The following is a 57,671-nucleotide window of genomic DNA, read 5'->3' on the forward strand; positions in this document are numbered from 1 at the left end:
TCCGCCGCGTGCACCTGGTGCAGCTGGTCCAGCGACTCGTGATCCTGACCGGCCTCAACGTGGCCGTAGTCAACGCCGCCGTTGTCGCCGCTGTCGCCGCTTTCCCACTCGCTCATGGTGTCTCCCAGGTATCCGGTGTGGCTGTCTTGTCGCTGTTGAATACAACGTTAGACAACCCCGCGACCCGTCGAATCCCCGAAACGTGCCACCGGCGCGAGCTCAGCGGACGACGCGGCCGCTGACGTTCGAGGCGGGCTGGGGGCCGTAGTGGCGGGAGTCGCGAGCGACCTCGCGGTTGTCGCCCATGACGTAGAGCATGCCGTCGGGCACGGTGACCGGCACGCAGTCCGTGGCCGCGCCGTGCGTGTAGGGCTCGTCCAGCGGCGAGCCGTTGCGGCGCACCGTGCCGCCGTCACAGTCGATGGTGTCGCCGGCGACACCGATGACCCGGTCGACGGTGGTGAACCAGCCGCCGTCGCCGGCGGGGACCCGCAGCACGACCACGTCGCCGCGGTCGATGCCCAGGACCCGGAACGTGACCCGGTCGACGAGCGCATGGTCGCTGATGCCCAGGGTCGGCGCCATCGCACCCGACGGGATCGAGCGGACCGTGAAGGTCGAGAACGCGGCGGCGGCGACCAGGGCCGCGGCAACGGTGCGGCGGGCGCCGGGCCGCACCCGCCACGCGACCCGCAGGCCACCGGCGGTCCAGCGCAGCACCGCCCAGGTGCCGGTGACGTGCTCCAGCTCGGCGACGACGGCGGCGCCCCACGGGTCACGGGTGCGGAACAACGCCACGGCCAGGACCCGGCGCGCCAGCCCGTGCGCGGCGGTCATGACGCGGCCCGCGGGCGCAACCGGACCACCGGCGCAGCAGCCGCGGCCGCGCGGCGCTCCAGCCGCGAACGGGCGAGGGCGGCGCCGTCGGGAGTCAACCGGTACAGGTGGCGCGGTGGACGGCCAGGCTGCTCCGCCGGCTCCCACCGGGTCTCCAGCAGCGCCCCCTCGGCGAGTCGCATCAGGATCGGATACAGCGACCCGGACGCGAGCCCGGTCTCCCGGCTCAGGTCATACCCGTACCGCCAGGCCTCGGGGGCGGTGAGCAGCGCCTCGAAGACGTGCAGCGTCTGCGGCGACGTGTGCGGCAACCTCGGCATGCCTGAAACTCTACATATGAAGACTATGGAGCGGAAGCCCTGAAGGTTGCGGCCGGGGTGGCGCGGGCGCGGGCGAGGGCATCGACGCGGCGCAGGGCGTCCGGCAGGCGGAACGCGCCGGCCATCGCGGCGACGAGGGCGGCGGCGTCGGGAAGGGGTACACCGGCGGCGGTGACGAACAAGGGGCGCTCGGCGCCGCCACGGCGGACGGGGATCGCGTGGGTCGCGCTGTGGAAGGCGGTCTTCGCCACCCCGATGACGGGGATGCGCAGCTCGTCGCGGACGTGGGCGCCGAGACCGGGCCGGCCGGCCGGGTCCAGGTCGACGTAGCCGTCGACGATGAGCAGGTCCAGCGGCGGCAGCGGGTCCAGCAGCGCGTGCACGGCGGGCAGCTCGCGCTTGTAGAAGGCGCCGGGCTCATACGGGGCGACCTCGTCCAGCCAGGTGACGCGCTCGTCGACGAGGGTGCCGAACGTCGGCTCGACGGCGACGACCAGGGCGCCCCGGGCGCCGCCGGTGTCGGGATAGTCGACGTCGATCGCCCCGTAGCGCCGCGGATTCACGCCAGCAAGTGTCCCAGCTCTGGAGTGAGCGCGTCGAACAGGTTCTGGTCCGGCTCGGCGCCGGTGGCCTGCAGGACGCCGCCGAAGAAGCGGCGGATGGAGACGGCGAGGATCACGTGCAGGATGTCCTGTTCGGACAGTCCGTGGGCACGTAGCTGGTCGGCGTCGGCGGCGGTGACCTTGCCGGGGTCGGCGGCGACGAGGTCGGCGAAGTCCATGACGGCGACGTCGACCGGGTCGAGTCCGGCGTCGTGCCAGTCGGTGGCGATCGCCTGCAGCGTGGCGTCGTCGTAGAAGCGGGCGCGCAGGACGCCGGCGTGGGCGAGGCTGCAGTAGGCCGCGCCGATCCGCCGGGCGGCGACCAGGGTGACCAGCTCGTAGCGGCGCAGGTCCATGCCGGCCTTCACCGACTGCGACAGCGCGCCCCAGTGCTGGTAGACCTCGGGGGCGAGGCTGAAGACCCGCTCGTAGTTGGTGGCGGTGCTGTCAGTGCCGCCGGGGATTCGCAGGTACGTCATGCCACGCAGACTAGGCGGCTCAGGCCACACGGTCGCCGGTCTCGGACGCGACCAGGGCCTCGGCGAGCTCCGACAGGTCCAGGCCGAGCGCCTTCGCCAGGGCCGCGACGGTGAAGAACGCCGGGGTCGCGATGGCGCCGCGCTCGATCTTGCGCAGCGTGTCGAGGGAGATGCCGGCCTCGTAGGCGACCGCCGCGGCGCTGCGGCCGCCCCTCGCCTGCTGGAGGAGCCTGCCCAGGACAAGGCCCCGGTGGCGTTCGTCGGCGGTCAGCGGGTTCCGCACCATGCCACGATGATAATCCTGGTATTACAATCTTCAGCCATGGTGGTACTGAAGAGCGCCGCGGAGCTCGAGACGATGCGTGAAGCCGGCCGGATCGTGGCGCTGACGCTGCGTGCCGTGAGCGGGCAGGCGAAGGCCGGGGTGTCCCTGCTGGAGCTGGACGAGCTGGCCCGGGCGATGCTCGCCGAGCACGGGGCGAAGTCCTCCTTCCTGCACTATCTCCCGTCGTTCGCGCCGATCCCGTATCCGGGGGTGCTCTGCCTGTCGGTCAACGACCAGATCGTGCACGGCATCCCCGACCGGCGCCGGCTTGTCGACGGTGACCTGCTCTCCATCGACTTCGGCGCGCACATCGACGGATATCACGGCGACTCGGCGGTGACCGTGGGCGTCGGGGCGATCGACGAGGCTGCGCAACGCCTCGCCGGCACGTGCGCCGAGGCGCTCGCCGCCGGGATCGCCGCCGCCCAGCCTGGCGCCCGCCTCGGTGACATCTCCTTCGCGGTGGAGACGGTCTGCCGCGCCGCGGGCTACGGCATGCCCACCGGCTACGGCGGTCACGGCATCGGCACCGCCATGCACGAGGACCCGCACCTGCCCAACACCGGCCGCCCGGGCCGGGGGCTCACGCTGCGCCCCGGCCTGGTCCTCGCGATCGAGCCGATGGTGATCGAGAGCGGCTCCGACCGCAGCCGGGTGCTCGCCGACGGCTGGACCGTGTCCACCGTGGACGGATCCCGCGCCGCGCACACCGAGCACTCGGTCGCGATCACCGACGACGGCCCCGTCATCCTGACCACCGTGTAGCGGCCAGGCTCACGCCAGGGCCTCGTCGAGGCGGATCGCGGCGTTGATCAGGGCGAGGTGGGAGAACGCCTGCGGGAAGTTGCCGAGCTGCTCGCCGGTCGGGCCGATCTCCTCGGAGTACAGGCCGACGTGGTTGCTGTAGGTCAGCATCTTCTCGAACGTGAGCCGGGCCTCGTCGAGGCGGCCGGAGCGGGCCAGCGCGTCGACGTACCAGAAGGTGCACATCGAGAAGGTGCCCTCCGCGCCGTCGAGGCCGTCGGGGGACTTCAGCGGGTCGTACCGGTAGACGAGGCTGTCGGAGACGAGGTGCTCGTCGATGGCGCGCAGCGTCGACTGCCACCGCGGGTCCTGCGGGGCGACGAAGCCCACGAGGGGCATGTAGAGCAGCGCCGCGTCGACGACGGAGCTGTCGTAGTGCTGGGTGAAGGTCTGCCCGGCCGGGTTCCAGCCGCGCTCCATCACCTGCCGGTAGACGGCGTCGCGCTGGGCGGTCCAGCGCGGCACGTTGCCGGGCATGCCGAGCTCGTGGGACAGGCGGATCGCGCGGTCGAAGGCGACCCAGCTCATCACCCGGCTGTAGGTGTGGTCCTTGCGGCCGGCGCGGGACTCCCAGATGCCGTCGTCGGGCTCGTCCCAGTGCTCGCACAGCCAGTCGACGGAGTTCGCGAGGGCCTCCCAGCCCTCGTACACGGGTCGCAGCCCGCTCTGGTGGGCGCGGTACACCGCGTCGAGGGCCTCGCCGAAGATGTCGAGCTGGAGCTGGCCGTTGGCGTCGTTGCCGACGCGCACGGGGCGGGAGCCGCGGTAGCCGTCGAGGTGGCCGAGGGCGAGTTCGGGCAGGTCGGTGCTGCCGTCGATGCGGTACATGATCTGCTCGTGGCCGGCCATGAGCCGGTCACGTATCCAGCGCAGGAACGCGACGGCCTCGTCGCAGTAGCCCAGGCCGAGCAGGGCGTGGATGGAGAAGGACGCGTCGCGGATCCAGGTGTACCGGTAGTCCCAGTTGCGCACCCCGCCGACCAGCTCCGGCAGGCCCGCGGTCGGGGCGGCGACGAGCGCGCCGGTCGGGGCGTAGGTCATCAGCTTGAGCGTGATCGCGGAGCGTTCGACGGTTTCGCGCCAGCGGCCACGGTACGTGGAGCGCCCCACCCACGATCGCCAGAAGTCGCGGGTCTCGTCGTACAAGCGCCAGATCTCGTCGAGGGAGACCGTGTTCGCGGTGTGCGCCGGCCCGGCGGCCAGGATCATGCCGCCGCTGTCGCCGGTGCCGGCCTCCACGACGACCCGGACCCCGCGGTCGGTGTGCTCGATGCCGTTCATCACGTCGGTGCGGGCCGGGTTGAGCGTGAGCGCGGCGTCGTGGCTGGTGAAGGTGACGCCGCCGGGGCCGATCGACGTGTCGTGCGGTGCCCGCGCGTAGTCGAAGCCGGGCTGGCACTCGAAGACGAAGCGGCCGTGACCGCGGACGATCCGCATGATCCGCACGATGCGGTGCTGGTCGACGGCGACGTCGCCGGTGACGGGCATGAAGTCCAGCAGTTCGCCGACGCCTTCGGGGCTCATGAAGCGGGTGATGAGGATCGCGGTGCCCGGCAGGTACAGCTGCCGGGCCACGAAGTCGTCCCGCTCGGGCCGCAGCCGGCAGAAGCCGCCGCGCGCGGTGTCCAGCAGCGATCCGAAGAGGCTCGGCGAGTCGAAGCGCGGTGCGCAGAACCAGTCGATGGTGCCGTCCTGCGCGACCAGTGCGGACGTCTGCAGGTCGCCGATCAGGCCGTGACCCTCGATGGGGGGATAAGAGTCCATGACTTGACGGTCGCCCGCCGGAGGTGACCAGACAGCACCCTCCGAGGATGACTGGGGGAGGACCCTGGGTAGCCCGCGGATGACCTAGGCCGGCGGTTCCGGCCCGGCGGCGGCGCGTTCCAGCAGCGCGACGAGGCCCGCCCGGGTCGCCACCACCACCATCGTGTGGGCCCGGTCGAGGGTCCGCCCGCGGTTGCGCTCGGGCCACCAGAACGTCTGTACGCCCTGGTCGAGGCCGGGCCGGCCGGTCTGGACGGCGACGAGGCGGATCTCGTTGGTGACGCTGACCTCGTGGAAGTGCCGGCCCTCCAGCCGGGAGCGGGCACCGACGCGGACCTCGGCGACGAGCAGGACCCGGCGGCCGACCGGGATCGTGTCGATCACCTCGCTGCCGACCATCGACGCGGCGAACGCGGGCGCGGCCAGGTAGGAGACGCTGCGGGAGTGGTTGATGCCGAACGCGACCTTGATCCGGCGGGCGAAGTCCTCCTCGAACAGCCGCAGCACCACCCGCAGGTCGCCGCGCAGCGAGCGGGCCAGCAGCGCCGCCTCGAGGTTGGCGACATCGTCGGTGGTGACCATGACCAGGCAGCGGGCGGTGGTCACCGACGCGGCCGAGAGGGTTTCGGAGTCCCGCGCGTCGCCGAGGATCACCGGGATGCCCAGGCTCCGCGCGACGGCGACACCGCGGGCGGTCGAGGAGCGGTCCACCGCCACCACGTCGATGCCCTGGTCGTGCAGTTCCTGGACGACCCGGGCGCCGACGTTGCCGAGGCCGACCACGATCACGTGGTCGCCGACCGGGTCGGCGAGCCCGCCGGCGGCGATCTTCAACCGTGCCTTGACGAGGGTGTTGACGACGGCGGCGGTGACCGCCGGGATGACCGCGACACCTGCGACGACCAGGGCGAGGTCGACGACCTGGGCGGAATGGGACTGCTCGAAGTCGGCGCCGGCCCCGCCGAGGGTCGTCAGGACGGTGACGTACAGCGCCCGCCACGGGCCGAGGTCCTTGACGGCGGCGACGACGACGGTGCCGGTGGCGATGAGCGCGGCCACGCCGACCAGGACCCGGCGCAGCCCGCCCTTGAGCACCAGCCGGGTCGTGCGCAGCGGGTGCGGGCGGACCCGGCGCGGCGCCGGCTGGGGATGACCGTAGGTGCTGACGAGGACCAGGTCGGCGGCGTTGTCGTCGGCGGGAAGGCTGACCGGGTCGCGATCCTGGGGGGCGGTCACGGCCAGGCCGCACCGGATGTCGGTCGGGTTGGCGGCGGCCCGGTCGACGGCCGCCAGCTGCTGCCCGTCGCTCATCCGGATCGACGTCGGGGTGTTGTCGCCGAGCGCCGCGGCGACGAACGCGGGCGCGGCGATCTCCGACGCCGACAGCACCGCGCAGTTGCGCAGCCGCGACGCCACGCCCTCGCCGAGGACGGTGTTGAACATCCGCAGCACGACCCGGACGTCGGGCAGGGTCTCGCGGGCGATCAGCGCCGCGTCGACGTTGGCCACGTCGTCGGCGTCGACGAACGCGATGGCCTCGGCCTCGGCGAGCTCCGGCCGCAGGAACGTGGCCGCGCTCAGCCGCCGCTCCTCGACGACCATCGACCATGGGTCCGGTGCGCACAGCTCCGCGATCTCCGGCGCCAGGTTGGCGGCGAGCGACGGCACGACGACGGTCACCTGCGCGCCGTAGCTGTTGATCAGTTCGCCGACCAGACGCCGTGCGAGGGCGTTGTCACCCCAGACGACGAATCTGCGCACACCCGTGATCGTATCGACGGTGTGCTATCAGCAAGATGGCGGTAGACCGACCAGCAGATTCACGTCGTACACCAGGATGGCGTAGCGGCCGGTGTCGAACCGCACCTTCGGCACCCCCCACATCTTGACCGCCTGCGCCGGGGTGCCGTAGAACGGCCGGTCCCGCTCGAAGACGATGAACCGCGCGTCGTGGGCCTTCGCGTCATACATGCTGGTCTTGGACTGCCAGCACATCGGCGCCACCCGGTCGCCGTCGCCGAGGACCGGCACGACCGTCACCTTCCGCTCGGTGGTGACGGTGATGTTGTTCGACACCCAGTAGGCGCCGAGGCCGTAGCTGAGGTTCCGGGCCCGCAGCCAGTCGGCGACGACCTGACCCTCGGACGGCTCGGCCCGCGGCGGGGAGTACGCGACGAGGTTGAGCGTCAGCAGCGCCAGGACGCAGGCGAGGACGACCTGCCGCCAGCGGGCCTGCAACCGCGGCACGATGACCCGTCCGGCGATGACCGCGGCCATCGGCAGCACCGGCGAGATCTCCCGCGCCGCCATCAGGTCGACCGGCAGCGTGGAGACGATCTCCGCGCCGATGTCGCAGCAGATCGCGACCGCCATGATCGACTCGATCCGGTCGGCGGTGCCGAGCACGGTGCGCACCAGCACGATCACCACCGCGATCAGCGCCACCACGAAGCCGCCCAGGTGCAGGTAGGACACGCCCTGCTGGATCCATTTGGACTGCCAGCCGGGGCGGTGGGTGCCGAACAGCACGCCGAGCATCCGGGCCGTCATGTGCGCCCGGCCGAACCACTCGTCCCACGGCGACAGTTCGATCGGCGGCCGCGGCGTGTGGTAGCCGCCGATCGCGTGCAGCCCCCAGGTCGCGACGTGGGACAGGACCACCGACACGCCGCCGGCCACCGCCAGCTGGAAGTCCATGCTCGTCAGGCGGCTCCGGTACGACCCGGGCAGCCGCCACGCCCGCACCAGGCAGGTCAGCGCCAGGGGCAGTGCGCCGACGAACGTGACGAGCGGATCCCCCCACGCGCCCCAGCCCAGCAGCAGCGCCACCACGACCGGCTTCCACTTCGTGTCCCGCATCCGGTCGATGGCGCCCCAGGCCAGCAGCAGCGGCACTGCCGAGCCGGTGTGGTTCGGCGAGGACAGCAGCGTCTGGTATCCGGTGCCGGGCACGGGGACGAGCAGGATCGCGACCGTCACCCCGACGCGCAGCCAGCCCTGCAGTCCGGTCGCGCGGCCCTTCGCGAGGGCCGCCGACAGCAGCACGATCATCGTGTACGTGATCGCGGCCGCGATGTGGATCTGCGCGACCGTCGGGCCCGTGAACACCTGGATCATCGCGTACTGGATGAGCTCCGTCGGGTAGAACGCGACGTCCGACAGCGTCCAGCCGGTCAGCCGCGGGTTGCCGTGGAACATCTCCCAGGCCTGCATCGCGTTGCTGGCGCCGTCGCTGTTGATCGGGAACGCGTACGCCATCCGCAGGTAGGCGAAGAACAGCCCGACGGCGGCCACGGCGATCCCGAACCCGGTCACGACACCGGTCAACGGCCTGGTTTTCAGCACCCCGGCAGGGTAGCTACTCGAACTCGTCCGCCAGCTCGCGGTATGCGGCTAGTACCGTTTCCGTCCGTTCCGTCAGCGTTTCGGCGGGTTCCGGATCGCGGGCCGGTCGGGCGTTGATCGCGCCGAGCAGCGCGTCGGCGGTGTTGACCCGCACCCGGGCCCGGGCCTGGGCCGCGCGCTGGTCGAGGAACCCCTGGCACAGCCCGGCGAGGTGCCGCAGCCGGTCGGCCCGCCGGCTCACCTCGGCGTCGATCTCGGTCAGCCGGGCGGTGAGCTCCGCCTGCCGGTCGGTGACCGCCGCGAACAGCAGGCCGGCGCCGATCGGCTCGCCCACCGACGCGCGCAGCTCCCGCACCGCGGTCCGCAGCTCGCCGCGCTCCGCGAGGGCGTGCGCGAGGTCCCACAGCGTGCGTTCCAGGGTGTCCTGCGGGTCCGTCGGGTCGCCGAGGCGCTCCAGGACCGGCCAGGTCAGCACGATCCGGTCGGCGTGCGCGGCGGCCTCCTCGAACACGACCCGGTCCCGCGGGTCGGTGAGGAACTGCCGCAGCGCCTTCTGCCGGCTCGCGGGTGTGCGCACCAGGTGCAACCCGGCGAACAGGAACCCGGTCGCGGCGACCACGGCGAGGAGGGTGCGGCCCAGCGGCGACGGGTCCAGCCAGTGGATCCCGAGGGCCACCACCGCGGCGCAGGTGAGGGCGGCGGCGTACGCCACGAACACCCAGTTGTCGGCGGGCCAGTACGGCCCGCTGCGCGGCTGGTCCGCGGCGCCCGCCAGCCCGCGGTCGACGGCCCGGTCGAGGGCGCGGGACGCCTGCCGGCGCACGATCGCCGTCCGGCGGCCGCGCAGGTATTCAAGCACGCCGGACCAGCGCAGAGCAGGCGCTCGCGAGCAGCAACCCGGCGAGGACCCCGGGCAGGCCGCCGACGACCCCGGCGAACAGGGCCGTCGCGACGAGCACCGGCATTGACAGCGGCCCCACCCAGGCCGGCAGGTGCTGTGCCGGTAACCCCACCAGCGTGATCAGGGACGCGGCGGCCAGGGCGAGCAGTGGTGCGAGGGGTTGGCCGGCGACCAGCACCAGCCCCGCGGCGAGGGCCACGCCCAGCGCCGGCCCCGGCAGCGGCAGGACCGTCAGCAGGCCCACACCGACCGCGGCGGCCTGTGGGTGCGTGACCCCGCCGACGTTGAGTGCCGGCCACGCCACGGTAGCCGCGAGCGCGCCCCAGACGCACCGATGGGTCGCCGCCGCGGCGGGTCCGGGTCCCTCGTCGACGGCCCGGACCAGCATCACAGCAGCCGCAGTTCCCGAGCCCGTTCGACGGCCTCGCGCCGGCGGCCGGCGTGCAGCTTGCGGTAGATGTTCTTCACGTGCGTCTTCACGGTGTTGACCGACACGTACAGCGTCGAGGCGATCTCCAGGTTGGACATGGTGCCCTGCAGGTAGCGCAGCACCGTCAGTTCCCGCTCGGTGAGCGGCTCGACGAGGCTGCCGTCGGCGCCGCGCCCGCCGCCCGCGAGGGGTGACGACCCGGCGGCCAGTTCGGCGGCGAGGGGGTGGTACACCGGCAGCAGCGGCGCGAAGTTCGCCAGGAGGTCCCGCACGGGGTGCCCGCCGACGAGGAACGGCCGGCGGAAGCTTTCCTCCTCCGCGATGTCCAGGGCCACCTCCAGGCCGCGCAGGACCCGGTTGCGGTCACCGAGCGCCCGTCCGGCCAGGGACGTCAGGATCGCGGCGTGCACGGTCCACGTCAGCGCGGTGTCCACCGACGGGGTCGCGTACTGCTGGGCGGTCGACGCGGCGGCGGCAGCCTTGCCCTCGACCAGCGCCGCCGACGCGTCGACGCAGGCGGCCCAGCCCGGGTACACGTCCGGGTCGCCGCCCGTGGCGACGAGCCGCCGCGCCGCACCGAGGTCGCCGCCGCTGATGCGCAGCTCGGCCTCGGTCAGCGCCAGGGCCCGCTCCACGCTCGGGGCGAGCGCCGCGCCGCCCAGTTCGCGGCGGGCGGTGTGCAGCACCTCCAGGGCCGCGGCGAGGCGGCCCGAGCCGTGCCGGAGCTTCGCTCGGACGGTCGCGATCGCGACGAGCAGGTCGGGGTCGCCGGCGGCGAGGTCGAGGCCCTCGTCCAGGAGCCGGTCGGCCTCCGCGATGCGGTCCCATTCGCCGTACACGCTGGCGAGGGCCATCCGCACCCAGCCGAGGTCGGTGGCGTCGGTGATGCCGAAACGGTCCGCGGTCACCAGGGCCTGGCGGCCGAGGCGGGCCGATGCCCGGAGCCGGCCGCGGGCCGCTTCGAGGACCGACAGCTGGGCCGCCGCGCACACCTGCGCCTGCGCCATTCCCGTGCGCTGGGCGAGCACCAGGGCGCCGTGCAGCGGCGTTCCGGCGGCGGCGAGCTCGCCCAGCCGCAGCCGGGCCTCGCCCTCGTCCAACATGGACAGTGCCCGGATCTCGTCGTTCTGCTCGTCCGGCCGGTTGAGGTCGCCGAGGGCCGCGAGGGTCCTGCGCGGGTCGCCGGAGAGCCACGCCTCGGCGGCCATGAACCCGGCGATCATGCGGGCGTTGGTCCGGGCCGGGCTCTTCGCGGTGGGCTGGCCGTTCGGCGCCGGCGAGCCGGCGGCGGTCTGCCCGGCCGCGGCGGTCTGCCCGGTGGTGTTGGTCTGGGCGGTGGTGTTGGTCTGGGCGGTGGTGTTGGTCTGGGCGGTGGTGGCGGTCTGAGCGGGCTGGCCGGTGGTGGCGGGCTGCCCGGTGGTGGGCTGGCCGGTGGCCGGGGGCGGGGCGGTCATGACCGCCGTCGCGTTGGCGCCGCCCGAGGTGGGCCGCGCGGGCGGCGCGCCCGTTCCGGCCGGCATCCCCGATCCGGCCGGCATCCCCGGCGTGGTCGACGGGCCTTGTGTGGTCGGCGGGCCCTGCGTGGCCGGCAGGCTCGACGCGGTCTGGCCGGGGCGGGCGGACTGCCCGGTCAGGCCCGACCCACCGCCCGTGCCCGGCGCGCCGGTCGGGCCGCTCAGCCCGGTCGGGGTGCTCGGGCCGGCCGCGGTGCTCTCCCGCCGACCCGCCGGCGGTTCGGCGTTGCCGGTCGAAGAGCTGTTGCCGGTCGAAGAGCCGTTGCCGGTCGAAGAGCCGTTGCCGGTTGACGAGCCAGCGGCGGTCGAAGAGCCGGCGCTGGTTGACGAGCCGGTGCCGTTGCTCGTGGTCGGACCGGCTGCCGGGCTCGGGGGGTCCATGGCGGTCGTGGCGTCCGTGGCGCGGTTGCTGCGGCGCAGGAAGTCGCGGGTGCCTTCCAGGTCGCCGACCCGCAGGCGCTCCGCCGCGAACGCGAGGGCCAGCCGCGGGTCGGTGTGCTCGTCGCCGGCCGGCGCGTGCGGCGCCGCCTCGTGCGGGCGGTCGTAGCGGACCCCGCCGACGATGTCCGGCCAGTGCCGCTCAAGGGTCTCGACCGCGCCGACCCAGTCCTCGGCGAGCAGCGCGTGGCGCATCGCCTCCGCCGGGATGCCGTACGTCGAATGCCACGCCGCCGCGCGGCGGTGCAGCTCAGCGACCCGTTCCGGGTTGCGGCGCAGCAGCTCGGAGTGCAGCGTGCGGGCGAAGAGCGGGTGGAACCGGTACCAGCCGCCGGGGCCGGCGTTGCGGGTCAGGAACGCGTTGGAGCCCTTCAGCTCGGCGAGGACCCGGGCGCCGTCGTCGCGGCCGGTGATCGCCTCGACGAGGCCGGCGTTGAGCCGCGTCGCGACCGCCGTGTCGAACAGCAGCCGGCGGGTGTCGGGGGGCAGCGTCTCGATGACCTCGCCGGTGAGGAAGTCGCCGACGGCGGTGCTGTAGGGGCCGCCGTCGTCGAGGACCCGCTCCGGCTCGGGGTGCCCGCGCATCGCCATCGCGGCCAGCCGCACGCCGGCCGGCCAGCCCTCGGTCATCGAGTGCAGCGCGTACAGGGTGCTGCCCGGCAGGACCACGTCGTGCGCGGCCAGCAGCTGCGCGGTCTCGGTGATGGTCAGCGACAGGTCGGTCGTGCGCATCTCCGTCAGCGAGCCGTTGACCCGCCAGCGGTACAGCGGCAGCGCCGGGTCCCGGCGGCAGGACAGCACCAGGTGCAGGCGGCCCATTCCGTGCCGTACCAACGACTCCAGCTCCGCAAGGGCGGTCGGGTCGCTGATCTCGCGCACGTCGTCGACGACCACGATGTGGGGCCGGTCGAGCGAGTCGACGGCCCGAGTGAGGTCGTCCTCGTCGATGTCGCCGTCCATGTCGTTGTTCATGCCGGCGGGCAGGTCACTCTTCACATCGGCGGCCGACAGCGCACCCCGCAGCCGGCCGGGCACGTCGGCGCCGTCCGGCGAGTGCGAGGTCACCCAGCGCACCACCGGCATCTCGTCGCCGATCCTCGCGGTGCGGGCCCAGGCGACCAGCGCCGCGGTCTTGCCCCATCCGGCGGGCGCGGTCACCAGCGTCAGCGGCGCACGCACCGCGGCGTCCAGCTGCGCGACGACACGGTCCCGCAGCACGTATCCGGGTGGGAGATCCGGCACCGCCAACGTCGACGGGGCCGTTCCACGGCGATCATGCTGTACCAGCGCTTGCGACACTCGGTGCCCCCCGATTTCATACCTCGCCAAACGTGACGAGCAAAGCACCGCCCGCAGCTGCGGGGCCTCACCCTGCCTGGGTGGTCTTCCCTGTACAGATGTGGCTGTTTGCCTTGCGTAGCAACGGTTCCATCGACGTCGCTGCACCGGCACGCCAGGCGCAGGAGGCTCACCCGGAACGGATGACGCGCGGTCACCACAGTGGTCGGCAGCGTTCCCGCTATCGCCCGTCGCTTCGACGGGCGGGGGAGGGGATGAGCCCAGGATGAGCGCGCTTGTCGGCGAGATCGAACTCCGCGGCGAGAACGGGTTCGAGTTGAGCCTCAGGGGCTACCACCGTGCCCAGGTCGACCGCTACGTCGCCACCTTGCAGATGCGGCTGACCACGGTGGAGACGGAGCTCGCCTCGGCGCGCTACCGCGAGCAGCAGCTCGCAGGCAAAGTCGAACGGCTCAACACCGAACTGCGCCAGTGTACGTGCGGCGACGAGAGCTCCAAGGCCGTCGGTGGCCGGATCCAGCAGATGATCGAGCTGGCGGAGCAGGAGGCGGACGCGCTGCGCAAGCAGGCCGCCGAAGAGCTGGACGGCGCCCGGATCGCGGCGGAGGCGATGCTCGCCGATGCCCGCAAGCACGCCGAGGACGCGATCCGCGACTTCCAGACCGCACTGGCACAGCGCCGCTCCGAAGAGGCCCGCGCCGAGCAGTCCCGCCGCGTGCAGTGGGACACCCGCCGGCAGCGGCAGCGCGAGGCGGCGGAGAACCTCCTCGCAACGACCCGTTCCATCGGCACCGAGGGCCTACAGACCGCCCGGAGGCTCCTGGACGCGCTGTCCGCCCACCCCCCCATGGTCCCGGCGGTGGTGGCGACGGGGGTGTTGTTTGTGCCCAACGCCCCAATGGCTTAACCCACCGTACGCCCCCGGCCGGGGGCCGGTTGACCTTTTTGCACCCGGGCCACCGCCCTTTCCGGAACCTGCCGGTCAGGCGAAGACCTCGTGCAGGTGCTCTTCCTGCTCCTTGGACAGGTTGGTGTGCAGCAGCTTCGGCCGCTCGCCGGCGAACGCGTCGCGGACCCGGTCCACCACCACGTCGGTGGTGAGCAGGAACAGCGCCGACGTGCCGGGCTGGATCTCCTCGCGGGTCCGCTTGATGAAGTCGTCGTCGATGCCGACGTCGGTGAGCGAACCGGCGATCGCGCCGGCCGCCGCGCCGACAGCGAGACCGAACAGTGGGATCAGGAAGATCAGGCCGAACAGCATGCCCCAGAACATGCCGCCGAGCGCACCGCGCGCGGTGAGGTTGTGCAACTGCCGGGTCTTGGGCTTGCTGGAGTCCGCCTCCCACGAGACCGTTGCGGCGTCCTCGATCCTCACCAGGCCTTCCTTCGACAGCTGCTGGAGCTTCTCAGCGGCCCTCTCGGCGCCTTCCGGCGTTTCGAACTTCCAGACGGTCAACGTGGCCATCGCCGTGCTCCATTCCGTGACGTGGGTCGACATGTAGATCGAGCGTCGCGGCGCCGGACGACGTGCCGCCCCACCTGTGCGGAGTGACGATGTGCCCGCTGGCCGATCACCCCGCCGGGGTGAGGACGCATCACTCTGACAGCCAGCAGGATTCCTGCCATGAACGAACTGCGGGCGGCCCTGATGGTGACTGCTGCACCATCCGCGATGGTCCGCCCGTTCCCGCCAGCCGCGGGCGTCACGTCGTCGGTGGTCCCCGACGTGACGACCCAGCTGGAGCGCCAGGTGAACACCGTTGAGCAGGGGGTACTCAACGGGGCAGGAGGAGCGGTGGACACGGCCCGCATCCTGCGCACCGGACGCTCTTCAGCGAGGGCGGCGGGAGCCGATGGGTGGGCGGCTGATCCGGAGGAGGCCGCCCACCCATCGCAAGTCACCACAGGCGTCTGACACCGAAGGACGGCGCGAGAGGCGCCGACGCGCTCCCAGGCCCGCGTCGGCGCCTCAAGCGTGTCCGCACGAAGCATGAAGAAGGTGGCTGCCACGGGGGCAGCCACCTTCTCCTGTGTTGCGTGCGGAACCCGTGTTTATCCCGTGTTATGTGGAACCCCTCGGGTTCAGATCACGCCGTAGTCCGAGGTCGGAGCGGCGTGCGCGCCGCGTGGAGGATCGGACCAGCGGCCCGTGTCGGCGTGCCGGCCGGTCGCCTCGCCCATGTCGCCGTAGCGGGGGAACTCGCCCTGACCCGCGTCGCCGCCGTGCCGTGCGGTCTCGCCGGGACGGGCGGTCTCGCCGGGACGGGCCGGCTCGCCCGGGTGGGCACCCTCGTTCGGCCTGGCCGTCGCACCCGGCCGCCCCGACTGGTAGGGCCCGACCGGCGGGTACGGCCCGACGTTCGTCCCGGACGTCGGACTCGACGGCGGCCCGGAGCTGTAGGTGGGCGCGCCGGACGGGCGGGCCGACGGGTGGCTCGGCGAGGTCGGCGAGTTCATCGGGATGCCGGCGCCCTGGCCCTGATAGTCGGGCTGGTACTCGGGCTGGTATTCGGGCTGGAACTCGCGGGGCTGCTCGCGGTCGGCACGGTGGACGCCCGGCGGCGCTCCCGCCGCCGTCATCGCCGCCGTGGCCGCGGCGGGCTCCAGCGAGTCGCTCCAGTGCACCGTGAGCGCGAACAGGACCACCACGCTGAGCGTGATCATCAGCAGCGACCACACCGGGTACGCGCCGAGCGAGCCGACCTGGATCAGCATGTGCAGCGCCACGATGACGATCGCCGCCACCCGGGCGACGGTGTTGCGGGCCAGCAGCCCGATCCCGGCGGCCAGCAAGAGGGCGCCGAAGGCCAGCATGAGGATGCCCCAGCCGGTCAGGTTGACGACGACGAGACTGTCGCCGTCGATGAACGCCACCTGGTTCTGCAGCAGCGCGACGAGCCCTTCGAGCACGTTGAGGAGCCCGAGCACGACGAGCATGACGGCCGCGAAGGTGACCCAGCCGAACCACACGGTTCTGCTCTTGGTCATGACCTCTGTGTTCCTTCCTCTGCACGAGCGGGACACCGGCAGGAGGGCAGGGTTGGCAGGTCAGACCCAGGGGAGCAGGTTCGTCGTCCGGCCGCGGCGGACAAGAGAGGAGGCGCCGCGGCCGGATCCGGCGAAGCTCGTGTGGCGACCTCCCTCCCTTGCGGAAATTGCGAACCGGTGCTTTTGGAACCGAACGTTGCCGTGGATCCGGATGACCGGGCATCACCCTGGATGTGTGAGTTGGGGTGCCCGTTCATCGATCAATCCATCGACGAACTGGCCGTCACCCGCACCGGGTGAGGACTTCTCACCCGGCGGCGCCAGCACAATGCGGTCGTGGAGATGGCCTGGATACCTGGTGGCACCTTCGCCATGGGTGCGGATGGCTTCTATCCGGAAGAGGCGCCGGTGCGCAAGGTCACCGTCGACGGCTTCTGGATCGACTCGCATCCCGTGACGAACGCCGAATTCGCCCTGTTCGCGCAGGAGACCGGCTACGAGACCGTAGCGGAGCGACAACCCGAGCCGGGCGGCATGCCTGGCTCGATGGTGTTCGTGCAGCCGCCCGGTCCGGTGCCGCTGCGCGACTGGCGGGTCTGGTGGGAGTTCCGCCCCGGAGCTGCCTGGCGACATCCGTGGGGCCCGGACTCCTCGATCCGCGGCAGGTCCGCGCACCCGGTGGTGCACGTCGCCTACGAGGACGCCGCCGCGTACGCCCGATGGGCCGGCAAGGACCTGCCCACCGAGGCGGAGTGGGAGTTCGCCGCTCGTGGCGGGCTCGAGCAGGCGGTGTACCCATGGGGTGACGACCCCGAGCCGGGACGTGCCAACATTTGGCAAGGCATCTTCCCCTGGCTCGACCGCAGCGACGGCGGGCACGGCACCAGCCCGGTCGGTGCGTTCGCCGCCAACGCATACGGACTCTTCGACGTGGTCGGCAACGTGTGGGAGTGGACGTCGGACTACTACCGGTCCGGCAACGCCCGCTTCGATCTGGGTGACGATCCTCTCCAACCGCAGGGTGAGGTCGCGGACAACCCCCGCGTCGACACTCCGGCAGGGGCGGCCGTCTATGCCAGCCGGGTCGTCAAGGGTGGTTCCTACCTGTGCTCCACCGGCTATGACCACCGGTTCCGGCCCGCCGCCCGGCAGCCGGAAGCGGTCGACAACGGCAGCTGTCACGTCGGGTTCCGCTGCGTGCGCCGGCTCGGGTGAGCACGCAGCGTCATTTGTTCACCCCCTACGGGTGAGGCGTCCTCACCTTTAATCGCCCCACAATCCCGTGGTCATCCGCCGTGCTGCGGTGGGTGGGAGGGGGCGAAATACGTTGGGGCAGAAGACGCTTGTTGACACCATCACCCGTCCCGCGCTGCACTTCGCAGTGCCTGAGCCGCCCCGCTATCACGTGCCACGACCGCGTCTTCTGGACGCGTTGGATCGGGCGGTGGCGGGGCCTTTGACATTGATCTCCGCTCCGGCGGGGTGGGGCAAGACCACTCTGCTGGCAGAGTGGGTCGCGGCCGGGAGGGTGCCCTGGCCGCTGGCGTGGTTGACGGTCGAGGCGCACCACGGCCCACGCTTTTGGGAACACGTGCTCGGTGCGGTCGCAGCGGCAACTGCGGAGCACCAGGTCACCGCGGCACCCGCCGACGGTGGCGAGGCACTCGACGAACTGATCGTGCTGTTGCGCCGGCCGGGCCCACCGGTCGTCGTGATCCTGGACGACCTGCAGGAACTGTCCGTCCCGCGGGTGTGGGGTGAGCTCGAGACGCTGCTTTCCCAAGCGGGTGACCGCCTGCGTCTCGTCATCGCCTGCCGGACCGACCCGGCGCTCACCCTGTACCGGTTCCGCATCCGCGGCGCGCTCGCCGAGCTGCGCAACGGGACGCTGGGATTCACGCTCGACGAGACCGCGCAGATGCTCAACGCGCACGGGGTCCGGCTCGCCGAGTCGGCGCTGGTGGAGTTGCACGCGGTGATGCGTGGCTGGGCGGCGGGACTGCGACTCGCCGCCCTTGCCGTGCAGGGACACCCGGAGCCCGACAGCCTGGTGCCGCGCTTCGCGTTGCAGGACCGGGCGCTGGGGGAGTACCTGGTCGGCGAGGTCTTCGACACCCTGCCGGAGGACATCCGCGAGGTCGTCCTGTGCACCTCGGTGCTCGACCAGGTCAGCGCCGAGCTCGTGGAGGCGCTGACCGGGCGGGTCGACGGCGCGCGCATCCTGGCGCAGCTGGAACATTCGAACCTGTTCGTCGTGCAGGGCAGCGGCAACGCCGGCATGTACCGGTGCCATCCGCTGTTCGGGCTGATGCTCTACGACGAACTGCGCCACCGCCGGCCGGAACAGGTCCGCCAGCTGCACCGGCGGGCCGCGGACTGGTTCGCCGCGCACGACCTGCCGGCCGACGCGCTGCGGCACGCGCTCGCCGCCCGCAACTGGGGCCAGGCCTCGGACCTGCTGGCGACGAGCTGGCAGGAGCTGGTGCCGGGGGCGCGGCTGCGCACCATCAAGGAGCTCGTCCCGCCGCCGCCCCAGGAGGTCCGCAACGATCCGCGGCTCGCCCTGGCGTTTGCGGCGGAGCGGCTCGACGCCAGCGACCCGCAGGGCACGGAGACGTTCCTGCACCTGGTCGACCGCTCCCAGCACACGCTGGTCGAGTCGGCCCGGGTGGCGCTGCGGCCGATCGTCGACAGTTTCCGCATGGCCGAGGCGCACCAGTCCGGCAAGCCCGAGCTGATCCTGGCCACGGCACCGCTGCTGCTGCGCGACGACATGGGCCTCGACGACCAGGACACCGCCCGGATGCGAGCGCTCGCGCTCGTCGCCGTCGGCGGTGCCCGGCTGCTGCAGGGTGACCTGGCGGCCGCGGAGCTCGCCCTGACGGAGGCGCTGAACCTGGCCCGCCGCTGCGGCGGCGTCCAGTCCCAGCTCGCCGCGCTGCGGCAACTCGCGCAGCTCAACGCGACCCGCGGCCGGTTGTCCGCGGCGATGCGCTACGGCAAGGAGGCCCTGGCCCTCGCCGACCGCGAGGGACAGACCCAGGGCAGTGACGTGGTCTGGGCCCAGCTCACCGTCGCCGAGGTCTGCTACCTGCAGGCCCGGGTACGCGCGGCCGAGCACTACCTGGACCGTGCCCTGGACGGCGGCGGACTCGCCGACCCGGGCCTGGTGGCGGTGGCGACGATGTCCCGGGCGCACATCCGGGCCGCCGCCGGCGACGCCAGGGCCGCCTGTACCGAGCTCGCCGCGATCCGTCGGCAGCTCGCGGACTGGCGGTACACCGCGCGGCTGCAGCACTGCGTCACGCTCGCCGAGGCCGAGCTGCGGCTCGCCGCCGGCGACGTGGAGGCGGCCAAGCGGCTGCTCAACCTGGAGGTCGTGGACCTCCTGGCGCCGTGGCTGGGTGTGGTGCGCGCGAAGGCGCACCTCGCCGAGCGACGCCCGGCGGCGGCGCTCGGCGCGGTCCAGCCGTTCCTGGAGTACACCACCGGTTCGCTGGTGTGGACGGTCGACGCCAACCTCACCTGCGCCCGTGCGCTGCGTGCCCTCGGCGACCGCTCCAAGGCCGGCCGGGCCCTCGAACAGGCGCTGCGCTGCGCCGAGGACGAGGGCATCCGCTGGCCGTTCGTGGCCGGCGGCCAGCCGGTCCGGGAGCTGCTGGTGACCTACCTGCCGGCGGGCAGCGGTTACCGCGGCGTCGCCGAGGACATCGCCACCGAGCTCAACGGCTTCGGCCGCCCGGCGGCGGTGGCGGGCGAACTGGCCGAACCGCTCACCGAACGCGAACTGGCCGTCCTGCGCTACCTGCAGGGCACCTTGTCCGCGGGCGAGATCGCCTCGATGCTCTACGTGTCCGTCAACACGGTGAAGACGCACATGAAGAACATCTACCGCAAGCTGGGGGTCGGCCGGCGGCGAGAGGTGATCGAACGGGCCCGCGAACTGAACCTGCTGTAGCCAGTTCGCGCAGACAGAAAGGGCGGCTCCCGGGAAACCGGGGGCCGCCCTTCTGTCGTGCGCCTGCCTTGCGTCTTGCGTCTTGAGCGCCTTCGCCGGTGAGCCGGGTGAGCCGGTGACGTCGGTGAGCCGGTGACGCCGGTGAGAGAGCCCGCAGCGCCCCCGTGCCGAACGCTGCGCGGACAGACAGCGGACAAGACAGCGGACAGACAACAGCGGCGCCCACATCGTTGTGGGCGCCGCTGTCAGCGGTGGGGCTGTTCGAGCTACTTGTTGACGTACGGGCGGGCGCCGATGGCGACGAGCTCCTCGACGATCTCCTCGTCGTCCTCGACCATCACGCCCTCGATGATTGCGGTGTCGGCCTGCGCGGCGATCAGCACCGGCAGCGGGTCCATGAGCGGGTCGAGGGAGGCGCGCTGGTAAGGCACCAGCGACTCCTCGACCGGCTCCGCCAGCACCATCGGGACGGTGGCGTGCCCGACCGCGCGGACCCAGGAGGTGGGCGAGTCGAAGTCGATGACGTCCACGTCCGGGTCCATACCCGCGTCCAGGTCCGTGCCGCCCGAGGGCTCGAGCTCCTCGACGATGTCCACCAGGATCACGTCCTCGTGCCGCACGATCGGGCGGCCGGCCTTGTGGCGGCCCCGGTACCGGTCGGAGCGGCTGTTGCGCCGCAGCGCGAGCTTCGTGACCGACGCGATCGGCATCTCCTCCGGCTCGGCGTCGGGATCGGACCTGCGACCCTTCGGCACCGTGAGGACGAACAGGATGATCACGTCGAGGGTGATCATGAGCAGCGACCACGCCGGGTAGGCCCGGAGCATGGCGAGCTGCGAGATCGCGTGCAGGGCGACGACGCTGACCGCGGCGGTCCGGGCGCTGCCCTTACGCGCGCGCAGCGCGATCCCGGTGACGCCGAGCAGCACGCCGAGCGTCACCGTCGCGGTCGCCCAGGTGGTGGCGCTGGTGAATGCGACGTCATTCCTGTCGAAGCCGATCCCACCGCTGGCGAATCCCACCAGCAGTCCTTGCGAGACGTTCAACGTGCCGACGAGCGCGAGCATCGTCGTTCCGAACGTGGTCCATTCCTTCACCACACCGCCACCGCTGTCCATCCGCCGTACTCTCCCTACTGCCTCTGCCGTCTGCTGAATCGGTTTCACCTGGGGGAAAGTGGCAGGAAATACGTGCGGGCCGTGCCGGCCCCGGTCGAAACCAGGACCGGCACGGCCTATCTCCCCCGTTGTTATCTGTTCCCCCCGGAACAGGCCCGGATGGCCGTTCCGGACGCGCCGCCCGCGCGCCCGAAACGTCCACGTCGTGCCTGGGAACATGATTGGAGGGAGGCGGGTGATCAGGGATCACCCTCGATGGGTGAGGTTCCGGGTCATCTGGCCACCGGCTCGGCGGCCAACAGGCAGGCGTCGTCGTCGGGGTTGCCGCGCCGGGCACCGTCCAGCGCACGGTCCATCCGCTCGTCCGGCGCGGAGGCGCACATCGCGGCCCGCACGTCGTCGACGAGTCCCTGCACGCCCTGGTCGATGGCCTGGTCACGGCGTTCGACGACGCCGTCGGTGTACATGAAGAGCAGCTCGCCGGGTTCGATCCGCACGGCGGCGTGCGGGTACGCGGCGCCGAGCTCGACGCCGAGCGCCATGCCGGGCGGCTGGCGCAGCGGTCCGACGCCGTCGGCGTTGGCGCGCAGGATCGGCAGGTGGCCGGCGCGGGCCCAGACGAGCATCCGGTCGGCGGGGCGGAAGCGGCCGCAGACCGCGGTCGCGAGCATCGTCGTGCGGCGCCGGCACAGCATCCGGTTGAGGGCGGCGAGGATCGTGCCGGGTTCGTCACCGGCGAGTGCGAGGGCCGTCATCGACGCCCGGAGTTGGAGCATCGTGCCGGCCGCGTCGGGGCCGTGGCCCATGACGTCGCCGACGGCGAGCATCACGTCGCCGCCCGGCAGGGCGATTCCGAGGAACCAGTCACCCCCGACGCCGGCGATCGTGTCGGCGACCGCGTACCGCACACCGACCCGGACACCGTTGACCGCAACATCCGTCGTCACCACGTCACACCCCTGAGCCTTCGGCGGTCGCCGGCCGGAGCACCGGCAACCGCCCATATCGTGGCCCTCACGGCCGGGTGGGTGGCTCGCCCGGAAAGGGTGGTTGGCGGCGGTGCCCGCACCACACCACCGGGTGAGGGCTTCGACGTGGGTCTCAGAGCAGGCTGAGCTCCCTGGCGCGGCGCACCGCGTCGCGCCGCCGGCTGACGCCGAGCTTGCGGTACACGTGCCGCACGTGGGTCTTCACGGTGTTGGTCGACACGCTGAGCACGGCGGCGATCTCGGCGATCGACAGCATGCTGCGCAGGTACAGCAGCACCTGCGACTCCTTCTCGGTGAGTGGGTCGGTCATGGTGGCGCCGGCCGGCGCGGTCCACGCCGCGAGGCTGTCCGCACCCCCGCCGAGAGCCGCCGCAGCCGGCGGGGGTGCACCGGCCGGGGACGCCCCGGTGGCCGGCGGCACGTCAGGCACCGGCGGGCCGGCGGGCAGCGCACCGGTGGGCGGCACCGCGGGAGGCTGCGTCGCGGAGGGCTGTGGCACGGAAGGCTGCGTCGCGAGCGGCTGCGCGCGGGTGTCGGCCATGCCGTACCGGTCGTCGCGTTCCAGCTCACGTGGGCGGGTGACGGCCTCACGCGGGCGAGAGACGGCCAGCACCGGCGGTGCCGCGAGCACCTCCGAGATCCAGGTGGCGTGCCCCTGGAACGGCCGGCGGATGCCCTCCGGCCCGGCCATCCGCAGCGCCTGGTCGAGCTGCTCCGACGCGGCGCCGACGTCGCCGAGCTGCCGCAGCGCCTGCGCCAGCAGGACGGTGGCCGAGACCGCGGTGACCAGCGATCCGGGCTTGTTGTCCAGGACCCGGTCGGCCAGCTGCACGGCGGCGGCCGGGCGGCCGTCGGCCAGGTGCAGGCGGCCGAGGGCCAGCAGCGGCTCTTCGGAGCCGGGCCAGCACCGCACCGCCTCGGCGATGACCGTGTGCGCCCGGTCCATCCGGCCCTCGTGCAGGCACAGCTCGGCGTGCAGCGCCCGGGCGGTGACGTCCGCGTAGCGGGGCATCGAGCCGACCCGGCTGTCCAGCAGCGGCTCGAGCGCCTCCAGGGCGCCGGTGTGGTCGCCGCGGTCGAAGAGCAGCAGCGCGAGCGCGATCGCCCCGCTGACCCACCCGTTGGGGTCGGGCACGGCGTTGGCGCTGACGCTCTCCTCGATGTGGAAGCGGGCCTCGTCGAGCTGGCCGCGCTCCCGGCAGACCGTGGCCAGCACCAGCCGGGCGTAGCTGATGTTGCGCGACTCGGCGATCCCCGCGTCGCGGCAGCTGTCCAGGACCCGGCGGGCGCACGCCGCCGCCGCCGACAGCCGCCCGCGGCTGAGGTGCGCGAGCGCCTGCAGGCGGTTGGCCTGCACGGTGAGCAGGTTGAACCCGGACTTGCGGGCCAGGTCGCCGCCGCGTTCCAGCGCGGCGTCGGCCTCGTCGAGCCGGCCACCGGCCACCGCGGCGCCGGCGAAGGTCAGGTGCGCGACGGCGCGGGCCGCGTCGGTGAAGTCCGCGTAGACGTGCTCGCCGGCGGCGTCCTCGGTGCGCTCCAGGAGCCGCGCTGCGGCCTCGCCGGCCCGCTCCGGGTTCTCCGCCGCAGCGGCCTCCGCGAGCCGCATCGCCGCGAGGACCTCGGCCTGCACCGCCGTGGGTGCCTCGCCCATGCCGCGCTCGCCGAGCCTGATGAAGGCGGACATGCCGACCAGGTCGCCGGTGTCGCGGCAGTACAGGGCGAGGGCGAAGGCGAGCAGGGGCCGATCGGCGATGTCCGGCGGCGGCTGCGTCCCGTCCCGCGCCGTCATCGCCCGCGGACCGGATCCGGCCAGCTCGGGCCAGTACTGGACGAATAATCGCTCGGCGGAGACCCAGTCGCTGCCCGCGATGGCGTGCGTCAGGGCGTCGCTGGGCAGGCCGTTGGCCGCATACCAGCCGGCCGCGGCCCGGTGCAGCGCCCGCTCCTCGGCGAACGGCAGCGTGCTGCGCAGTTCGGCGCGCAGCATCGCCCGCAGCAGCCTGCGGTAGCGGTACCAGGAGTGCGAGCCGCCGTAGAAGTTGGCGAGGGCGTTCGCGCGGCTCATCTGGGCCAGCAGCCGGGCGCCGGCGCGGCTGCCGGTGAGCGCCTCGACCAGGCCGGGACACACCGTCTCCAGGATGGAGGTGCGCAGCATGACCTCGCGTATCTCAGGGTCGAGGTGCTGCAGGATCTCCCGCCGGACGTATTCGCTGAGCCCGACCTCCTCGTTGAGCCCGGCCTCGCCGAGGATGATGTCGGTGACCATCCGCTCCGGCTCGTGCCGGCCGACCATCGCCGACAGGATCACCGCGACCGCCGCCGGCCAGCCCTCGGTCACGTGCCAGAGGGCGTAGCGGACGTGCTGGGCCAGGCGCACCCCGTAGCCGTCGGCGAGGCCGGCGACCTCGTCCTGGGTGAGGGCCAGATGGTCGGTGCGCAGCTCGTTGAGCTGGCCGCGGACCCGCCACCGGTACAGCGACAGCGGCGGCTCGGTCCGCGCGAGGATGAGGAAGCTGATCCGGTCGCCGAGGCGGGTGATGAGCCGTTCGAGCCGCCGCAGCACGGTGTGGTTGGTGACGTGGTGCAGGTCGTCGAGGACGACGACGGCGCGTTCGTGGTGGTGGGCGTTGCTCCACGCGTAGGTGGCCGGGTCGACGGCGATGCCGGCGGTGGCGAAGGCGTTCGTCAGCTGCCGCCAGGCGGTGGCGCCGCAGTTGACCTCGAACCGCACGTAGGCGGCGCGGCCAGGGGCACGGCCGGCGTGGATCCAGGAGGCGACCAGGGCGGTCTTGCCCCAGCCGGTCGGCGCGCAGAGCAGGGTCACCGGGTGCGAGACGGCCGCGTCGAGCTGCTCCATGAGCCGCTGCCGCGCAAGGTGTACGGTCGGCAGCTCAGGCGTGTCACCACGCCGCGGGACCACCGTCGCCTCGATCGGGCGGTTCGGCGCGTTCCAGCCGCGGAAGCGTTCTGCGGCGTCGTTGTGCGCCAATTTGTCAAGAGTGCTCTCGCGTGGAACGCCGTGATGGCTCGTGTGCACCGTCACTCCCGAAGACGCGGTTTTCCGACGTGCCGGTCGGCCCTTCCTTGGGGTGGTAATGGTCGGACAACTGACGCCGACCACCATAGATCTCCGGACCGTCCCGAGGGGAGCCTGACATTTGCGCGCGTCGATTGCATAGCTACAAACATTGACGAATATCGCACGGTTGAGCGCTCTACATCTAGACATGCGTCGATTGATATCGCTGGCTTGCCGTACACGGTGTACGCGGTACGTGGACCTATCTACGTATTTTGTCCGGTTATGCTGTCGGTGTCAGTTGTTACTGCGCGTCTTGTGGCTACACAGCGTGAACCCGGCGTCTGAGGGCTTCCGGAGGGCTGCGCGGACGTGTGCGGAATGGCCCGTTTCGACCCGTGGCGAACCCGTGCTGCACGCCTGTGAAGATCGTCCCGCTTAGGGCCCCGGCGTGTCGGCGCGCGAGATACTCAGATCATGTTCGAGCGTTACTCAACACGAACGCGCCAAGGGCGGTTCTGTTGCTGATAATTACAACCGTGTCATCAGCAACACTCCTCTTAGGTGGCAAGTCGATTACTCAATCACATGCCAATCTGCAAGTTGCAATCGCCGTCAACCGGCATAGGGTACATTCCAGGCGCCCGCTGTGACTGGTGTGGCGGCCGCTGCCGTTGCGTCCCCGCTCGGTTGTCGGTTTGGATGGTTCGTCCGCGAATGTTCCAAGACCGGAGGTCCGGTGTACGACCTCAACAGCCTCTCGCTGAGCGAGATCGTGCGCTGCGGAGCCGACGTGCGCACCGCCGCCACCACGGAGGAAGACCTGGCCGGAGCGTTGCGGACCGTCGCGGTCCTGCTGCGCGACCGGCTGCGCGACGGCCACGACGGCCCGCCGGCCTTCGCCTGGCTCCGCCTCACCGCCGGCGATGTGGACGTCACTGTCGGCGATCCGCCGGCCACTGTGCCGTCCGCGCTCGTCCCGCCGGTCCCGGACCCGCCAGTCGCCGTTCCGGCGCCGGTGGTCGTCCACCTCCACGAGGCCGACGACTATCCGGTGCGGGTCGTGCTCGCGGTCGGCGGCGCCGGCCACCGCATCCTCGCCGGCGTCACCGTCCGGCTGGACAAGGAGACCGCGCAGCTGTTCGAGCTGGTCAGCCTCAGTCTCCGGATCGGCCTGCAGCGGCATCAGGGCGCCGGCCCGGCCGAGCGCGAGCAGGCGCTCGGCGACCTGCTCGTCGCCGTGGAGCGGACCGCGGCGGAGCAGGCGACCCGCATGGAGCAGGCCGTCGCCGACCTCGCCGCCTCCGCCGGCCGCCTGCGCCGCAGCCAGCACGAGCTGCGCGAGCGGGAGGCCCGGCTGCGGGAGGAGACCGGCGTCGCCGAGGCGCTGCGCTCCGTCGGCACCGACCTGTCCTCGGAGCTGGACGTGGACCGGGTCGTCCAGCGCGCCACCGACCTGGCGACCAGCCTCACCGGCGCGGCGTTCGGTTCGTTCTTCTACAACGTCACCGACGAACTCGGCGAGTCCTACCTGCTGTACACCCTCTCCGGAGTGCCGAAAGAGGCGTTTGCAAAGTTTCCGATGCCGCGCAACACGAAGGTGTTCGACCCGACGTTCCGCGGCGTCGGGTACATGCGCAGCGACGACATCACCAAGGACCCGCGCTACGGGCACAACGCGCCGTATTCCGGCATTCCCGAGGGGCACCTGCCGGTCGTGAGCTACCTGGCCGTGCCCGTCGTCTCCGCCACCGGCGAGGTGCTCGGCGGCTTCTTCTTCGGCCACCCGCAACCGGCCAGGTTCACCGGACGGCACGAGCGCCTCGCCGTCGGCGTCGCCGGCCACGCCGCGGTGGCGCTCGACAACGCCCGCACCTACCTGCGGCAGCGCAACGCCGCGGTCGAGCTGCAGCGCAGCCTCCTGCCCCGGATCCCGCGGCTGGAAGGGCTCGAGGTGGTCTCGCGGTACCTGCCCGCCGCGAAGGGCATCGAGGTCGGCGGCGACTGGGTCGACCTCGTGCCGCTGTCCGCGGGCCGGGTCGCCCTCGTCGTCGGCGACGTCATGGGCAAGGGCATCCGCGCCGCCGCCGTCATGGGGCAGCTGCGGACCGCGATCCGCTCCTACGCGTCGCTGGACCTCGCCCCGGGTTCGCTGATGCGGCAGCTGAACACGCTGCTCGCGGCCGACCTCGACACGCAGATGGCGACCTGCCTGTATGCCGTCTACGACCTGGTGCACGGCACGCTGACCTACACCAACGCGGGTCACCCGCCGGCCATCGGGGTGCTCGGGGGCCAGCCGTCGCGGCTGCTGACCGGGCCGGTCGGGCCGCCGCTGGGCATCGTCGACTTCCCGTACACCGAGCAGGTCGTCGTCGTGCCGCCCGGTGAGGCGCTGCTGCTGTACACCGACGGCCTCGTCGAACGCAGGGACAGCAACATCGAGGACCGGCTCGCCGACCTCCAGGCGCGCGTCGCCCTGCACCCGCGACCGACCCTGGCCGCCATCGACGACCTCGTCGCCGGGATGGTCGACCCGGCCCACCACGAGGACGACATCGCGGTGCTCTACGTCCGGCAGCCGCCGGCCGAGGTGCCGCGCACCGCCCGGGCGCCCTACCCGGCGTCGGCGGCGCAGAGCCGGGCCGCCCGCCGCTTCGTCGAGGAGACCCTGACCGGGTGGGGTGTGCCCGGCGAGCGGGTCGAGACCGCGGTCGCGGTCGTCGCGGAGCTCTTCGCCAACGCGGCGACCCACGCCCGCACCCGCCACGTCGAGGTGCGCCTGCACCTGCTGCCCGCGCACGTCGCGGTCGAGGTCTTCGACCAGGACAACCGGCTGCCGTTCCTGATCGAGCCGACCTTCGACGACGAGCACCACCGCGGGCTGCACATCGTGCGCGCCACCTCGGACCGCTGGGGCACCCGCGCGGTCGCCGACGGCAAGATCGTCTGGGCGGAGATCCCGCTGCACCCCCGGCAGGCCGTCTGACGGCCGCCGGGGGCTTCACGACGCTCAGCTCTGCAGCCGGGCCAGCTCCTCCTCGACGATCGACTCGTCGAGCTTCTTGAACACCGGCGTCGGCGTCGCCAGGGCGGTGCCCGCGACGATCTCCTGCGAGGTCCACGTCGCGCCGGTCGTGTAGTCGCCGGTCAGGATCGGATACGTGAGGCCGTTGTCCAGGTCCTCGACGTCGACGATCTGCGGCATCGGCGCGTGCACGCCGGTGCCGCCCAGCAGCTCGTGGATCTGCTGCGCCGCGTGCGGCAGGAACGGCGTGAGCAGCGTGTTGCAGTCGCGCACCGCCTGCAGGGCGACGTGCAGCACGGTGCCCATCCGGGCCTTGTCCTCCTTGAGCTTCCACGGCGACTGGTCGGAGAAGTACTTGTTCACCTCGCCGACGATCCGCATCGCCTCGGAGATCGCGGCCTTCTGCCGGTGCTTGGCGAGCAGGTCGCCGACCGAGCCGAACCCGGCGCGGACCGCCTCCAGCAGCGTGGTGTCCTCCGCCGTCAGCTCACCGGCGGCCGGGATCTCGCCGAAGTTCTTCGCGGCCATCGAGATCGACCGGTTGACCAGGTTGCCCCAGCCGGCGACCAGCTCGTCGTTGTTGCGGCGGCGGAACTCCGCCCAGGTGAAGTCGGTGTCGGTCGCCTCCGGGCCGGCCACCGCGATGAAGTAGCGCAGCGCGTCGGCGTCGTAGCGCTCCAGGAAGTCCCGCACGTAGATGACAACCCGCCGGGAGGAGGAGAACTTCTTGCCCTCCATCGTCAGGTACTCCGACGACACCACCTCGGTCGGCAGGTTGAGCGCGCCCAGCGAGCCCGGCTTCGGCGCCGAGTAGCCCAGCAGGATCGACGGCCAGATCACCGAGTGGAAGACGATGTTGTCCTTGCCCATGAAGTAGAACGCCTCGGCGTCCGGGTCCTGCCACCACTTGCGCCACGCCTCCGGGTCGCCCTGGCGGCGCGCCCACTCGACCGACGCCGACAGGTAGCCGATGACCGCGTCGAACCACACGTAGATGCGCTTGTCGTCGCGGTCGCGCCAGCCGTCGAGCGGGATCGGCACCCCCCACTCCAGGTCGCGGGTGATCGCGCGGGGCTGGAGGTCGGCGATGAGGTTGCGGGAGAACTTCAGCACGTTGGGCCGCCAGCCCTCACGGGTGTCGAGCCAGGCGTTGAGCTGGTCCGCGAACGCGGGCAGGTCCAGGAAGAAGTGCTCGGTCTCCACGAACTCCGGCGTCTCACCGTTGATCTTCGACCGCGGGTTGATGAGCTGATCCGGGTCGAGCTGGTTGCCGCAGTTGTCGCACTGGTCGCCGCGGGCGCTGTCGTAGCCGCAGATCGGGCAGGTGCCCTCGATGTACCGGTCCGGCAGCGTCCGCCCCGTCGACGGCGACCGGGCACCGAGGGTGGTCTTCGCGACGATGTACCCGTTGTCGTGCAGGCCCTGGAAGAGCTCCTGGACGACCTGGTAGTGGTTGCCGGTGGTGGTGCGGGTGAACAGGTCATACGTCAGGCCGAGCCCGTGCAGATCCTCGACGATGACGCGGTTGTACCGGTCGACGAGCTCGCGCGGGGTCACCCCCTCGGCGTCGGCCTGGACCTGGATCGGGGTGCCGTGCTCATCGGTGCCGGAGACCATCAGCACGTCATGACCGGCCATCCGCATGTAGCGGCTGAACACGTCGGAAGGCACTCCGAAGCCGGACACGTGACCGATGTGGCGCGGCCCGTTGGCGTAAGGCCAGGCGACCGCGGCGAGAACACGACTCATGACCTGCAAGCGTAGTGACCCGCTCCCTCGTTCGGCGAACGGATAGTTTCTCCCGACACGCTAGGTGACGTCCGAAATCTCCGGTATCGCCCGTTGTCCAATGGGACGGTGAGCGAAGAAGCAGCGTGGTGGCGTGGCCAGGCCGCCGGGATCCCACCCAAGGCCCTGGACTCCGACGGGTTTCCGTTGTGGCCCACCACGACGACCACGACGGTCCGGGCACCGACCGCCGAGCCTGCCCGCGACCTCGTGCCGGCCGATCCCGCCGGCCTCGCCCCCGACCTCGCCGACCCCGGCGCCTACGACGCGGGCGCCACGGCGGTCATCGAACACCTGCAACTGGCCACCGACCACCTGGAGCAGACCGCGGCACAACTGTCCGACGCGCAGGTGTCCGACGCGCAGCTGTCCCACGTGCAGTCGTCCCACACGCAGCTCTCCGACGTCGGCGAGCTCTGGCCGCCGCCCGCGATGCGCGTCATGCGCCAGCCCCGCGACGCCGCCCGTACCTCACCGCCACCGAAGCGCCCGCCGCGGAAGGTCCGCCACTCCCGCAACCCCCTCGTCGGCCTGCCCGCGATGCTGGTGATCGCCCTGCTGGCCGGCTTCTTCGCCTGGACCAGCGCCGAACCCTTCTGGCTCGACATGGGCCAGGGCGAGCGCGGCCAGGCCCAGATCACCCGCTGCAGGGGCGACGGCGTCCTGCGCCGCTGCTACGCGACGTTCCAGTCCGAGGCGCATCCGGCGGTCGCGGGTGTACCCCTCGTCGGCGCCGACGACGCTCCCGGCACCGTCCTCGACGCACGGATGCGCGACGGTGGCCGGATCGCCTACGCCGGCAACCCCTCCGGCCTGCGCGTCCGCTGGACGGTCGGCCTGGCCCTGATCCTGCTGTGCGGCGCCGCCCTGTGCTGGGCCACCGGCGCCGGCCGCCTCGGCCGCTTCCGCACCCGCCTGGCCGCCTACGCGCTGACCGTAGCGGCCCCGCTGCTGCTCGGCGTCGGCGTCCTCATGGCCAGCTACTAGCCGCTGGAACTTTCACGCATGGGCGGCGGCGTAGACCTCGCGCCTCGGCAGGCCGAAGCGGGTGGCCACCTCGGTGATCGCGTCCTTCTTCGAGGTGCCGGCGGCGACCAGCTCGGCGACCGAGGCGGACAGGGCCGCGTCGGTGGGGCGTTCCAGGGTGATCGCGGGTGCGCCGCCGACGACGAGGGTGATCTCGCCGCGGGCCGATCCGGCGTCCTGTGCCAGTTCGCCGAGGGTGCCGCGGCGGATCTCCTCGTAGGTCTTGGTCAGTTCGCGGCACAGCGCCGCCGGGCGGTCGGCGCCGAAGGCGGCGGCCAGGTCGCGCATGGTGTCCTCGACGCGGTGCGGGGACTCGAAGAAGACGAGGGTCCGCGGCTCGGCGGCGAGCGACGCGAAGTACGTACGGCGCTCACCCTGTTTCCGGGGTGGGAAACCCTCGAAGCAGAACCGGTCGCAGGGCAGCCCGGACACGGCGAGCGCGGTCGTGACGGCGCTCGGGCCCGGTGCGACGCTCACCGGTACACCCAACGCCACCGCCGCCCGGACCAGCCTGAATCCGGGGTCGGACACGCTGGGCATGCCGCCGTCCGTGACGACCGCGACGGTCGTCCCGGCCGCGAGCAGGTCCGCGAGCTCCGGGGTGCGGCGCTCCTCGTTGCCCTCGAAGTAGCTGACGAGCCGGCCGCCGATGGTGACGCCGAGGGCCTGGGCGAGGCGGCCCAGCCTGCGGGTGTCCTCGGCGGCGACGACGTCGGCGGTGGCGAGGATCGACCGCAGGCGGGGCGAGGCGTCCTCGGGATTGCCCAGCGGAGCTCCGAGCAGAATCAATGGCACATGTGCGATGGTGGCATCCCACCGCCTACGATCGCGCAATGACCTCGGTGCTGACCGACGCAAGCGAGACGCCGCCGCAGGCGGTTGAGCCGTCCCCGGCCCGCCCGGTCGCCGACGCGGTGCGTCGCCGGCTCGCCCGGCCCGGGCCCGCCACGCCGGGGTTCTGGCTGGCGGCGATCCTGATCACCGGGGTCGGGCTGCTGCTGCGGATGGTGAATCTGGCGCATCCGAAGGAGACGGTGTTCGACGAGGTGTACTACGCCAACGAGGCGTGGGACCTGTTGCAGCACGGGGTCGAGTGGAACCCGGAGGACGGCACCCCGCAGTACGTGGTGCACCCGCCCCTCGGTAAGTGGATGATCGGGCTGGGCGAGCAGGTCTTCGGGTACAACTCGTTCGGGTGGCGCATCGCGGCGGTCACCGTCGGGGTGGTGTCGATCCTGCTGATCGTCCTCGCCGCGCGGCGGCTGTTCCGCTCCACGCTCCTCGCCGCGACGGCGGGGCTGCTGATGTCCCTGGACGGCATGCACTTCGTGCTGTCGCGGGCGGCGCTGCTGGACATCTTCCTCATGTTCTGGATCGTCGTCGCGTTCTACTTCCTGGTCCTGGACCGCGAGCAGCGCCGGGCCAGGTGGCTCGCGGCGCTGGAGCGGGGGATCGACCCGAGCCGGCCCGGTGCCGGCAACCGGCCTCGCCTCGGGATTCCCTGGTACCGGCTGGCCTGCGCCGTCTCCCTCGGCCTCGCCTGCGGCGTCAAGTGGAGCGCGCTCTGGTATGTGCTGCTCTTCGTCGCGCTCACGCTGATCTTCGACATCAGCGCCCGCCGCGCGGCCGGGTCGCGGCACTCGATCCGCGACGGCATCCTCGACGACGGCGGCTGGATCTTCGCCGTCTTCGGCCTCGCATTGGTGGCGTATCTCGCTACCTGGACCGGCTGGTTCCTCTCCGACGAGGGGTACTTCCGCCACTGGTACGCGCAGACGAACGGCCTGACGCAGGACCGCCTGCTCGACCCGCTGGTCAACCTGTGGCACTACCACCAGGAGGCGTACAAGTTCCACACCGGGCTGAGCACGAAGCACCAGTACCAGTCGTGGCCGTGGATGTGGCTGCTGCTGGGCCGCCCGGTCGCGTTCTACTGGAACACCGACGGGCCGTGCGGCGCGAGCAGCTGCGCGTCGGAGATCCTGCTGCTCGGCACGCCGGTGCTGTGGTGGTCGTTCCTGCCGGCGCTGATCGCCCTCGGCTGGCTGGCGATCGCCCGCCGCGACGGCCGCGCCTGGCTGATCATGGTGTGCGCCCTCGCCGGGATCGTGCCGTGGTTCCAGTCGATGCCCGAGCACCGCACGATGTTCTACTTCTACGCCCTGCCGGCCGAGCCGTTCCTGGTCCTCGCCGTGGTGTACGTGCTCGGCGCCATCATCGGCCCGCCGCGGCACGTGAAGCCCGACAGCGACCACCGGCTGATCGGGTCGATCGTCGCGGGTGCGTACGTCCTGCTCGTTGCGGCCTGTTTCGCGTACTTCTACCCGATCTATAGTGGTATGGACATTACGTACACGGAATGGTTCTCCCGCATGTGGCTCGGATCGCGCTGGGTGTAGCACCACGAGGTGGCTGGGTATCACCACAGTCGACGGACTGCCCTATATTGTTTGCCGCACGGCAAACAAAGGCTTCGGTCGCGGATGGTGAAAGGCTCGCATGTCCGGCGTTGGCTCCATCGAGAAGGCTTTGCGCACCGCACCACCTGATCGCCTGGTGGAGGTGCTCGACGCCCACCTGAGCGCGGCACACGGCACGAAGAGCAGCACCGTGTGGCTGGCGGACTACCGCTCCACCGCGCTCTCGCCGAGTGGCGTCGAACCCGACCACGCGGACGACCAGCTCCCCTCCGCGACTAGGGCGTTCGCCAGCCAGACCATCGTGCTGGAGGCCCGGGAGGGCCAAGCCCTCGCCCGGCTGCACCTGCCGATCAGCGCGTGGGGCGAGCGCGTCGGGGTGCTCAGCGTGGTCCTGGACGCCGGGCGGGCGCAGCAGGCACGCGAAGGACTGCGCGACCTGGCCGGCACGTTCGCGGTGGCGTTGCAGGCGGCGTACCGGCGCACCGACCGCTACCACCTCGACCGGCGGCGCGGCGGCCGGCTGACGATGGCCGCCGAGATGCAATGGGACCTCCTGCCCGCCCGGGGCTACGACCAGCCCGGCGTCAAGCTCGCCGGGCAGCTGGAGCCGGCGTACGCGGTCGGCGGCGACCACTTCGACTGGTCCGTCAACGGCGACTGGCTCACCGTCACCGCCCTCAACGGCATGGGCACCGGCCTGGACGCCGCGCTGCTCACCACCCTCGCGGTCAACGCGATGCGCAACGCCCGCCGGTCCATCCCCGCCGGGCAGAGCGCCCCCGGCGACCTCGCCGACCAGGCCGTCCTCGCCGCCGACGCGATCTCCTCGCAGTACGGCGGCACCCGCCACGTGGCGACCCTCCTGCTGTCGCTCAACATCGTCACCGGCGAGCTGCGCATCGTCGACGCCGGCTCGCCCCGCATGCTCCTGGTCCGCGGCGGCCAGGTCCGCGACATGGTCCTCGACCCGCAGCTGCCGCTCGGCATGTTCGGCGACACCAGATACGTCGAGGAGCACGAACGGGTCCACCCCGGCGACCGGCTCTTCATCGTCAGCGACGGGGTGCACGCCGCCACCCGGCCGAACGAGGCCGCGTACGGTGAGCGTGAGTTGAGCCGTGCCATACGATCGACCCGGTTGCAACCACCGGCCGAGGCCATCGGCAGCGTCATGCGGAGCCTTCGTGACTATCACGCGGGCGCCGAACTCGCCGACGATGCGTTGATCGTCTGTCTCGACTGGTCGCCCAGAGCCGACCCGTGATCCCCGCGAACCCCGGAGGACGACGTGCGGAGCAGACCCTCACCGCACCCGGCCGCCAGTGACGACGCGGCCTCCGTGGCCGCCGCACTGGTCGACGCCGCGGGCCAGGCGCTGGTCCTCGCCACCAGCGCCGCCAACGACAACTCCGGCGTCTCCGCCGCCCAGCTGCGCGTCCTCGGCGTGGTGGACCAGGCCGGCTCGATCAACCTGACCCAGCTGGCGATCGCCCTGCGCACCGCGCCGTCCTCGGCCAGCCGCCTCTGCGACCGCCTCGAGGCGGCCGACCTGCTGCGCCGCACCAACGACGACCGCGACCGGCGCGAGGTGTGGCTGGTCCTGACCCCGACGGCCCGCCACCTGCTCGACAGCCTCGGCCGCCAGCGCCAGGAGACGATCGCCGCCGTCCTGCGCCGGATGTCCCCGGACGACCGCGCCGCCCTGGTCCTGGGCCTCCAGTCCTTCTCCCACGCCGCCGGCACCCCAGTGGTCGCCGACGCCAAGGCCCAAGCCAGCTGAGCTGTGCTGTTTCTTCCGCGGCGGCCTTCGGCCGTCCAGGAGCAGTGGGGGATTCTCACCCCACACCCCCAATGCTCGCTCCGCTCGCACGGCCTGCGCCCAGGGGCGCGGCCGAAACACGCGCATGCGCGCAGCAACCGAAGACCGGTGGTCCGGGTTGCGGGGCACAACAGGTCTGTCGTCCAACTCGCCTGCCCTGCGCGCGAGACGCGGAGGCAGGCCCATCCAAAAAGCATCTCGCGCCAGGACGGACGCAATGACGTGATGCTCCCGGCGCGGTTGTCTTGCTGGAGTGTGGAGGCCAGGGGCATCCAGGGCGCCCTCGGGTCTTCGCACGGCCGCGTGGAGGGGTGGATGGGCCTGCCTCCGCGTCTCGCGCGAATGGCAGGCGAGTTGGACGACAGACCTGGTGAGACGGAAACCTTGACCCGCGGTCTTCGGTTGCCGCGCGCATGCGCGTGTTTCGGCCGCGCCCCTGGGCGCAGGCCGTGCGAGCGAAGCGAGCATTGGGGGTGTGGGGTGAGAATCCCCCACTGCTCTTACGGCCGTCAGGCCGCCGCGGAAGAACTAGTGCTGGCGCGTTCTACCAGGTGGGTTTCCACCATGACGGCGGTGGGGGCGGCGCCGGCGATGCGGGCGAGCAGGAGGCGGACCATTTCCCGGCCCATGGCCTCGACGGGCTGGTGGACGGTGGTCAGGGGTGGGTCGGTCTGGCGGGCGATGGCGACGTCGTCGAAGCCGACCAGGGACACGTCGTCCGGGACGCGCCGGCCCAGCTCGCGCAGGGCCCGCAGGGCGCCGACGGCCATCAGGTCGGAGGCGGCGAAGACGGCGTCGATGTCGGCGTTGCGGGCGAGCAGCTCGTGGATGGCGCGTTCGCCGGAGGCCTCGCTGAAGTCGCCGTAGGCGATGAGGGTCTCGTCGACGGGGGTGCCGGAGCGTTCGATCGCCTCGCGGTAGCCGGCGAGGCGGGACACGCCCGCGGCCATGTCCTGCGGGCCGGCGATTGCGGCGATCCGGCGGCGGTTGCGGTCCAGGAGGTGGCCGACGGCGAGGCGGGCGCCGCCCTCGTTGTCGGCGTCGACGAAGGCGACGTCCGTGTCGGAGGTGAGCATGCGGGCGGGGCGGCCGCCGAGGACGACGGGCAGGCCGCGTCGCTCCAGGAGGCTCGGCAGCGGATCGGCGTCGTGCAGGGACAGCAGCATGACGCCGTCGACGTGCTGGTTGGTGAGGTGGTGTTCGACGCGCTGCCGTTCGGCCGGGGACTGGGCCATGGCGAGCCACAGCTGGAGCTGGGTGTCGGCGAGGGCGGAGCTGACGCCGCGGACGATGCCGGCGAAGAACGGCTCACCGAAGACCCGTTCCTCCGACTCGGACACGACGAGGGCGACGGAGTCGGTGCGCTGCGTGACGAGGGCACGGGCGGCGCGGTTGGGCACGTAACCGAGTTCGTCGATCGCCTTCTGCACGGCCGCCCGCGCCTCCGGGCTCACCTGCGGCGAGCCGTTGACCACGCGCGAGACCGTGCCGCGCCCGACGCCGGCGCGCGAGGCGACCTCGTCGAGCGTGGGACGGCCCGCGGAGCGGGGGCGGCTGTTGGTGGAAGGCACGCCCCATTGTGCGCACACGCCCGCGATCTTGCAGCCGCGGTGCCCGAGAAACGCGGCACCGCGGCGGCAAACCGAAACGATCTACGACAAATGCGCCTCCACCAGCACCGTACTCCCCGCCGGGGCGACGGGCAGCACGCCGCCTTCCACCGGTACACCGTCCGCAACGAGCCGGCAGGTCGATGCCGGCGCGCCCGGTTCCTTGCTGACCGTGATGCGGTAGGTGGCGCCGCGGAAGCGCCGGACCGCGGAGAACCCGGACCACGCGGCGGGCAGGACCGGCGCGATCCGCAGGCCCGACAGCTCCGGGCGGATGCCCAGGATCCATTGGGTGACGGCGGCGTAGTTCCATGCCGCGGTCCCGGTCAGCCACGAGTTCTTCGCCTCGCCGTGGGTGGGCGCGTCGCGGCCGGCGATCATCTGGGCGTAGACGTAGGGCTCGCAGCGGTGCAGGTCGCCGAGCTCCTCGCGGGCCGACGGGTTGATCCGCTTGTAGTAGTCGAAGGCACCGTCGCCGTTGCCGACCATCGCCTCGGCGATCATGAGCCACGGGTTGGTGTGGCAGAAGATCCCGGCGTTCTCCTTGTACCCCGGCGGGTAGGAGGAGATCTCGCCGAGTTCGATGCGGTACGAGCTGAACGCCGGCTGCTGCAGCACGATGCCGTGCGGGGTGGCCAGGCGCTCCCGGACGCTGGCGAGCGTGCGGACCGCGGTGCCGTCCTCCAGGCCGACGCCGCCCATGATGCACATGCCCTGCGGTTCGATGAAGATCTGGCCCTCGTCGTTGGACGCGGAGCCGATGACGTTGCCGTGGAAGTCGTAGGCACGGCGGAACCACGAACCGTCCCAGCCGTGCTCGGCGATGGTGCCCGCCATCTTCTCCGCCGCGTTCTGATAAGCGGTCGGATCGTCGCCTCGTTGCAGAGCCAGCCCCGCCAGCTCGCGAGCGGCCAGGACGAACTGGCCGGCGATGAACACCGACTCCGCGACGCCGCCGGTGGCGTTCTCCGTGGTCTGGAACGGCTCGCCGGGCGTGTCGGAGAAGCAGTTGAGGTTGAGGCAGTCGTTCCAGTCGGCCCGGCCGATCAGCGGCAGGCCGTGCGGTCCGAGGCGTTCGGTGGTGTACCGCAACGACAGCCGAAGATGTTCGTACAGGGGCTGCTCGCTGCCGGGGGCGTTGTCGAAGGGCACCGGCTCGTCCAGGATGCTCCAGTCGCCGCTCTCCTTGATGTACGACGACACGCCCAGGATCAGCCACAGCGGGTCGTCGTTGAAGCCGGAGCCGATGTCGTTGTTGCCCCGTTTCGTCAGCGGCTGGTACTGGTGGTATGCCCCGCCGGTCGGCAACTGGGTCGCGGCGATGTCGAGGATCCGCTCGCGGGCCCGTTCCGGGATCATGTGCACGAAGCCGAGCAGGTCCTGGTTCGAGTCGCGGAAGCCCATGCCGCGCCCGATCCCGCTCTCGTACAGCGACGTGGACCGGCTCATGTTGAAGGTGACCATGTTCTGGTAGGCGTTCCAGATGTTCACCATGCGGTCGGTGTCGGTGTCCGGCGTCTGCACCTGCAGCCCGCCGAGGAGCTCCTCCCAGCGCGCGGCGAGGGCGGCGAACCCGGCGTCGACGGTCTCCTGGTTCAGCCAGGAAGCGATCTTCGCCTGCGCAGCGGCCTTGTTGATCGTCTGCGAGCCGGGCGGGTCGAACTTCGCGTCGCGGGGGTTCTCGGCGTACCCGAGGACGAAGCCGATCTCCCGGGTCTCCCCCGGCTCGAGGGTGAGCTTGACGTGGTGCGAGCCGTGCGGCTGCCAGCCGTGGGCGATCGAGTCGCTGGACTCGCCGCGTTCGACCGCCAGGGGCCGGTCCCAGGAGCGGTACGGGCCGAGGAACGCCTCCCGCGCGGTGTCGAAGCCGGCCAGGGGCTCGCTGCAGGCGAAGTAGGCGAAGTGGTCGCGGCGCTCCCGGTACTCCGTCTTGTGGTAGATGACGCCGTCGACGACCTCGACCTGGCCGGTGTTGAAGTTGCGCTGGTAGTTGGTGGCGTCGTCCTGCGCGTCCCACAGGCAGAACTCGATCGAGGAGAAGGCCGACAGTGTGACGGCGGTGTCGCGTTCGTTGGTGACCTTCAGCCGCCACACCTCCAGGGTCTCCCCCAGCGGCACGAAGTAGAGCGTCTCGGCCTTGATCCCGCGGTACCGGGAGGCGATGCGCGTGTACGACAGCCCGTGGCGGCACTCGTAGTCGTCGAGCTCGGTCTGCGTCGGCTGCCACGTGGGCGACCAGAAGGTCTCCTCGTCCCTCAGGTAGAGGTAGCGGCCGCCCAGGTCCATGGGGGCGTTGTTGTACCGGTACCGGGTGAGCCGGCGCAGCCGCGCGTCGCGGTAGAACGAGTAGCCGCCGGCGGTGTTGGAGATGATGCCGAAGTACGCCTCGGTGCCGAGGTAGTTGATCCAGGGCAGCGGGGTGTCTGGTCGGTCGATGACGTACTCGCGGCGTTCGTCGTCGAAGTGGCCGAAGCGCACGGGGTGCCTCCTGCGGTGGGGATGAAGACTGCGCTCGAAACGGTCAGGCCGACTCGCGGACCACGAGGTGCGTGTCGAGCACAGTCGAGTGGGCCGGCCCGCCGGCGATGCGGGCCAGCAGGAGCCTGGCCATCTCGCGCCCCATCCCCTCCACCGACTGGTGCACGGTGGTGAGCGGCGGCTGGGTCTGCCGGGCCACGGCGGAGTCCTCGAACCCGACCACGGCCACGTCGGCGGGCACCCGGCGGCCCAGCTCACGCAGGGCGCGGATGGCACCGGCGGCCATCAGGTCGGAGGCGGCGAAGACGGCGTCGAGACCGGGGTTGAGATGGATCAGGCGGTGCATCGCGTCGGCCCCGCTCGCCTCGCTGAAGTCGCCGTACGCGATGAGTCGCTGCTCGTGCGGCAGGGACGCCAGGCGCAGCGCCTCCCGGTAGCCACGGAGGCGGGCGATGCCCACCGCCATGTCCTGCGGGCCGGCGATCACCGCGATGCAGCGGCGACCGAGGCCGATGAGGTGTTCGACGGCGGTGCGGGCGCCGCCTTCGTTGTCGTTGTCGACGTAGGCGACCTCGTTGTCACCCTCCACCTCGAGCATGTGCGCCGGCCGCCCGCCGAGGACGGTCGGCAGCCCCCGCTTGCCGAGCAGCGCCGGCAGCGGGTCGTCGTCGTGCAGGGACAGCAGCAGTACCCCGTCGACGTGCTGGTCGGACAGGTGCCGTTCGACCATGAGGCGCTGCGACGGTGACTGCGCCATCGCCAGCCACAGCTGCAGCGACGTGTCGGCGAGGACGTTGCTGACGCCGCGGACGATGCCGGCGAAGAACGGCTCGCCGAAGACCCGCTCCTCCGACTCGGACACCACGAGGGCGACCGAGTCGGTGCGGCGGGTGACGAGGGCCCTGGCCGCCCGGTTGGGCACGTAGCCGAGTTCCTCGACGGCGCGGGCGACGGCGGCCCGGGCCTCCGGGCTGACCTGCGGCGAGCCGTTGATCACCCGGGAGACCGTGCCGCGCCCGACGCCGGCGAGCGCGGCCACCTCGTCCAGCGTCGGGCGGCGCACGCTACTCGCCGAGGCCGTTGTGCTTGATGACCTCGCGGAACCGGTGGCCGCTGGCCTTGACCGTGCGCTGCTGCGTGTCGTAGTCGACGCGGATCATGCCGAACCGCTTGGTGTAGCCCCACGCCCACTCGAAGTTGTCCAGCAGCGACCAGGCAAAGTAGCCGCGCAGCGGCGCCCCGGCGGTGATCGCGTCGTGGCAGGCCCGGAAGTGCGCGTCGAAGTAGGCGACCCGGTCGGCGTCGTCCACGGAGCCGTCATCACCCACGGTGTCGACGTACGCGGCGCCGTTCTCGGTGATGTACAGCGGGACCGCCGGGTAGTCGCGGGCGACGCGGGTGAGGGTCTCGGTGAGCCCGGGGGCGTCGACCTCCCAGCCCATGTCGGTGACGGGGACGCCGGGGCGCTTGAGGAACCGGACGGTCTCGCTGCCCGGCCACGACGTCGGCGCCCGCCAGTACGGCTCGGCGGGCACGTCGGGGTCCTCGGCGGCCACGACGTGGCGGCTGTAGTAGTTGATGCCGAGCAGGTCGAGGGGCTGCGCGATCTGCTCCAGGTCGCCGTCGCGGACGAACCCGAAGTCGCTGACCTCGGCCAGGTCGGCGACGACGTCGGCCGGGTAGGAGCCGAGCAGGACCGGGTCGAGGAAGATCCGGTTGGCCAGCCCGTCGATGCGGCGGGCCGCGTCGAGGTCTCCGGCCTTGTGCTCGTCGGCCGGGGAGATGGCGTACAGGTTGAGCGTGATGCCCAGCTGCGCCTCGGGATCGGTGGCCCGGATCGACTGGAGCGCCTGGCCGTGGCCGAGGAGCAGGTGGTGCATCGCGGCCAGGGCGTCGGGTGCGTGCTGGCGGCCGGGTGCGTGGACGCCGGACGCGTAGCCGAGGAACGCCGAGCACCACGGCTCGTTGAACGTCGTCCAGTGCCGGACCCGGTCGCCGAGCGCGCCGTGCACGAGCGTGGCGTAGTCGGCGAACCGGGCCGCGGTGTCGCGGGCGGGCCAGCCGCCCGCGTCCTCGAGCGTCTGGGGCAGGTCCCAGTGGTACAGCGTCACCCAGGGGGTGATGTCGTGCGACAGCAGCTCGTCGACGAGCCGCCGGTAGAAGTCCAGGCCCTTGGCGTTGGCCGGCCCCGACCCGCCCGGCTGGACGCGGGGCCACGCGACGGAGAACCGGTAGGCGTTGACGCCCAGGTCCTTCATCAGCCCCACGTCTTCGCGGTAGCGGTGGTAATGCTCGCAGGCCACGTCGCCGGTGTCCCCGCCCAGGGTCTTGCCGGGGATGTGGCTGAACGTGTCCCAGATCGAGGGGGTGCGGCCGTCCTCCTGGACGGCACCCTCGATCTGGTACGACGCGGTCGCCGCACCCCACACGAAACCGGGTGGGAACGTCAGCGGGTCGATGCTGGTCACGCCTTGACCGAACCTTCCATGATGCCGCCGATGATCTGACGGCCGAATGCGATGAACACGAGGAGCAGCGGCACGATGGCCAACGCTGTCCCGGTAAAGACTTGCACGTAGTCGGTCTTGTAGTAACCGGTCGCGAGAATGTTCAGTGAAACTTGCACGGTCGGAGTGTCGCCGTTGAGCACGACGTACGGCCACAGGAAGTCGTTCCAGGTCTCCATGAACGTGAGCAGGCCCAGCACCGCCGCGGCGGGGCGCAGCGCCGGCAGCACGACGCTCCAGTACGTCCGCCAGGTGGAGGCACCGTCGACCCGGGCGGCCTCGATGAGCTCGTCGCTGATCGCCGACTCCGCGTACTGACGGATCATGAAGACACCGAAGCCCTTGACCAGGAACGGCACGATGACCGCCTGGAGGGTGTTCGTCCAGTCGAACTTCACCATGAGCAGGTACAGCGGGATGATGTTGACCTGTGTCGGGATCATCATCGTGAGGATGATGATCAGCAGCAGGGCGTTCTTCCCCCTGAATTTCAGTTTAGCGAAGGCGAACCCGGCGAGGGTGGAGAAGAACACCACCGACAGGGTCACGCACGACGCCACGATCGCCGAGTTGATCAGGCCGTAGACGAAGTTCGCGTCGGTGTTGTCCAGCACCCGCTGGGCGTTGTCGAAGAAGTTCGGGCCGGGCGTGAGCGGCGGCGGGATGTCGGTGACGGCGCTGTTGTCCCGCGACGCCACGATGAACGACCACACGATCGGGAAGACCGACAGCACGATCGTGATGATCAGCGCGAGGTAGGTCAGCGGGCTGGCGTCCCACAGCGCCGACGAGGCACTGCGGACCCGGCCCTTCTTCCCCGGCGGCGGCGTGCCCGGCACGCTTCGAGGTCGGGTCATCGTCGTGCTCATGAGGTGGTCCCCTTGACGGATCGGCGCACCAAGGCGAAGTTGACCAGCGCGAAGATGAGAATGATCACGAACAGCAGCCAGGAGATCGCGGCGCCGCGGCCCACGTTGAAGTTGTTCGTGAACGTGGTCTCGTAGATGTACATCGCCACGGTCTGGAACTCGTTGAGCGAGCCACCCTGGATGCGGCCGTAGTTGAACAGCAGCGGCTCGGTGAACAGCTGCATGCCGCCGATCGTCGAGATGATCACGGTGAAGAGGATCGTCGGCTGGATGAGCGGCACGGTGATCCGCCAGAACCGGCGGGCCGCGGACGCGCCGTCCAGGGACGCCGACTCGTACAGCTCCTTCGGGATCGCCTGCATCGCGGCCAGGTAGATCAGTGCGTTGTAGCCGGTCCAGCGCCAGTCGACCATGAACGCGATCGCGGTCCACGACGACCAGCGGTGGTTGCGCCACTCGACCGGATCCAGGTGGACGGACTGCAGCAGCCAGTTCGCCAGGCCGTACCGGTCGGCGAAGATCAGGCCGAACACGATGCCGACGGCCGCGACGGAGGTGATGTTCGGGATGAGCACGCCCATCCGGATCGCGGTGCGGGCCCGCATCTTCTTGTTGAGCCAGCTCGCGATGAGCAGCGCGCCGATCAGCTGCGGCACGGTCGAGACGATGAACAGGCCGAAGGTGTTGTAGATGACGACCCAGAAATGCTCGTCCATCAGGATCTTGCGGTAGTTCTCGAACCCGACGAAGCCGGCGTCGCCGCCCGTCAGCGTGTTCTTCCGGGTCGACAGGATGGCCGTGTAGACCAGCGGGTAGGCCCCGAACACCGCGAACAGGACGAAGAACGGCGCGACGAACAGGTACGGCGACAGTCGCAGGTCGAGCCGGCCGACCCGCACGGAGCGCCGCGACGGCTGCTTCGAAGACCCGGCGGGTGCGCGCCCGTGGCGAGGTCCGGTGACCTCGCCGACGTTGGTAGCCATGGGGGGTGGATCCCTTCCGATCAACGGGCTAAGGGGATGTGGCGGAGGCGGCGTCAGGTTCGACACCGCCTCCGCCGTCATCGGTCGGATCAGCCTTCGGCGAGTGCCTTGCTGTCCTTGATGGCCTTGTCCCAGCCCGCCTGGGCGCTCAGCTTGCCCTGCTCGGCGGCCTGCATCGCCGGCTCGAACCCGTTCTCCCACAGGGCCTGGTGCTTCGGCCCGAGGTAGATCGGCTTGAGCTCCTTCGCGGCACCGGCGTAGATCTTGCCGACCGGCGCGTTGTTGAAGTACTCGTTCTTCGCGTCGGTGATCTTCGGGTCGTCCAGCGCGGCGATCGACGAGGGCAGCGGGCCGGCCTCGGCGAACGCGTCCAGGCCACCCTGCTTGCCGGTGATGAACTTGATCAGCTCGAACGCGGCCTTCTTGTTCTTGCTCTGCTCCGGGATCGCGAGGTAGGAGCCGCCCCAGTTGCCACCCTTACCGGGGATGGTCGCGATGTCCCACTTGTTCTTGCCGGCGTCGCCGGCGCGCTCCTTGATGACGCCCGTGTACCACGGCGGGCACGGCACGGTCGCGAACGCGGCGTTCTTGAACGCGGCGTCCCAGTCGGCCTGCCAGCGCGCGAGCTTGGCGGTCAGGCCCTTGGAGGCCATGTCCATGCCCAGGTCGTACGCCTTCTTCACGGCCGGGTTGGTGTCACCGATGTACTTGTCGCTCTTGTCGTAGAACCAGCTGTCAGCGTTCTGCATGATGTACGGCTGCATGATGCTGGTCGCCGAGTCGGTCCACGCCGCGCCGGTGTTCTTCGCCTTGAAGATCTCGCCCTGCTTGATGTACTCCTCCCACGTCGGCCACAGCTTGCTGACCGCGTCACGATCGACGGGCAGGCCGGCCTCCTGGAAGAGGTCGGTGCGGTAGCACATGGCGAGCGGGCCGACGTCGGTGCCGAGACCGACGAGCTTCTTGCCGTCCGCGGTGAACGCGTTCTTCCACTTGAAGGGCAGGTAGTCCTTCTCGACGGACGCCGCGCCCAGGTCCAGCAGGTTGGCGAAGCCCTTGTTGTCCTTCAGGTACTGCAGGAGCATGCCCTCTTCGAGCATGACCACGTCGCTCGCGCCGCTGCCGGCGGAGATCCACTGGGCGAGCTTGGGCGTGAAGTCCTTGGTCTGGCCTTCGTTCTTGACGTCAACCTTGATGTTCGGGTTGGCGGCCTCGAAGTCCTTGACCGCCTGCGTGAAACCGGGCGTGCCGAAGTAGGACAGCGAGATGGTGACCGGGCCGGTGCCGTCGGCGCTGGGCTCGGCATCCTTCTTGGCGCTGCATGCGGTCATACCGAGGGCAAGACCCACGGTGAGCGCGGCCGTAGCGATCGAACGCAGACGGCGTGAGGTAACGCTCATCCTGACCCCTCTCTCAGGTCGTGATGGGTGTGGTGGGGGTGTGATGCATCGACGGCGGACCCGGGTGTGAAGTCCGTCGTTCGGGTGTCGCAGGTATGGCGGGTCGAGCATTTGAGTGGCTCCCATGGCCGCGGGGTGTGTCACCGGCCACAGCCACGGGAGCGCTCCCATGAGACTGGCGCCTCGTTCGCCACGTGTCAATGGGGCAATGGGAGCGTTCCCATTTCGTTACCGCAAGATTTCGTAGCGCCCGTTTGTCACGCTTTACCGCGACATGCCCGCTCCATGCAGAGCACATCCAGCGACTTGAGTCAATTCCTGCGCGGCGGCGTCACCCATCGACGCAGATCGTCGGCAGAGGCCGTCATGAAACACACATCGATCGATGCTCCACGCCCGTGAAGGCGCACCGCATCGATCGATGGGCATCTCGGCGAAGGGAGCGGAAAAACCGCGCTCCTAGGTCATGCGGCGCAGCAGCGTGGTGGCGCGGGCCGGGTCGAACGCGGCCGGGTCGATGGCGCGGCCGAGCCAGTCCCGCATCGCCGCGTGGTCGGGGTGGGCCGGGTCGGCGACGGCGGCGAGGAGGTCGCGGTACCCGTCGGGGCCGCCGACGTCGTCGGGTGGGCAGGCGCGTTCGCCGGCGGTGCACACGGGATAGACCGTGTCCAGGTCGGCGGGGAACACGTCCTCGACGATCAGGTCGTGCTCCCACCAGTCGCCGAAGTCGTAGGTGTACCGCAGCCGGTCGCCCTTGTGCGCCACGGCGTCCAGGCGCACGTCGAGCTCGTCGTGGACGTCGAGCAGGCCGTCGGGGTCGGGCACGCCGTACTGCACCCCGTCGACGTCGAAGACGTGCAGGTGCCGGTCGCCCCAGCCCATCGCGAACTGCACGACGCGGTGGACCCGGTCGAGGGTGAACCCGCCGGGAATCAGCACCCGCCGCCAGACGGTGGGCTCGACGCCGTCGAGCGTGATGCGGAGTTGGATGATCGCGCGCGCCATGGTGCAGTCATTGTTGACCGGGCAGGTGCGACGGCGCACCCTGAAGTCGTGATCTGTCCTGCGTGTCGGGAGAAACGGCATGCCGACTGCCCGGGCGGCAACCGGTGCGACTGCCAGCACCGCCCGCCGGAGCCGATCCCGCCGGTGACGGGACCGCCCGGCGAGTAGGCAAGTAGGGTTGCCGGGTGCAGCAGCTGTACCCGGAGCCGGGAGCCGTCGACCATGCGACCCTCGTCGACCTGTACGCACCCCCGCCGGAGCCATCCCTGCGGGTGAACTTCGTGTCGAGCCTCGACGGTGCGGGCACGCTCGGCGGGAAGTCCGCCGGCCTGTCGGGGCCCGAGGACAAGCGGGTCTTCGGGATCCTGCGGATGCGCTGCGACGCGCTGCTCGTCGGCGCCGGCACGGTCCGCGAGGAGGGGTATCACGCGGTGCGGCTGGACCAGCAGCGCCGGCAGTGGCGCCTGGCGCTCGGCATGAGCGAGTTCCCGACCCTGGTCATCGTCTCCGGCCGCTGCGACCTGGACCCCGCGCAGCCGGCCCTCGCCGACGCCCCGGTCCGCCCGATCATCCTGACCAGGGCCCAGGCCGAGCCGGGGGCGCTGGGCGAGGTCGCCGACGTCATCCGTGCGGGTGACGAGCACGTGGACCTGGTGGCGGCGGTCGGGCAGCTGCGGGAGCGCGGGTTCGCGCAGATCCTGAGCGAGGGCGGGCCGACGCTGTTCGGGTCGCTCACCGCGGCGGGGCTGGTGGACGAGTTGTGTCTCACGGTGTCGCCGTTGCTCGCCGGGCCCGGAGCGGGCAGGATCACGGCCGGGCCGGAACTTCCGGCCCCGGCAAACCTCACGCTGCGTCACGCGCTGCTGGCCGATGGTCAGCTGCTGCTGCGATACGGGCGCTGACCGGAATCCACAACGTTGTCCACAGACCTGTGGACAAGTGTCCCCAACCTGTGGACAGTCGCCGGGTTTGCCCGGTTTTGCCGGCGTGAACAAACGTGAACGTGTCCACAGCGGGCGTGGTGACTTCGATCCACTGGTGCTCGTGGGGCACGATGCACAGGCGAACACATGTACTGGGGGTCGACCATATGGACGCCAACAAGGACGGGCCGATCGTCGGCCGGGTCCTCGGCACGGCCGACGCGACCCCGCTGACGTTCTGGGTCGCCGTGAACGAGGACGCCTACCTCCAGCTCGATGACGTCGTCGTCACCGAGCGTGAGCTTCCCGGCCAGCCGTCGGTGAAGATCGCGGGCGTGGTCACCGCGGTCCGGGCCCGGCACGAGGGGGTCGTGTTCGACTCCGACGTGTTCCTGGTCGCCGACGGCACGCTCCCGGCGACCGTGCAGGAGGCCGCCGAGATCACCACGACCCGGGTCGACCCGGAGGTCTACGTGCCGCCGACGCCGGGCGCGGTCGTACACCGGGCGCAGGGCGACGCACGCGCCGGCGCGCTGTACTTCGACCGGATGGACCGCACGATCCCGATGGGGTTCGGCCGGGACGGCGCGGCGATGTTCCTCAACGCGGACTTCCTCGACGGCAGCCGCGGCGCGCACGTGTCCATCTCCGGCATCTCCGGGGTCGCGACCAAGACGAGCTTCGCGACGTTCCTGCTCTACTCGGTGTTCCGGTCCGGGGTCCTGGGCGGCGCCGGCGAGACCGCCAACACCCGCGCGCTGATCTTCAACGTCAAGGGCGAGGACCTGCTGTTCCTCGACTATCCGAACAGCCGCCTGGACGCGACGACGGAGGCGGCCTACGCCCGGCTCGGGCTGGTCGCCGGGCCGTTCCCCGACGTGCGGGTCTACGCGCCGCCGCGGGCCGGCGACTCCTCCGGCACGCCCGACGTCAGCAGCCGGCTCACCGGGGTCGACAGCTTCTACTGGACGCTGCAGGAGTTCTGCGCCGACCGGCTGCTGCCGTACGTGTTCGCCGACGCCGACGACGAGCGCCAGCAGTACACAATGGTGGTCCACTCGGTCACGGCGCACCTGGCGCGCATCGCCCAGCCCGCCGAGGGCGGCGTCGCCGTCGACGGCACCCGGCTCAACTCCTACGCCGACCTCGTCGACTACCTCGTGGAGCAGATCACCGACGACGCGACCCGCGGGCAGTGGGCCGGCAGCGCGGTCGGGCTCGGCACCGTCAACGCGTTCGCCCGCCGGCTGATCGGCAGCAAGAAGGACCTGTCCCGGCTGATCCGCGGCGACCTCGCGACCAGGAGACCGCACGCGATCAACACCGCCGAGAGCGCCCAGGTGACCGTGGTCGACCTGCACAACCTGCCGGACCGGGCGCAGCGCTTCGTGGTCGGCGTGACGCTGCGCAGCGAGTTCGAGCGCAAGGAGAAGGCCGGCACCGCGAAGCCGCTGCTGTTCGTGGTCCTCGACGAGCTCAACAAGTACGCGCCGCGGGAGGGCACCAGCCCGATCAAGGAGGTGCTGCTCGACATCGCCGAGCGCGGCCGGTCCCTGGGTGTCGTGCTGATCGGCGCGCAGCAGACCGCGAGCGAGGTCGAGCGGCGCATCGTGGCCAACTCCGCGATCCGGGTCGTCGGCCGGCTCGACCCGGCGGAGGCGTCCCGCCCGGAGTACGGGTTCCTGCCGCCCGCGCAGCGGCAGCGGGCGCTGCTGGCCAAGCCGGGCACCATGTTCGTGTCGCAGCCGGAGATCCCGGTGCCGCTGTGCATCGAGTTCCCGTTCCCGTCCTGGGCGACCCGGCCGGCCGAGGCGGGCCCGGCGCCCAGCTCGACGCTGCGCTCGATCGCCCAGGCCAACGACTCGTTCGCGGTCGTCGCGCGGGTCGGCGGCGGCATCACCGACGACGAAATCCCGTTCTAGCCAGGCAACACAGACGAGAGGACACCCACCGGTGCGGATTCTGCACACCTCGGACTGGCACGTCGGCAAGGTCCTCAAAGGACAGTCGCGGGCCAACGACCACATCGCGGCCCTCAAGGCGCTCGTCGACGTGGCCGAGGCCGAGCAGCCCGACCTGGTGATCGTCGCCGGCGACCTGTACGACTCCGCGAGCCCGCCCGCCGACGCCACGAAGATCGTCACGCGGGGCCTGTCGGCGCTGCGCAAGTCGGGCGCGGACGTGGTCGTCATCGGCGGCAACCACGACAACGGCCAGGCCCTCGACGCGCTGCGGCCGTGGGCGGAGGCGGCCGGGATCACCATCCGCGGCGCCCTCACCCGGCCCGAGGAGCTGCTGCTGTCCGGGCGGACCAAGGACGGCGAGGAGTGGCGGCTCGCCGCGCTGCCGTTCGTGTCCCAGCGCTACGCGGTCCGCGCGGCGGAGATGTTCGACCTCAGCGCCGCGGAGAGCGCCCAGTCCTACGCGCACCAGATCGGCGGGCTGCTCGCGACCCTGACCCAGGGGTTCGGGCGGGACACCGTCAACCTGATCACCGGGCACCTGACCGTGATCGGCGCGACGATGGGCGGCGGCGAGCGCGAGGCGCACACCATCATGGGCTACGCGGTGCCGGCGTCGGTCTTCCCGTCCTCGGCGCACTACGTGGCACTGGGGCACCTGCACCGCGCGCAGGTCGTCAACGGTCCCTGCCCGATCCGGTACTGCGGCAGCCCGCTGCCGATCGACTTCGGCGAGGAGGAGAACTTCTCCGCCGTCACCATCGTCGACGTCACCACCAGCACCGCGGCCCGGGCCCGCGAGGTGCCCCTGCCGGTCGCCACGCCGCTGCGGACGGTCCGCGGCACCCTCGCCCAGCTGTCCACCCTGGACACCGGGGAGGCGTGGCTGCGGGTGTACGTGTCGGAGCAACCGCGGGCGGGGCTGCGCGAGGAGGTCCAGGAGCTGCTGCCGAAGGCCCTCGAGGTGCGCATCGACCCGAAGCTGCTGCCCGACCCGAAGTCCGCGGAGCGCGCCGCGGCCCGCGCCGGGCGCTCGGCGGGTGAGCTGTTCTCCGACTACCTCGGCCAGAAGGGTCACGCGGACGAGGCCACGGTCAAGCTGTTCCACCAGCTGCACGACGAAGTCCAAGAAGCAAGGAACTGAGGCGAGGAACTGACATGCGGCCCATCCGCTTGGACATGGACGGCTTCACGGTGTTCCGGCAGCCGACGACCGTCGACTTCACCGACACGGACTTCTTCGCGCTCATCGGCCCGACCGGCTCCGGCAAGTCGACGATCCTCGACGCGATCACCTTCGCCCTGTATGGCACCGTCCCCCGCTGGGGCGACCGGCGGGCCATCGCCAACGCCCTCGCGCCGTCGGCGACCGAGGCCCGGGTGCGGTTCGTGTTCGAGTCCGCGGGCGTGCGCTACGTCCTGGCCAGGGTGGTCCGCCGGGACAGCAAGGGCGCGGTCACCACGAAGCACGCCGGCCTGGAGGCCCTCCCGCACGGCTTCGACCTGTCCCGGTTCGACACCGGGCTCAGCGCCGAGGACATGGGCACCGTGCTCGCCGGCACCCCGAACGAGGTCGACCTGGCGGTGCAGACCGTGATCGGCCTGCCCTATGAGCAGTTCACCAAGTGCGTGGTGCTGCCGCAGGGCGAGTTCGCGGCGTTCCTGCACGCGAAGCCCGCCGAGCGGCAGAAAATCCTCGTGAATCTCCTCGGCCTCGACGTGTACGGGCAGATCCGCGAACGCGCGAACACCCTCGGCAACACCGCCGACGCCAAGCTGAAGGTTCTCGGCGAGCAGCTCGCCGGGATGTCCGACGTGGACGACGCGGCCCTGGCCGCCGCGGCGGCGAAGGCGGCGACGCTCAAGGCGCTCACCGACGACGTCGACCGGATCGGGCCGCAGCTGGACGACGCGGCGAAGCTCGCCGTCGCCGCCGCGGAGACCCTGACGGCCCTGGACACCGAGATCGGCCGGCTGACCCGGCTGCGGGTCCCCGCGGACGCCGGCACTCTCGCCGCCGGGGCGGCCGCCGCCCGCGGCGCTGTCGCCGCCGCCGTCGACGGGGCCCGCGCCGCCGAGGAGCGCGAGGAGAAGCTGCGCGGCGAGCTGCAGTCCGCCGGCGACCAGACGGCGCTGCGGCGGCTGCTGGACGCGCACGCCGAACGCGACCGGCTCGCGGCCGAGGCCGCCACCGTGCACGGGACCGTCGCCACCGCTGAGCGCGAGCACGCGAAGGCGACCGGGGCGCTGGGCGCCGCCCGTACCAAGGCGAAGGACGCCCTCGAAGCGCTCGAGGCGGCACGGGACGCCTACCAGACCGCGGTCGCCGTCGACCGCGCCACCGCGCTGCGCCCGCACCTGCGGGTCGGGGACGAGTGCCCGGTGTGCACGCAGACCGTGCACGCCCTGCCGGAGACCCCGCACGAGCCGGCGGTCGCCGCGGCCAAGGCGGCCGGCGACGCGGCCCGCAAGCGCAGCGACGCCGCCGAGCGGGTCGTCGCCGAGCACGACAAGGTCGTCCGCGACCTCGACCGTGGCCTCGCCGCGGCGCGGGCGCACGCCGAGCAGGTCGACGCCCGGCTGTCCACACTGGACACCGCGCTGGACGGGGCGCCGGCACCCGAGGCGCTGCGCCGCGACCTCGACGCGATCGCCAAGCTCCACGGCGCGCTGGAGCGGGCCGGCGCGGAGGTCCGCAAGGCCCGCGAGGCGCACCGCAAGGCGGCCGGCGCCGCCGACCGGGCCGAGGACCAGCTGCGCGCGGCGTGGAAGGCGTTCGACGCGGGCCGCGACGCCCTCGCCGCGTTCGGCCCGCCGCCAGCCGACCGCGACGACCTCGCCGACGCCTGGGCCACGCTGACCGGCTGGGCCGGCACCGCCGCCGGGGAACGACAGGCCCGGCGGCCCGACGCCGTCGAGGCGGTCCAGCAGGCCGAGGCACGCGTCACCGCGGTCCGCCACGACCTGCGCGAACTGTTCGCCGGCGCCGGGCTGCCCGCACCCGGCACCGACCCGGCCCGGGAGGCCGCGGTCGCGCTGGAACGCGCCGAGGCCGCCCACCGCCGCATCGAGGAACGCCGCGCGGAGGCGGCCCGGCTGCGCGGGCACCGCGACGAGGTCGCGAAGGAGAGCCAGGTCGCCAAGGCCCTCGCCCAGCACTTGCGGGCCGACCGGTTCGAGCGGTGGCTCCTGGCCGAGGCCCTCGACACGCTCGTCGACGGCGCGTCGCGGACCCTGCGGGAACTGTCCGGCGGGCAGTACGACCTCGGCCACGACAAGGGCGAGTTCTACGTCGTCGACCACCACGACGCCGGGCTGCGCCGCGCGGTGCGGACCCTGTCCGGCGGCGAGACGTTCCAGGCGTCCCTGGCGCTCGCCCTCGCGCTGTCCGAGCAGCTCGCCGGCATGTCGACGTCGGCGGCGAGCCTCGAGTCGATCGTCCTCGACGAGGGCTTCGGCACCCTCGACCAGTCCACCCTCGACACCGTGGCGGCGACCCTGGAGTCCCTCGCCGCCCGCGGCGACCGCATGGTCGGCGTGGTCACGCACGTCGGCGCCCTCGCCGAGCGCATCCCGGTCAGGTTCGAGGTGCGCCGCGACGCCCGCACCGCCCGCGTCGAAAGGATCGGCATATGAGATTCCACGTCGACGCCTGGGACCCGTCCTACGGGGTCGCGTTCGAGGCCGCCGACGGCCCGCAGGCGCAGAGCAGCGCCCAGATCCAGCCCGACGTGGAGCTGCCCGCGGCGGCGTGGCGGGCCGTCGACGCCCCGGCCGGGCTGCGGCCACCCGGCACCGTCCTCGTCGTCGACGGGGTCCAGCGCATCGACGCGCGGGTCTGGGCCACCGACGACGACGGGGTCACCCACCCCGGCATCGCCGCCTCCTACGCCGCCGGGGTGGTCCGCTGCGACCTGGACCGGGGCGCCGCCGCGATCGCCACCACCCGCATCGAACGCGGCCTGTTCACCCCGTTCGAGCTGGCACCGCCGCTGGTCGCCGGCGCGATCCGCTACCCGGCCCGGCGCATCGCCCGCGGCGAACCCAAGGACCTGGCGCTGGGCGTACAGCGGCACATGCGGGCGCTCGAGGTCGGCGTGTCCGGCGAGGAACGCGACGACGGTGACCTGCTCATCGTCGACGGCCCGCTGCAGGAACGGGCGCACCTGCCCCGCGCCCTGGGCTACATCAAGACCCACCGGGTGGAATACCTGCCACCCGAGCTGACCGCCGTCGTCACCGCACTGCGGGGCGGGCAGCGCTCCCCCGTGTTCCTGCTCGGCACGTCGTGGCACCGGTTCGCCTGGTACCTGCGGCTGCCCGGACCCGAAGGGTCACCGTGGGCGGGGATCGTGCGGGCCGAGTGCTCCGCCGACCTGCTGCCCGCCGACGCGGTGGCCCTCGCGCACCTGTCGGCGGTCACGCTGCCCCGCTTCGCGTCCAGCGCCTACAAGGACCCGAGGGCCCCGCAGAACCTCATCCCGATCGCCGGCCTGGAGCGTAAGCTGCGCGCCATGCTCGGCGACGCCCGCCTCCTGCACCGCGCCCTCGCCAGAGCCGTCGCACGATGAGGACCTTCCCGACCCCGCCCCGGTTCGACCTGGCCGGCACCCTCAGCGGCCTGGCCCTCATCCACGGCGACCCCACGCTGTCGGTCGGGCCACGCGAGGGCTGGTTCGCCACCCGTACCCCGGACGGCCCGGGAACACTCCAGCTGCGGTATTCAGGATCGGAGCTGACGGCGGACGCCTTCGGGCCGGGCGCCGACTGGCTGCTGGACCGCGCCGACGCCATCGCCGGCCTCCGCGACGACGTCACCGGCTTCGCCGAACTCGCCCGGCAGCACCCCCTCGTGCACCGCCTGGCCCGGGAGCACGCCGGCCTGCGGATCGGCGCGACCGGCCGGGTGTTCCACCACCTGGTGCCCGCCGTCCTCGGCCAGAAGGTCACCGGCAAGGAGGCCCGCGACGGCTACGTGCGCCTGCTGCGCCACTTCAGCACCGACCCGGCACCCGGCCCCAACCCCCGGCTGCGACTCCCCCCATTGCCCGAGGCCATCGCCGCCACGCCCTACTGGGTGTTCCACCCGTTCGGCATCGAACAGAAACGCGCCGACACGCTGCGCCGCGTCGCCGCCGAGGCCACCCGCCTGGAACGCTGCGCCACCGCCGCCGACGCGACCACCCGCCTGCTCACCGTCCGCGGCATCGGCCCCTGGACCGCGGCCGAGGTCACCCGCGCCGCCTACGGCGACGCCGACGCCGTGTCGGTCGGCGACTACCACATCAAGAACGTCGTCGCCTACGCCCTGACCGGCGCCCCCCGAGGCACCGACGAACACATGCTGGAACTCCTCGCCCCCTACACCGGCCACCGCGGCCGCGTCTGCGGCCTCCTCGCCGCAGCAGGCATATCGGCCCCCAAGTTCGGCCCCCGGGTAGCGCTGCGCTCTTTCGCCCGGTTCTAGCTGTTGTTATTTCTTCCGCGGCGGCCTTCGGCCGTCTAAGAGCAGTGGGGGATTCTCACCCCACACCCCCAATGCTCGCTGCGCTCGCACGGCCTGCGCCCAGGGGCGCGGCCGAAACACGCGCATGCGCGCAGCAACCGAAGACCGGTGGTCAAGGTTGCGGGGCACAACAGGTCTGTCGTCCAATTCGCCTGCCATTCGCGCGAGACGCGGAGGCAGGCCCATCCAAAAAATCCCCGCGCCAGGACGGTCACAACGACGTGACGCTCCCGGCGCGGTTGTCTTGCCGGAGTGCGAAGACCAGAGAGCATCCGGGCACCCCTGACCTTCGCACGGCCGCGTGGAGGGGTGGACGGGCCTGCCTCCGCGTCTCGCGCGCAGGGCAGGCGAGTTGGACGACAGACCTGGCGAGACGGAAACCTTGACCCGCGGTCTTCGGTTGCCGCGCGCATGCGCGTGAGTCGGCCGCGCCCCTGGGCGCAGGGCGTGCGAGCGAAGCGAGCATTGGGGGTGTGGGGTGAGAATCCCCCACTGCTCCTGGACGGCCGAAGGCCGCCGCGGAAGAAACAGGCTTGCGTGCGGCGCGCAGCGTCGCATGGGGGGTGCGGGGTGGGAACCCCCCGCCGGGACGCCGCGCCAGCGGCGGCCCAGCTAGCTCAGTGGCGGCCGCCCCACTCCAGCCCGCAACCCCAACCCACTCCAGCCCGCAACCCCAACCCACTTCAGCCCCGCAACCCAACCCACTCCAGCCCGCAACCCAACCCACTCCAGCCCGCAACCCCAACCCACTCCAGCCCCGCCGCCACGGCAGTGACCCCGGGCAGCTTGGCCAGCTACTGTGGGGCGGTGGATCTGCCGGTGATGCCTCCCGTTGAGCCGATGCTGGCCAAGAGTATTCCCAGCCTGCCCAGTGCGGACGGGATGAGCTTCGAGCCGAAGTGGGACGGTTTCCGCTGCATCGTGTTCCGTGACGGTGACGAGGTCGAGCTGGCCAGCCGTGGCGGCAAGACGCTGACCCGCTACTTCCCGGAGGTTGTTGCGCAGGTGCTGGCGCAGCTGCCGGTGCGGTGTGTGGTCGACGGGGAGATCATCGTGATCCGGCGTGACTCGGGCGAGCCGAAGCTGGACTTCGAGCTGCTCGGGCAGCGCATCCACCCCGCCGCGTCCCGGGTCAACCTGCTGGCCGAGCAGACGCCGGCGTCGTTCGTCGCGTTCGACCTGCTGTCCATCGGCGATGAGTCGCTGGTCGAGGTGGGGTACGCGATTCGCCGCGCCCGACTCGTCGACGCCCTGAAGGGCGTCATCGCGCCGGTGCACGTGACGCCGGTGACGACCGACATCGAGGTGGCACGGGACTGGTTCGAGCGGTTCGAGGGCGCGGGGCTGGACGGGGTGATCGCGAAGCCGGCCGGCGGCGCCTACGAGCCCGGCAAGCGCACCATGTTCAAGATCAAGCACGCGAGGACCGCTGACGCTGTGGTGGCCGGGTTCCGGTGGCACAAGGACGGGCCGATCGTGGGGTCGTTGCTGCTCGGGCTGTATGACGAGGAGGGCCGCCTGCACCACGTGGGTGTGTCCGCGTCGTTCACCCGGGAGCGCCGGGCCGAGCTGGTCGAGGAGCTTGCGCCGTACCGTGAGGACATCGTCGACCATCCGTGGAACTGGGCCGGTCAGATCCCCGGTGCCGCGGCCGCGAGCCTCGACGCGGTGCCCGCCGGTGACGCCGCGACCCGGCTGCCGGGTGGGTTGAGCCGCTGGTCGGGCAAGAAGGACCTGTCGTTCGTGCCGCTGCGCCCCGAGCTGGTCGTCGAGGTCGGCTACGACGCGATGGAGGGCGACCGGTTCCGGCACACCGCCCAGTTCAAGCGCTGGCGGCCGGACCGGGAGCCGCTGTCGTGCACGTATGACCAGCTCGACCGGCCGATCCGCTTCGATGTCGAGTCCGTGCTGGCTGGACGGCCTTGAGAAGCTGGACGGCCTTGAGAAGGCTGCTGCCTGCGCTGCTCGTCGCGGCCCTGGTCGGCGGGTGCAGCGCCCCCGCGACACCCACGCAGGAAGGCCGCGCGCTGACCGCACCGTCGGCCGGGGCGTCGACGTCCTCCGGGGTGAAGGTCGAGCCGGCCCAGTGGAAGCCGTGCCCCGACGTGTACAAGGGGATCTTCGCCAGCCCGCCGCAGAACGTGAAGTACGACTGCGCGACGGTGAAGGTCCCACAGGACTGGCAGAACCCCGAGGGCTCCGGCACGTTCGACGTCGCGCTGGTCCGCGGCCGGTCGACGACGCAGCGGGACCGGGTCGGGTCGCTGTTCATCAACCCGGGCGGGCCCGGCGCGTCCGGGTTCGAATACGCGGTGTACCGCTCCGTGTACCTGCCGGCGGAGGTGGTGCGCCGCTTCGACGTGATCGGCTTCGACCCGCGCGGCATCGGCCGGTCGTCGCCGGTGAAATGCTTCTCCGACGCCGATCTCGACGCCAACTTCGGCATCGACCCGGACCCGCAGACGGACGCGGCGCTCGGCGAGTCGGTCGCGTTGACGAGGAAGCTCGCGCAGAGCTGCGGCGACAAGTACGGCGACACCCTGCGCTACTTCTCCACCGAGCAGACGGCCAGGGACATGGACGCGCTGCGGGCGGCGGTCGGTGAGCAGCAGCTGACGTACCTCGGGTACAGCTACGGCACGCTGCTCGGCGCCGTGTACGCGCAGCTCTTCCCGAAGAACGTGCGCGCGCTGGTCCTCGACGGTGCGGTCGACCCGACGCTGTCGATGCAGGATTCCGCGGAGAAGCAGGCGGCCGGGTTCGAGCACGCGTTCGACAACTTCAGCACCTGGTGCAAGGCGAACGCGAGCGCCTGCCCGATCGGCCCCGACCCGCGGGCGGTGGTGACGAAGGCGATCGCCGACGCCCGGACCAGCCCGGTGCAGGGCAAGGGTCGCACCGCCACGGCCGGCTGGGTGTTCACCGCGGTCGTGTCGTCGCTGTACAGCGAGTCCAGCTGGCGGGTGCTCGCCCAGGCGATGCAGGACCTGCGGGGCGGCAACCCGGAGAAGATGTTCCAGCTCGCGGACTCCTACGCCGAACGGGACCCGCAGGGCAAGTACTCGAACATGTTCGACGCGAACGCGGCCGTCGGCTGCACGGACAGCGACAACACTCCGACGGTCGAGCAGGCCAAGGCGTTGCAGCCGCAGTGGCGGTCGAAGTATCCGCTGTTCGGCGGCGCGCTCGCGCTGAACCTGCTCTGCGCGCAGTGGCCC

The 57,671-nt window shown here is 71.7% G+C and carries 44 protein-coding genes (1 of these 44 running past the window's edge); 18 read left to right on the plus strand and 26 right to left on the minus strand.

What is annotated here, in order from left to right; translation table 11 throughout:
- Positions 1 to 219: 219 nt before the first annotated feature.
- The 5 genes from lepB to AB0K00_RS43595 are packed head-to-tail and all read right to left on the minus strand — an operon-like array spanning position 220 to position 2,524.
- Complete coding sequence (gene lepB / locus AB0K00_RS43575) at positions 220 to 837, minus strand: signal peptidase I (protein WP_363534146.1); 618 nt, start codon at positions 835 to 837, stop codon at positions 220 to 222.
- Positions 834 to 1,157, minus strand: coding sequence for a PadR family transcriptional regulator (locus tag AB0K00_RS43580; protein WP_363534149.1), 324 nt, complete (start codon positions 1,155 to 1,157; stop codon positions 834 to 836). The genes lepB and AB0K00_RS43580 overlap by 4 nt, the downstream gene beginning before the upstream one ends.
- 23 nt (positions 1,158 to 1,180) lie before the next feature.
- Entirely contained in the window at positions 1,181 to 1,720 is a 540-nt protein-coding gene (locus tag AB0K00_RS43585; RefSeq protein WP_363534152.1) for an endonuclease V, read from the minus strand.
- Positions 1,717 to 2,238, minus strand: a complete 522-nt coding sequence (locus tag AB0K00_RS43590; protein WP_363534155.1) for a peroxidase — start codon at positions 2,236 to 2,238, stop codon at positions 1,717 to 1,719. The genes AB0K00_RS43585 and AB0K00_RS43590 overlap by 4 nt, the downstream gene beginning before the upstream one ends.
- Before the next feature lie 19 nt (positions 2,239 to 2,257).
- On the minus strand, positions 2,258 to 2,524 hold the full coding sequence (locus AB0K00_RS43595; protein ID WP_363534158.1) for a helix-turn-helix transcriptional regulator: 267 nt from the start codon (positions 2,522 to 2,524) through the stop codon (positions 2,258 to 2,260).
- Between the two features lie 36 nt (positions 2,525 to 2,560).
- Between AB0K00_RS43595 and map the strand changes: the two genes are divergently transcribed.
- Positions 2,561 to 3,328, plus strand: coding sequence for a type I methionyl aminopeptidase (gene map / locus AB0K00_RS43600; RefSeq protein ID WP_363534161.1), 768 nt, complete (start codon positions 2,561 to 2,563; stop codon positions 3,326 to 3,328).
- A gap of 9 nt (positions 3,329 to 3,337) precedes the next feature.
- Here the strand turns inward: map and AB0K00_RS43605 are convergent, their stop codons facing one another.
- The 6 genes from AB0K00_RS43605 to AB0K00_RS43630 form a co-directional block, all read right to left on the minus strand.
- Positions 3,338 to 5,131, minus strand: coding sequence for a glycoside hydrolase family 15 protein (locus AB0K00_RS43605; protein WP_363534164.1), 1,794 nt, complete (start codon positions 5,129 to 5,131; stop codon positions 3,338 to 3,340).
- 84 nt (positions 5,132 to 5,215) lie between these two features.
- A complete protein-coding gene (locus AB0K00_RS43610) occupies positions 5,216 to 6,892 on the minus strand; it encodes an NAD(P)-binding protein (protein WP_363534167.1) in 1,677 nt (558 codons plus the stop codon).
- Between the two features lie 27 nt (positions 6,893 to 6,919).
- A complete protein-coding gene (locus AB0K00_RS43615) occupies positions 6,920 to 8,476 on the minus strand; it encodes a hypothetical protein (RefSeq protein ID WP_363534169.1) in 1,557 nt (518 codons plus the stop codon).
- 13 nt (positions 8,477 to 8,489) lie between these two features.
- Positions 8,490 to 9,335, minus strand: a complete 846-nt coding sequence (locus AB0K00_RS43620; protein ID WP_363534172.1) for a hypothetical protein — start codon at positions 9,333 to 9,335, stop codon at positions 8,490 to 8,492.
- Positions 9,328 to 9,765, minus strand: a complete 438-nt coding sequence (locus AB0K00_RS43625; RefSeq protein ID WP_363534175.1) for a hypothetical protein — start codon at positions 9,763 to 9,765, stop codon at positions 9,328 to 9,330. Before AB0K00_RS43625 ends, AB0K00_RS43620 begins: the two co-directional genes overlap by 8 nt.
- The gene (locus tag AB0K00_RS43630; RefSeq protein ID WP_363534178.1) at positions 9,765 to 13,001 is read right to left on the minus strand and encodes a LuxR C-terminal-related transcriptional regulator; all 3,237 of its coding nucleotides are present in this window, start codon (positions 12,999 to 13,001) and stop codon (positions 9,765 to 9,767) included. Before AB0K00_RS43630 ends, AB0K00_RS43625 begins: the two co-directional genes overlap by 1 nt.
- A 322-nt stretch (positions 13,002 to 13,323) precedes the next feature.
- Between AB0K00_RS43630 and AB0K00_RS43635 the strand changes: the two genes are divergently transcribed.
- Positions 13,324 to 13,965, plus strand: a complete 642-nt coding sequence (locus AB0K00_RS43635) for a hypothetical protein (RefSeq protein ID WP_363534181.1) — start codon at positions 13,324 to 13,326, stop codon at positions 13,963 to 13,965.
- Between the two features lie 75 nt (positions 13,966 to 14,040).
- Here AB0K00_RS43635 and AB0K00_RS43640 read toward each other — a convergent pair whose 3' ends face one another.
- The gene (locus AB0K00_RS43640; RefSeq protein ID WP_363534184.1) at positions 14,041 to 14,523 is read right to left on the minus strand and encodes a DUF1269 domain-containing protein; all 483 of its coding nucleotides are present in this window, start codon (positions 14,521 to 14,523) and stop codon (positions 14,041 to 14,043) included.
- Between the two features lie 159 nt (positions 14,524 to 14,682).
- Between AB0K00_RS43640 and AB0K00_RS43645 the strand changes: the two genes are divergently transcribed.
- Entirely contained in the window at positions 14,683 to 14,973 is a 291-nt protein-coding gene (locus AB0K00_RS43645; protein ID WP_363534187.1) for a hypothetical protein, read from the plus strand.
- Between the two features lie 167 nt (positions 14,974 to 15,140).
- Here AB0K00_RS43645 and AB0K00_RS43650 read toward each other — a convergent pair whose 3' ends face one another.
- Positions 15,141 to 16,046, minus strand: coding sequence for a hypothetical protein (locus AB0K00_RS43650; protein WP_363534190.1), 906 nt, complete (start codon positions 16,044 to 16,046; stop codon positions 15,141 to 15,143).
- A gap of 342 nt (positions 16,047 to 16,388) precedes the next feature.
- Between AB0K00_RS43650 and AB0K00_RS43655 the strand changes: the two genes are divergently transcribed.
- Positions 16,389 to 17,261 carry a formylglycine-generating enzyme family protein gene (locus AB0K00_RS43655; protein WP_363534335.1) on the plus strand — a complete coding sequence of 291 codons (873 nt, stop codon included), beginning with the start codon at positions 16,389 to 16,391 and terminating at the stop codon, positions 17,259 to 17,261.
- 190 nt (positions 17,262 to 17,451) lie between these two features.
- Positions 17,452 to 20,004 (plus strand): LuxR C-terminal-related transcriptional regulator, encoded by a 2,553-nt coding sequence (locus tag AB0K00_RS43660; RefSeq protein WP_363534193.1) that lies wholly within the window; start codon positions 17,452 to 17,454, stop codon positions 20,002 to 20,004.
- Positions 20,005 to 20,270: 266 nt separating this feature from the next.
- Here the strand turns inward: AB0K00_RS43660 and AB0K00_RS43665 are convergent, their stop codons facing one another.
- From AB0K00_RS43665 to AB0K00_RS43675, 3 genes are all read right to left on the minus strand, one after another.
- Positions 20,271 to 21,122: a hypothetical protein gene (locus AB0K00_RS43665; protein WP_363534196.1), complete on the minus strand. Its 852-nt coding sequence runs from the start codon at positions 21,120 to 21,122 to the stop codon at positions 20,271 to 20,273.
- A 272-nt stretch (positions 21,123 to 21,394) separates the two neighbouring features.
- Positions 21,395 to 22,069: a PP2C family protein-serine/threonine phosphatase gene (locus tag AB0K00_RS43670; RefSeq protein WP_363534199.1), complete on the minus strand. Its 675-nt coding sequence runs from the start codon at positions 22,067 to 22,069 to the stop codon at positions 21,395 to 21,397.
- 154 nt (positions 22,070 to 22,223) lie between these two features.
- The gene (locus tag AB0K00_RS43675; RefSeq protein WP_363534202.1) at positions 22,224 to 25,100 is read right to left on the minus strand and encodes a LuxR C-terminal-related transcriptional regulator; all 2,877 of its coding nucleotides are present in this window, start codon (positions 25,098 to 25,100) and stop codon (positions 22,224 to 22,226) included.
- Positions 25,101 to 25,869: 769 nt separating this feature from the next.
- Between AB0K00_RS43675 and AB0K00_RS43680 the strand changes: the two genes are divergently transcribed.
- A complete protein-coding gene (locus tag AB0K00_RS43680; protein WP_363534205.1) occupies positions 25,870 to 28,119 on the plus strand; it encodes a SpoIIE family protein phosphatase in 2,250 nt (749 codons plus the stop codon).
- A 24-nt stretch (positions 28,120 to 28,143) separates the two neighbouring features.
- Here AB0K00_RS43680 and metG read toward each other — a convergent pair whose 3' ends face one another.
- Complete coding sequence (gene metG, locus AB0K00_RS43685) at positions 28,144 to 29,907, minus strand: methionine--tRNA ligase (RefSeq protein WP_363534208.1); 1,764 nt, start codon at positions 29,905 to 29,907, stop codon at positions 28,144 to 28,146.
- Positions 29,908 to 30,015: 108 nt separating this feature from the next.
- Between metG and AB0K00_RS43690 the strand changes: the two genes are divergently transcribed.
- The gene (locus AB0K00_RS43690) at positions 30,016 to 30,933 is read left to right on the plus strand and encodes a hypothetical protein (RefSeq protein WP_363534211.1); all 918 of its coding nucleotides are present in this window, start codon (positions 30,016 to 30,018) and stop codon (positions 30,931 to 30,933) included.
- A gap of 12 nt (positions 30,934 to 30,945) precedes the next feature.
- Here AB0K00_RS43690 and rsmI read toward each other — a convergent pair whose 3' ends face one another.
- Positions 30,946 to 31,776, minus strand: a complete 831-nt coding sequence (gene rsmI, locus AB0K00_RS43695) for a 16S rRNA (cytidine(1402)-2'-O)-methyltransferase (RefSeq protein WP_363534338.1) — start codon at positions 31,774 to 31,776, stop codon at positions 30,946 to 30,948.
- A 29-nt stretch (positions 31,777 to 31,805) separates the two neighbouring features.
- Here rsmI and AB0K00_RS43700 point away from each other — a divergent pair, with 29 nt between their 5' ends.
- From AB0K00_RS43700 to AB0K00_RS43710, 3 genes are all read left to right on the plus strand, one after another.
- Entirely contained in the window at positions 31,806 to 33,371 is a 1,566-nt protein-coding gene (locus AB0K00_RS43700; protein ID WP_363534214.1) for a phospholipid carrier-dependent glycosyltransferase, read from the plus strand.
- A 100-nt stretch (positions 33,372 to 33,471) separates the two neighbouring features.
- On the plus strand, positions 33,472 to 34,656 hold the full coding sequence (locus tag AB0K00_RS43705) for a PP2C family protein-serine/threonine phosphatase (RefSeq protein WP_363534217.1): 1,185 nt from the start codon (positions 33,472 to 33,474) through the stop codon (positions 34,654 to 34,656).
- 24 nt (positions 34,657 to 34,680) lie between these two features.
- The gene (locus tag AB0K00_RS43710; protein ID WP_363534220.1) at positions 34,681 to 35,172 is read left to right on the plus strand and encodes a MarR family transcriptional regulator; all 492 of its coding nucleotides are present in this window, start codon (positions 34,681 to 34,683) and stop codon (positions 35,170 to 35,172) included.
- A 548-nt stretch (positions 35,173 to 35,720) separates the two neighbouring features.
- Here the strand turns inward: AB0K00_RS43710 and AB0K00_RS43715 are convergent.
- The 8 genes from AB0K00_RS43715 to AB0K00_RS43750 all read right to left on the minus strand — a co-directional run bounded on the left by AB0K00_RS43715 (position 35,721) and on the right by AB0K00_RS43750 (position 46,063).
- Positions 35,721 to 36,782 carry a LacI family DNA-binding transcriptional regulator gene (locus AB0K00_RS43715; protein ID WP_363534222.1) on the minus strand — a complete coding sequence of 354 codons (1,062 nt, stop codon included), beginning with the start codon at positions 36,780 to 36,782 and terminating at the stop codon, positions 35,721 to 35,723.
- Between the two features lie 81 nt (positions 36,783 to 36,863).
- The gene (locus tag AB0K00_RS43720; protein ID WP_363534225.1) at positions 36,864 to 39,299 is read right to left on the minus strand and encodes a glycosyl transferase; all 2,436 of its coding nucleotides are present in this window, start codon (positions 39,297 to 39,299) and stop codon (positions 36,864 to 36,866) included.
- Positions 39,300 to 39,342: 43 nt separating this feature from the next.
- Entirely contained in the window at positions 39,343 to 40,362 is a 1,020-nt protein-coding gene (locus AB0K00_RS43725) for a LacI family DNA-binding transcriptional regulator (protein WP_363534228.1), read from the minus strand.
- 1 nt (position 40,363) lies between these two features.
- Positions 40,364 to 41,767, minus strand: a complete 1,404-nt coding sequence (locus AB0K00_RS43730) for a GH1 family beta-glucosidase (protein ID WP_363534231.1) — start codon at positions 41,765 to 41,767, stop codon at positions 40,364 to 40,366.
- Complete coding sequence (locus AB0K00_RS43735) at positions 41,764 to 42,663, minus strand: carbohydrate ABC transporter permease (protein WP_363534341.1); 900 nt, start codon at positions 42,661 to 42,663, stop codon at positions 41,764 to 41,766. The genes AB0K00_RS43730 and AB0K00_RS43735 overlap by 4 nt, the downstream gene beginning before the upstream one ends.
- Before the next feature lie 8 nt (positions 42,664 to 42,671).
- Positions 42,672 to 43,658 carry a sugar ABC transporter permease gene (locus AB0K00_RS43740; RefSeq protein WP_363534234.1) on the minus strand — a complete coding sequence of 329 codons (987 nt, stop codon included), beginning with the start codon at positions 43,656 to 43,658 and terminating at the stop codon, positions 42,672 to 42,674.
- 89 nt (positions 43,659 to 43,747) lie between these two features.
- Positions 43,748 to 45,058 (minus strand): extracellular solute-binding protein, encoded by a 1,311-nt coding sequence (locus AB0K00_RS43745; RefSeq protein WP_363534237.1) that lies wholly within the window; start codon positions 45,056 to 45,058, stop codon positions 43,748 to 43,750.
- A gap of 459 nt (positions 45,059 to 45,517) precedes the next feature.
- Positions 45,518 to 46,063: a plasmid pRiA4b ORF-3 family protein gene (locus AB0K00_RS43750; RefSeq protein WP_363534240.1), complete on the minus strand. Its 546-nt coding sequence runs from the start codon at positions 46,061 to 46,063 to the stop codon at positions 45,518 to 45,520.
- Positions 46,064 to 46,302: 239 nt separating this feature from the next.
- Here AB0K00_RS43750 and AB0K00_RS43755 point away from each other — a divergent pair, with 239 nt between their 5' ends.
- From AB0K00_RS43755 to AB0K00_RS43790, 8 genes are all read left to right on the plus strand, one after another.
- Positions 46,303 to 46,965 (plus strand): pyrimidine reductase family protein, encoded by a 663-nt coding sequence (locus tag AB0K00_RS43755; RefSeq protein ID WP_363534344.1) that lies wholly within the window; start codon positions 46,303 to 46,305, stop codon positions 46,963 to 46,965.
- Between the two features lie 188 nt (positions 46,966 to 47,153).
- Positions 47,154 to 48,908, plus strand: coding sequence for an ATP-binding protein (locus AB0K00_RS43760; protein ID WP_363534243.1), 1,755 nt, complete (start codon positions 47,154 to 47,156; stop codon positions 48,906 to 48,908).
- 31 nt (positions 48,909 to 48,939) lie between these two features.
- Entirely contained in the window at positions 48,940 to 50,091 is a 1,152-nt protein-coding gene (locus AB0K00_RS43765) for an exonuclease SbcCD subunit D C-terminal domain-containing protein (protein WP_363534245.1), read from the plus strand.
- Positions 50,092 to 50,105: 14 nt separating this feature from the next.
- The gene (locus AB0K00_RS43770) at positions 50,106 to 52,583 is read left to right on the plus strand and encodes an SMC family ATPase (protein WP_363534248.1); all 2,478 of its coding nucleotides are present in this window, start codon (positions 50,106 to 50,108) and stop codon (positions 52,581 to 52,583) included.
- Positions 52,580 to 53,518, plus strand: coding sequence for a hypothetical protein (locus AB0K00_RS43775; protein ID WP_363534251.1), 939 nt, complete (start codon positions 52,580 to 52,582; stop codon positions 53,516 to 53,518). Before AB0K00_RS43770 ends, AB0K00_RS43775 begins: the two co-directional genes overlap by 4 nt.
- Complete coding sequence (locus AB0K00_RS43780) at positions 53,515 to 54,414, plus strand: DNA-3-methyladenine glycosylase 2 family protein (RefSeq protein WP_363534254.1); 900 nt, start codon at positions 53,515 to 53,517, stop codon at positions 54,412 to 54,414. Before AB0K00_RS43775 ends, AB0K00_RS43780 begins: the two co-directional genes overlap by 4 nt.
- 846 nt (positions 54,415 to 55,260) lie before the next feature.
- Positions 55,261 to 56,379 carry an ATP-dependent DNA ligase gene (locus tag AB0K00_RS43785; RefSeq protein ID WP_363534257.1) on the plus strand — a complete coding sequence of 373 codons (1,119 nt, stop codon included), beginning with the start codon at positions 55,261 to 55,263 and terminating at the stop codon, positions 56,377 to 56,379.
- A gap of 14 nt (positions 56,380 to 56,393) precedes the next feature.
- A protein-coding gene (locus AB0K00_RS43790) for an alpha/beta hydrolase (RefSeq protein ID WP_363534260.1) crosses the window boundary here: on the plus strand, positions 56,394 to 57,671 show its 5' portion. 255 nt of this gene lie beyond the right edge of the window; the window shows 1,278 of its 1,533 coding nt (coding positions 1-1,278); it begins with the start codon at positions 56,394 to 56,396; its stop codon lies off the right edge, out of view.

The sequence above is a fragment of the Dactylosporangium sp. NPDC049525 genome (assembly GCF_040676755.1).
GTDB lineage: Bacteria > Actinomycetota > Actinomycetes > Mycobacteriales > Micromonosporaceae > Dactylosporangium.

Bases quoted from the DNA above. Each gene is read 5' to 3' on its own strand.
- AB0K00_RS43775 (WP_363534251.1), top strand. From the start codon at position 52,580: ATGAGATTCCACGTCGACGCCTGGGACCCGTCCTACGGGGTCGCGTTC.
- AB0K00_RS43655 (WP_363534335.1), top strand. From the start codon at position 16,389: ATGGCCTGGATACCTGGTGGCACCTTCGCCATGGGTGCGGATGGCTTC.
- AB0K00_RS43745 (WP_363534237.1), bottom strand. From the start codon at position 45,058: ATGAGCGTTACCTCACGCCGTCTGCGTTCGATCGCTACGGCCGCGCTC.
- AB0K00_RS43580 (WP_363534149.1), bottom strand. From the start codon at position 1,157: ATGCCGAGGTTGCCGCACACGTCGCCGCAGACGCTGCACGTCTTCGAG.
- AB0K00_RS43650 (WP_363534190.1), bottom strand. From the start codon at position 16,046: ATGACCAAGAGCAGAACCGTGTGGTTCGGCTGGGTCACCTTCGCGGCC.
- AB0K00_RS43635 (WP_363534181.1), top strand. From the start codon at position 13,324: ATGAGCGCGCTTGTCGGCGAGATCGAACTCCGCGGCGAGAACGGGTTC.
- AB0K00_RS43595 (WP_363534158.1), bottom strand. From the start codon at position 2,524: ATGGTGCGGAACCCGCTGACCGCCGACGAACGCCACCGGGGCCTTGTC.
- AB0K00_RS43735 (WP_363534341.1), bottom strand. From the start codon at position 42,663: ATGACCCGACCTCGAAGCGTGCCGGGCACGCCGCCGCCGGGGAAGAAG.
- AB0K00_RS43740 (WP_363534234.1), bottom strand. From the start codon at position 43,658: ATGGCTACCAACGTCGGCGAGGTCACCGGACCTCGCCACGGGCGCGCA.
- AB0K00_RS43700 (WP_363534214.1), top strand. From the start codon at position 31,806: ATGACCTCGGTGCTGACCGACGCAAGCGAGACGCCGCCGCAGGCGGTT.
- AB0K00_RS43625 (WP_363534175.1), bottom strand. From the start codon at position 9,765: ATGCTGGTCCGGGCCGTCGACGAGGGACCCGGACCCGCCGCGGCGGCG.
- AB0K00_RS43640 (WP_363534184.1), bottom strand. From the start codon at position 14,523: ATGGCCACGTTGACCGTCTGGAAGTTCGAAACGCCGGAAGGCGCCGAG.
- AB0K00_RS43770 (WP_363534248.1), top strand. From the start codon at position 50,106: ATGCGGCCCATCCGCTTGGACATGGACGGCTTCACGGTGTTCCGGCAG.
- AB0K00_RS43645 (WP_363534187.1), top strand. From the start codon at position 14,683: ATGAACGAACTGCGGGCGGCCCTGATGGTGACTGCTGCACCATCCGCG.
- map (WP_363534161.1), top strand. From the start codon at position 2,561: ATGGTGGTACTGAAGAGCGCCGCGGAGCTCGAGACGATGCGTGAAGCC.
- AB0K00_RS43780 (WP_363534254.1), top strand. From the start codon at position 53,515: ATGAGGACCTTCCCGACCCCGCCCCGGTTCGACCTGGCCGGCACCCTC.
- AB0K00_RS43665 (WP_363534196.1), bottom strand. From the start codon at position 21,122: ATGGACAGCGGTGGCGGTGTGGTGAAGGAATGGACCACGTTCGGAACG.
- AB0K00_RS43590 (WP_363534155.1), bottom strand. From the start codon at position 2,238: ATGACGTACCTGCGAATCCCCGGCGGCACTGACAGCACCGCCACCAAC.
- AB0K00_RS43605 (WP_363534164.1), bottom strand. From the start codon at position 5,131: ATGGACTCTTATCCCCCCATCGAGGGTCACGGCCTGATCGGCGACCTG.
- lepB (WP_363534146.1), bottom strand. From the start codon at position 837: ATGACCGCCGCGCACGGGCTGGCGCGCCGGGTCCTGGCCGTGGCGTTG.
- AB0K00_RS43750 (WP_363534240.1), bottom strand. From the start codon at position 46,063: ATGGCGCGCGCGATCATCCAACTCCGCATCACGCTCGACGGCGTCGAG.
- AB0K00_RS43705 (WP_363534217.1), top strand. From the start codon at position 33,472: ATGTCCGGCGTTGGCTCCATCGAGAAGGCTTTGCGCACCGCACCACCT.
- AB0K00_RS43760 (WP_363534243.1), top strand. From the start codon at position 47,154: ATGGACGCCAACAAGGACGGGCCGATCGTCGGCCGGGTCCTCGGCACG.
- metG (WP_363534208.1), bottom strand. From the start codon at position 29,907: ATGAGTCGTGTTCTCGCCGCGGTCGCCTGGCCTTACGCCAACGGGCCG.